Raw genomic sequence first — 48,706 nt, 5'->3', positions numbered from 1 at the left:
CAGAAGCCGTCCGACCTCCTCGTACCCCTGCCCCGAGAACAGGCACATCGCGAGCACGAAATACACCACCACCCGCGCGGGAAGCAGGCGTCGACGTTCCTCAGTGCGTCCGCACCCCACCACCACCACCTCATCCACCAGCTCCGGCGGAAACGCACGCGTGAGCACTCCCAGAGCGATGCGATCCGAAAACCGATCACCCTGAACTTCCTTCAACTGACCGGGCCTTGGCACACCAACTCAACGAGCCAGCACCAGCAAAGTCACCGGTATTGGGGCTACGGGGGCGGTGCGCCGGCCCGACCGCCTCCGCCGCCGGCTCCTCCCGCGCTGTGCGGGATCATGAAACCTGTGCCCCCGACTGTGCTGACACCGCCGCTCCTCCCGCCCGCCGCCATACGGGGCTGGTCCGCGTGACCGCCGCCGTCCGGCATCCCGCGCGGCTGTGGACCGGCGCCGCGCTCGTGGGGACCATCGCGCTCATCGTCTCCCTCGCCACGGGCGACCGGCAGGGCGACGCGAAGGACCGGCGACCGCCCCCCTCCGCGGGGAGCGCGCCGCGCGTGACGCCGCCCCCGGTGAACGGCCGGTTCGACTACCAGCTCGGTGGCCCGTACCCCCCGGCGAAGTCCGTACGGATCGTCGCCCGCGACCGGACCGTCGCGGCCGTGCCGGGGAAGTACAACATCTGCTACCTGAACGCGCTCCAGTCCCAGCCCGACGGCGAGGACGAGTCCAGGACCGACCCCGGCTACGGCACCACCCAGTGGTGGCAGAACAACCACCCCGAGCTGCTCGTCCGGGACCGCGAGGGCCGCAGCGTCAAGGACACCGACTGGGACGAGGGGGTCTTCGACATCTCGACCGCCGCCAAGCGCCGCCGGCTCCTGGCCATCGAGAAGAAGTGGGTGGACGGCTGCCGGAAGTCGGGGTTCCAGGCCATCGAACCGGACAACCTCGACAGCTACAGCCGCTCGCGGGGTGCGTTCGGCGTCGCCGCCGACAAGGCGTTCATGAAGCGCTTCGTGGCCTACGCCCACAGCCGCGGCCTCGCGGTGGCGCAGAAGAACTCGCAGACCGAGTTCGGGACGACGGGCCGGCGCGAGATCGGCTTCGACTTCGCCATCGCCGAGGAATGCGCCGTCTACGACGAATGCGAGGGGTACGCCGACGCCTATGGGGCCCACGTCATCGAGATCGAGTACAGCGACCAGGACCGGTCCGCCTTCACCGAGTCCTGCGCGGAACGCGGCGACACCGTCTCGGTCATCCGCCGCGACCGCGATGTCGTCCCACGGGGCGACGCCGGCTATCACGACGAACAGTGCCCACGGGATTGATCGCGGGCTGACGGCAGCCGGCGAGACACGGGCGCACCGCGACGCGGCCCAGCGCGACCCGGGCGGCCTCAGCGCCGCTTCAGCGCCGCCTCTGTGCCGTAGCTCGTTCGTGTCGAATTCCGGCCCGGCGAAGGCGTAGCCGCACCGATCCCCGCGGCCTCGGCGTTCCCCCCGCTCACCGCGGCCCCGGCGGGTCCGGCCGGCCCGGCGGCCCCGGTGCTGTCGGCGATCTCGGCGGGGACGGCGTCGGGCGCGGGGCTCTCACGCGTGGATCGCTCATGGATCACTGTGGATCGCTCCTGGTATACGGCTGTTTGTCAGCTTCCCACTCCTGCATCATGGCTGCGCTCGGAGCCGCTGGCCCGGTAGGCTTTCCGTGTGATCTTCAAGCGAATCGGAAACGGGCGCCCGTACCCCGACCACGGCCGGGAGAGCACCCGCCAGTGGGCGGATGTCGCTCCACGCCCGGTCCGCCTCGACCAACTGGTCACCACCAAGGGACAGCTCGACCTTGAGACGCTGCTCGCGGAGGACTCGACCTTCTACGGGGACCTGTTCGCCCACGTCGTGAAGTGGCAGGGCGACCTCTACCTCGAGGACGGACTTCACCGCGCGGTCCGCGCCGCGCTCCAGCAGCGCCAGGTGCTGCACGCACGCGTGCTCGAACTGGGCTGACCCGCGCCTCCACGGCTACGCGCCCTCCCACGACTCCGCGCCCGGCCTTCTCCGGGCCGCGGGCCGTCCCCGCGTACCCCGTTCGGCCCAGACACGCCCTGACCGGCCGTCATACGTGCCGGCGGCCGCCGCCGCGCGCCTCGGGATGCCCCGATTCGGGGCCCCGCAACGGGTCCGCGCGAGAGCCGCACCCCGCGCAGCGGACGGACCGTTCGGCCGTACGGGTCCGACACCGCGCCACGCGATGATCATTTAGTAGGCATTGGTCCTGAGCGGCACTACGCTGCGGCCATGAGCATGCTGACCCCACCGGGCATGGGCGGGAAGAACCGCATCACAGGGGACAAGTACCCGCGGATGCGCCGCCCCCGGCATCGATACCGGATCGCGCTCGCGCTGGTCGGCGCGGTCGCGGCGCTGAGTCTGATCGGGTGGGGGACATCGCAGTTGATCGATGTCTTCGGCGGCGGTAGCACGAGCCGCGCCTCGGCCGGCGACGCGGACTGCAAGGCCGGCCCGTCCGGCAAGGCGTCCCCGCGCCCGCTCGCCGCGCTCGCAAAACCCCCCGCGATCACCGTCAACGTCTTCAACGCGACCCCGCGCAGCGGTCTCGCCAAGAGCGCCGCCGATGAGCTGAAGAAGCGCGGCTTCAAGATCGGCAAGGTGGGCAACGCACCGGCCGCCTACGACAGGAAGGTCCTGGGCGCCGGCATACTGCTCGGCGCGCCGGCCGCGGCGGAAGGGTCCTTCAAGGTGCTCGGCGCCCAGCTTCCCGGCGCGGACGTCAAGACCGACGCCCGCAAGGGCAAGGACGTGGACCTGATCCTCGGCAAGGGCTTCAAGAAGCTCACGACGAAGAAGGACGCCGACAAGGCCCTGGCCGCACTGGCCAAGCCCTCATCGACGTCCGCACCGTCCAAATGCTGAAGCGCTGAAGCCCGCGGGCCCCGAGGCCCGTAGGCCCTGACGCGCCGGGAGCCCCGGGGCTTCGGCGGAGTCAGCCCGCTGTGCCGTACATCCGGTCGCCCGCGTCGCCCAGGCCCGGGACGATGTAGCCGTTCTCGTTGAGCCGCTCGTCGATGGAGGCGGTCACGACGGTCACCGGCGCGCCCGCCAGCTTCCGCTCCATGACCTCGACGCCCTCGGGCGCCGCCAGCAGGCAGATCGCCGTGACATCGTCGGCGCCGCGCGAGATCAGCTCGTTGATCGCCGCGACCATCGTGCCGCCGGTCGCCAGCATCGGGTCCAGTACGTACACCTGGCGGCCCGAGAGGTCCTCGGGCATCCGGGTGGCGTAGGTGGACGCTTCGAGCGTCTCCTCGTTCCGAACCATGCCGAGGAAGCCGACCTCGGCGGTCGGCAGCAGCCGCACCATGCCTTCGAGCATGCCCAGGCCGGCCCGCAGGATCGGCACGACGAGGGGGCGCGGGTAGGACAGGCGCACGCCGGTCGTCGGCGTGACCGGCGTCTGGATGTCGACCTGCTCGGTGCGCACGTCCCGCGTCGCCTCGTAGGCGAGCAGGGTGACCAGCTCATCGGAGAGCCGTCGGAACGTGGGGGAATCGGTGCGCTTGTCGCGCAGCGTGGTGAGTTTGTGCGCCACCAGCGGGTGGTCGACGACGTGGATCCGCATAAAGACGACAGTATCCGAGGCTGAGGGCCGTGACTCCCGTCGGCAGTCTGTCGCCGCACTGGCATCAAACCACCGATTCGGGGGAAAGTGGGCACGTACGCCCGGACTGTCGCACCGGGCACGGACCTCGGGCATTGAGGTGGTGTGACCCATGGCTGACCAGGTCGAGCAGAGCAGCGGGGCAGCGGGGGCGGAGGGCGAGCCCGAACCGGGCCGCCGCCGGCGCCGCGCCCAGTTCCTACGCGAGCTGAGCGAGGCGAAGGAGCTCAGGGAGCGTGTGAAGCCACGCCGGGCCCGGGCCGCACGCATGCGTCAGCAAATGCGGATGCGCACCTTCCGCTGGTGAAGAACGCTCTCCGGCAGGGCCTACGGAGGGGGCGCACGCCGGGGCGTGAGCCACATCTCCCAGGACAGCTGCGCGACGCAGCGCGGAAGACCCCGCGCGACGGCTCTCTTTCTGCCACGATTCCGAGTGGACGGGCCCTTTCCCGTCCGGCTCGGCACGCCTAGGACCAGTGGGAGAGTCACGGTGTTCTTTGCCGCACTGCTCGCGCGCACCGAAGACGGGTGGAAAGCGAGCGACACAGAGCTCGACGACGTGGAGACGTTGGCCGACCTGGCCGACCTGGTACGGGAGGCCGCCGTCGACGACGACACGGTGCTGGCCTTCATCGAGCAGGAGGACGCCTGGTTCGGCGTCGTCCGGGTGGACGGAGAGGAGGACCCGCGCATCTTCATCTCGGACGCGGCCGCCGCTGCCCGGAACTCGTACGGCGTCCTGCTCACCGACGAACTGCTCGGCCGGGACCCCGACGAGGACGATCTCGACGGCCTGGTCGACCTCGACGGTACGGAGGACGGAGAACCCCAGGAAGAAGAGGATGAACAGGACGACACCATCGCCGACGCGGACGCGGTGCCGCCCGGACCCATCGGGGAAGCCGACATCCTCGGCGACCTCGGAATGTCCGGCAAGGAGTTGAGGGCGCTCGACGGGGACGCGCTGAGCGTCATCGCCGACGCCCTGGGCTGCGCCGACGTCCTGGAGGCGGTCCAGTAGCCCGGCGGTGCGGCCCGGTCACCCAGCCGGGTCGTCGCCGACACTGGTGCCATGGCTTCCATGGCTGATCCACCATCCCGCCCCGGGCACGACGCCGCACCGGAGCGCGTGCCGGACCCCGCACCCCCGCCGGTGCCCGATCCGGCGCGCGCCCCAGCGCACGACCCGGTGCGCGCCCCTTGGCGAGCGCCGATGCGCCTGGCGCTCGCCGAGGCGGCGCGCGCCCCGCAGACCGGCGATGTGCCGGTCGGCGCGGTCGTGCTCGGGCCGGACGGCACGGTGATCGGCCGCGGCCGCAACGAACGCGAGGCGACCGGCGACCCGACGGCGCACGCCGAGATCCTCGCGGTCCGGGACGCCGCCCGGACCGTAGGACAATGGCGGCTCACCGGCTGCACCCTGCTGGTGACGCTGGAGCCCTGCACGATGTGTGCGGGCGCGATCGTCCTGTCGCGCCTGGACCGGGTCGTCTACGGCGCCGTCGACGAGAAGGCCGGCGCCGCCGGCTCGCTCTGGGACGTCGTACGGGACCGCCGGCTCAACCACCGGCCCGAAGTGATCCACGGCGTACTCGCCGAGGAGTGCGCGGAGCTGCTCACCAGCTTCTTCCGAGCGCGCTGACGGGCGCCACGAGCACCCGCCGAGCCCGGAAAAAGGCCCCGGCGGGAACCGGTTACAGACCACGGCCCCATGTCCGCTAAGCTCTCTCTCGGTAGCGTGTCCGAGCGGCCTAAGGAGCACGCCTCGAAAGCGTGTGAGGGGGCAACCTCTCCGTGGGTTCAAATCCCACCGCTACCGCTGTGAAGTACAGCAGACGACCACCTACTCAATTTGAGTAGGTGGTCGTCTTGCTTTGGTCTCACTTCTGGTCTCAGTTGGCCGGAAACACCGGAAGAATCGGCCGGGGGAAGCGGCGTCGGGGGGACAAGCCGCTTCCCCCGAGTGGGACCGGACCCCCAAGCCCGGGCCGTGGTCCCGGGGGGAACCGATGGCCCGGACCCCGCAGTGAGGTCCCGTCCCGGCCCGGCGAATTCCTGCCGGATTCGTCGGGCACTGTCCATCGTGCCTGGGCGCCGGCCGGGGGCGGGCCGCCGAAGGACCTCGTTCGGCAGGGCTTTGGTCCCTAAGGGATCGATCAACCATCCGATGGCCGACCGCCGATTGGGTCAACTGTGTGGATAGACTCACGCGATTGTCCGGGGGACAGACACGCGGAGCGGCAGGGGAGACAGCACGTATGGTGCAAACGAAGAAGATCGCGATGTACCTGGTCATCGTCTTCGTGCTGTACACGATCATCACGTCCCCTTCGCGGGCCGCCGATCTTGTCCAAGTAGGCTTCGAGGGCATCTCGGACGCCGCCCAGAGCGTCGGGGAGTTCATGACCCAGCTGGTCTCCTGACCTGCTGGTCGTCGCCCGGACGGAGGCTGCCCCGTGATTCGTCACCTGGTTCTTTTCAAGCTCAATGACGGTGTCGCACGGGACGAGCCGAAGGTCGTCGCCGGGGTGCGGGCCTTCGAGGAGCTCGGCGGGCTGATCCCGGACCTGGCGTCCTGGGAGTGCGGCTGGAACATCACCGACCGGCCGATCGCCTATGACTACGCGATCAATTCCTCGGTGGCCGACACCGAGGCGCTGCGACGCTACCTGGAGCATCCGGCCCATCAGGCGGGCGTCGGGCAGTGGCGGGAATTCGCCACTTGGGTGATCGCCGACTACGAGTTCTGAGCCCCGTACGGCCCTGGCCCCTCGCCCGCCGGGTGGGGGGCTTCGCTGTGCCCGGGCCCGATCGCAGGGTGTTCATAGCGCCGTCCGAGTTGCCCGAAATGCCCAACTCATCACCAACACGGCGATATACGGTGCTTGCACACAGTGCACCTGTCTTGTGATGCTATGACCGCTTTTACCGGATGAGTGGACTGTGAAGGGTGGCGTGACCGTGTCGGCTCGTACTGTGCCCAAAACGCCGCTCCAGAGCGACAACGCCAGCAGCGCCGGAAGTGCGGCGGCCGTCGCGGCCAGTGCGGCGGCCAGAACGGCCCGTGAGAACCGCAGCGCCGACACCAGGGCGCTCACCCAGGTGCTCTTCGCCCGGCTGACCGGTCTGGAGTCGGGGACGCCGGAGCATTCGCGGGTGCGCGACGCGCTGATCGAGGCCAATCTGCCGCTGGTCCGCTACGCCGCGGCCCGCTTCCGCAGCCGCAACGAACCGATGGAGGACGTGGTCCAGGTCGGCACCATCGGCCTGATCAACGCCATCGACCGGTTCGACCCGGAGCGCGGCGTCCAGTTCCCGACCTTCGCGATGCCGACCGTCGTCGGCGAGATCAAACGCTACTTTCGGGACAACGTACGGACCGTGCACGTCCCGCGCCGGCTCCATGAGCTGTGGGTGCAGGTCAACGGCGCGACCGAGGACCTGACCGTGCTGCACGGCCGCTCGCCGACCACCGCCGAGATCGCCGAACGGCTGAAGATCCCCGAAGAGGACGTGCTGGCCTGCATCGAGGCCGGCCGGTCGTACCACGCGTCCTCGCTGGAGGCCGCTCAGGAGGGCGACGGGCTGCCGGGGCTGCTGGACCGGCTCGGCTACGAGGACCCGGCGCTGGCAGGGGTCGAGCACCGCGACCTCGTACAGCACCTGCTCGTCCAGCTGCCCGAGCGGGAACAGCGCATTCTGCTGCTGCGCTACTACAGCAATCTGACCCAGTCCCAGATCAGCGTGGAACTCGGCGTATCGCAGATGCATGTGTCCCGATTGCTCTCCCGCAGCTTCGCGAGACTCCGGTCCGCAAATCGGATCGAGGCGTAGCCGGATCGGGTGAAGCGCTTCCGCCGGTACCGCCCGTCACCCCTTGGTTCGTGCACAGATATATCGACATGGCGCTACAGCGTGTTGCCGACATATGACATTCTGCTCGAACCGCGTTTGCCGCAGCGCCCCCTCCGGTATTCAGGTGGAGGCTGCGCTTCTCGAAGTCCATCGGGTCTTCTCGAAGCGAGGAGCGCCGCTGCAACCCGACCGCGACCTCAAGGGGGTGGCATGTCCGTAGAACTGGGCAGCTCGAAGGTGCTTTCCACTGACGCACCGCATGTGCACAACGACAGCGACGCCATCGACACCCGCACCCTCTCCCGTGCCCTGTTCCGGCGGCTCGCCATACTCGACAAGGACAGCGCGGAACGGACATACGTCCGGGACACGCTCATCGAGTTGAACCTCCCGCTGGTCCGCTACGCCTCGGCGCGCTTCCGCAGCCGCAACGAGCCGATGGAGGACATCGTCCAGGTCGGCACGATCGGCCTGATCAAGGCGATCGACCGGTTCGACTGCGAACGCGGCGTGGAATTCCCGACCTTCGCGATGCCGACCGTCGTCGGCGAGATCAAACGCTTCTTCCGCGACACCAGTTGGTCGGTACGGGTGCCGCGCAGGCTCCAGGAGCTGCGGCTCGCGCTGACCAAGGCGAGCGACGACCTCTCGCAGCGCTTGGACCGCTCGCCCACCGTCGCCGAACTCGCCGTGTGCCTCGGCGTGTCGGAGGAGGACGTCGTCGACGGCCTCGCGGTCGGCAACGCCTATACCGCCAGCTCGCTGGACTCACCGTCCCCCGAGGACGACGGCGGCGAGGGCACGCTGGCCGACCGGCTCGGCTACGAGGACTCGGCACTGGAAGGCGTCGAGTACCGGGAGTCGCTCAAGCCGCTGCTGGCCAAACTGCCGACGCGCGAACGGCAGATCATCATGCTCCGGTTCTTCGCCAACATGACGCAGTCCCAGATCGGCGAGGAAGTCGGCATCTCCCAGATGCACGTCTCCCGGCTGCTGACCCGCACCCTCACCCAACTGCGCGCCGGGCTCATCGCCGACTGAAGGGCAAGCGCGGGACGGACCGCAGCAAGGCGGCCGGGACGTGGTTCCATCCGACCGCAGCACGCGCCGGTGGTCGGACGGAACCACGTCCGACCGCTATACACCTGACGCATCGTCAGCCACACTGGCCCGATGCTTCGGACAACCGGCCGCCGGGGCGCGGCGATCACCACCACCTCGACGGCGCTGTGCCTGGGCGCGCTGCTCACCGGCTGCGGGAGCGGTGGCAACGGCGACGGCTACGTAGCGGTCGGCGCGGCCGGCCCCCCGAGCGGCAGGGCGCACGCGACGGCGCGCCCACCCGCGGGCGATGTCGAGCTGACCCCGCTGGACGACGCGAGCGGCGACGCCGGGACGAGCACCGCCGCGGGACGCCGGAGCAGCGGCGCGCACGGCGACAAGAGCAGCGGCAAGAAGGGGGCGGGCTCGGAGCCGGGCGGTGACGCCTCGGCCGAGGGCGGCGGCACCGGGACACCGGGCACGTCCGACCTGCCCGGCTCACTCCCCGGCTCACCCGGCGATGGCGGCAGCGGTGACAGCGGTGACAGCGGTGACAGCGGTGACAGCGGTGACAGCGGTGACAGCGGTGACAGCGGTGGAACGAGCGGCGGCTCACCGAGTTCCCCCGGATCAGGGTCAGGGTCCGGATCGGGGTCAGGGTCCGGATCGGGGCCAGGGTCCGGATCTGGATCGGATGGCAGCACACCCTCCCACCCCAACCCACCCAATCCAGCCACCCCACAAGCGCCCGCCGCACTGAAGGTCGGCACCCCGAAGCGCGCCGACGCGGACAAGCGCTGGTGCGAGAAGGTGACCGTCGAGTTCCGCAACACCGGCGGGAAGCCGGTGACGGCCGGCACCGTAACCTTCGCGACCCACATCATCGGCGGGCTCGGCGTCGACTGGGCGACGATCAGGTCCTCGCAGCCACTGCCGGCGCCGATCAGCGGCGGCCATAAGAAGGAGAAGACCTGGACGGTCTGCGTGGCCTCCTGGCGGGTCCCGCTCGGCATGCACGTCGACACCCAGGACATCGACGTCGACTGGAAGTGACCGGCGACGCGAGGGGGTGGGGCCGGAGGGGCGGTGGGTCCTGGACGCTGTCGTGTATTTGTGGGCCGCCAGGACCGTAAATATACGGTCCAGGACCCACCGCCCCGCAGGCCCCGCCCCCGTCACGGGCCCGACCAGCGGCCCCCGAGCGACCAGCCGACTCGTAGCCGTCGGCCGCCCCGTGGCGACCAGCCCACTGAGAGCGGCCGGCCTCAGTCGACCCACCGGAGACGACGGCCGACGCCGACCGTAAAAGCTCGCCGCAGCGGCTGAGCGCCGTAGCGCCCGAGCTGTCAGCCCAGCGCGAGCCAGGCGACCACCGCGACGACCACGATCGCGACGATGACGCCGACGATCAGGCCGACGCGCGGCCCGGCGGCCGGCGCGACCACCGCTGCGGGCTGCCGCTGCGGCTCGCCCTCGTCGACGAAGGCGCGGAACATCTGCGTGCTGCCTGCCGGGTCGTTGTTGCCCTGGGGGGTTTGAGGGTTCTGTGCCATAGCCCAGGACCCTAGCGAACAAGGGGGTCGCCGCACACCCCCGGTGCCCCCGCGGTCCCCGATCGCGTCCCGATCTCGGCCGAAAATGCTCCCCGCTGCCCACTTGACTTCCGGCAGGCAGAGGCTTTAGCGGGTGTTTACCTCTGAACGCCCTTTTTCATTTGCCTGCAGCAACCAATCGCTTCTATGGTTGCCCTAAGCAACTTGATAGTGCAGGAGTGCCAGTGGCAGAGCAGAGTCAGTACGAGGAACTGGCCCAACAGCTCAGCGCCATCGGAGCTGTGAAACGCGACCTCTCCCGCATCCTGCCGCACGACTGCCCGGCCGGTTCGACCGCCGTGCTCTCACTTCTGCGGCACCACGGAGAGATGCGGATGAGCAAGCTGGCCGAGCTGCTCGCGATCGACATGTCGGTGACCAGCCGTCATGTGGCCCACGTCGCGGAGCGGGGCTGGATCGACCGGCAGCCCGATCCGCTCGACAAGCGGTCCAGGCTGCTGAGCCTCAACCCAAGCGGCGAAAAGCTGCTCGGCGAGATCTCCGAGCGTTACGTGGAGATGCTCGCCGGAACCCTGCGGGACTGGTCGGACGACGACCTCGGCCAGTTGAACACCCTGCTGGCCCGGCTGCGCGACAGCTTCGGCGACTGCCGGTCCCGCGCCCACCACACCCTCGACTCGACCACCCGTACACCCGCGTGAAGACAAGGAACAGAATGGCAACGACCACACCAGCCGGTGTGCGGGGCGGCCACGCCAAGCACGGGGGTCACCCCGACCCCGATGCCGCGCCGATGACCCACCGCCAGATCATGGAGGCGCTGTCCGGGCTGCTGCTCGGCATGTTCGTCGCGATCCTGTCGTCGACGATCGTCTCCAACGCCCTGCCCGAGATCATCTCCGACCTCGACGGCGGCCAGAGCGCCTACACCTGGGTCGTCACGGCCTCGCTGCTGGCCATGACCGCCACCACCCCCATCTGGGGCAAGCTCTCGGACCTGTTCAGCAAGAAGCTGCTGGTCCAGATAGCCCTGATCATCTACGTCCTCGGCTCGATCGTGGCCGGCCTGTCCCAGAGCAGCGGCATGCTGATCGCCTGCCGTGTGGTCCAGGGCATCGGCGTCGGCGGTCTGTCCGCGCTCGCCCAGATCGTGATGGCCGCGATGATCTCCCCGCGTGAGCGCGGGCGTTACAGCGGCTACCTCGGCGCGACGTTCGCCGTCGCGACCGTCGGCGGCCCGCTGCTCGGCGGCGTCATCACGGACACCTCCTGGATGGGCTGGCGCTGGTGCTTCTACGTCGGCGTGCCCTTCGCGATCATCGCGCTGATCGTGCTGCAGAAGACCCTGAAGCTTCCGGTGGTGAAGCGCGAGGGCGTCAAGATCGACTGGCTCGGCGCCTTCTTCATCAGCGCGGCGGTCTCGCTGCTGCTGGTCTGGGTGACGCTGGCCGGTGACAAGTACGACTGGATCTCCGGACAGACCTTCGCGATGGTCGGCGGATCGATCGCGCTCGGGCTGCTCTTCGTCTTCGTGGAGTCCCGGGCCAAGGAACCGATCATCCCGCTGCGGCTGTTCCGCAACAAGACGATCACCCTGGCCTCGCTGGCGTCCATGTTCGTCGGCATCGGGATGTTCTCCGGCACCGTCTTCTTCAGCCAGTACTTCCAACTGGCGCGCGGCGAGTCGCCGACGATGTCCGGCGTGATGACCATCCCGATGATCGCGGGGCTGTTCGTCTCCTCGACCCTCTCGGGTCAGATCATCACCAAGACCGGCCGCTGGAAGGGCTGGCTGGTCGCGGGCGGCGCGCTGCTCACCGCGGGTCTCGGGCTGCTCAGCACCATCGCGTACGACACCCCGTACTGGCACCTGGCGATCTACATGGCGCTGATGGGCCTCGGCATCGGCATGATGATGCAGAACCTGGTGCTCTGCACGCAGAACCAGGTGGCCCCCGAAGACCTCGGCTCGGCCAGCTCAGTCGTCACCTTCTTCCGCTCCCTCGGCGGCGCGGTCGGCGTCTCGGCGCTCGGCGCGGTGCTCGGCAACCGGGTCACGCATTACGTCAAGGACGGCATGGACGCCCTCGGCATGCCGAGCGGCGGCAGCGGCGGCGGTGCGATCCCGAACCTGGACAAGCTCCCGGGTCCGGTCCGCACCGTGATCGAGAGTGCGTACGGCGACGGCGTCGCGGACGTCTTCCTCTACGCGGCTCCGTGCGCCCTGGTGGCCTTCGTGCTCATCCTCTTCATCAAGGAGGTCGCGTTGAAGAACAAGGGTGGTCTCCATCAGGAGGCCGACGGCAACGCGGGCCTCGGCGCGGACGCGGCGACAGCCACCGCCGCCGCCCCGGCCCTCGCCCCGACTCCCGCCTCGGCCGAGTCGGCTCCGCAGGCCCCGGAGTGGGACCGGGCCCCGGCCCTGGTCGGCGCGGGCAACCCCGCCGACACCCAGCAGGCGCAGCAGGCGCAGCAGGCGCAGCCGACCGAACAGCAGCCGTTCGCGGCCTTCGGCTCCAACGGAGCGGCCGCCGACAGCGCGCCGCGCGGCGGGCAGATCCACGGCTACGTCAGGAACGCCGAGGGCGGCCCGGTGCCGCGCTCCGCGGTCACCCTGATCTCGCTCAGCGGACGGCAGCTCGGCCGGTCCGTGGCCCACGCCGACGGCGGCTACGCCCTGGACGCGCCGGGCTCCGGCTCGTACGTCCTGATCGCCTCCGCCGACGGTCACCAGCCGCAGGCGTCCACGGTCGTCGTCGGTGACGAGCCGCTGGGCTACGACATCCTGCTCGCCGGTACGAGCGGTCTGACCGGCCTGGTCCGGGCCCTCGCCGACGGAGAGCCGGTCGGCGACGCGATGGTCGTCGTCACCGATGTGCGCGGCGAAGTCCTCGCCACCGCGAAGACCGGCGCCGCCGGCGAGTTCACCTTCGACGAGCTGGTGGCCGGCACCTTCACCATCGCGGTGAACGCCTCCGGCTTCCGGCCGACCGCGACACCGGTCGAGGTCGGTGGCCAGGGCGTCACCCGGCTGGAGATCGAACTCCGGTCCGGCGCCCGGGTCCAGGGCACTGTACGCGCCGGCGGGGACCGTCGTCCGCTGCCGGACGCACGGGTCACACTGGTCGACGCGGCGGGCAATGTCGTCGCCACTTCGACGACCGGGGAGGACGGGGCGTACGCCTTCACCGACCTGGACGCGGGCGACTACACCGTGATGGCGAGCGGCTACCCGCCGGTCGCGGGCGCGCTGACGGTGTCCGGTCACGGCGTCGACGGGCACGACGTCGAGCTCTCCCACCCCGGCGACTAGCTTGCGGCGGGCGGGAGCGCGCGGGAAACCCGGACAGATCGGGTAGCTCGGGTAGCTCGGGTAGCTCACAAACAAGGTCCCCGGGCCGGGGCGCGTATCGAGCGGAGGCGCGCTCCGGCCCGGCTCGGGGCCACCAGGTTCCGTTCCACCAGCCGGCCGGTTTTCCGGAGGGCTGGGCGAGCGGACCCCCGGTCCCGAATCCAGGGCCCCGGCGGCGGCGCGGTCACAGGCAGGGGACGGCCTGCACGCCGCCGCTCGGGGCCCAACATACGTATGAGGAGCGGGAACGATGACGACCACGGGCAGTGGCACCGGCAATGCCGGGGGCGGCAGCACAGGGCTGCGGGCGCAGGTCCGCACGCGCGACGGCTGGGCCGTCCAGCACGCGGTGCTGACCGTCACGGACATGACGGGCACTCAGGTGCTGCGGGCGCCGGCCGACGAGGACGGCGTCGTACGGACCACCGAGCCGCTGCCGGCCGGCCCGTACACGGTGATCGTCACGGCCGTCGGCTACGCGCCGATCGCCTCGACCTCGATCGTCACCGCTTCCGGCCGCGCCGACGTCGGCGCCGTGGTGCTGGCCCGGCAGGGCGGGGTGGAACTCCCGCCGCCCGGCATCTGGAGCCTGGACCCGGTGCACTCCTCGGTGGGCGCGGTCGCGCAGCACCTGGGCATCTCCAGCGTGCGCGGCCGGTTCAAGGAGTTCACCGGCCGGATCGAGATCGCCGAGGACATCGAACAGTCCGTCGTCGAGGCCATCATCCAGGCCGGGACCATCGACACCGGCAACGGCATGCGGGACGGGCACCTCACCTCGGCCGACTTCCTCAACGTCGGGGAACACCCGGTGCTCACCTACCGCAGCTCGGGCCTGAGCCCGGCCGGACCCGACCGCTGGACGGTGCACGGCGAGCTGCTGATGCACGGCGTCGTCCGCCAGGTCGACCTGGACCTCACGTACCTGGGCACAGGCCCTGACCCGTGGGGCGGCGTACGGGCCGCGTTCCGCGCGACGGCGGAGCTGCGGCGCGAGGACTTCGCGATGAACTACAACCAGGTCGTACAGGCGGGCATCTCCGCCATCGGCACCACGCTGAAGGTCGAAATGGACATCCAGGCGGTGCAGGGGGAGACCTTGCCGGGGATGTAGGCGTCGGTGCGGGGGCGCGCCGTCGGTGCGGGGCGCGCAGCGGGCGCGCAAGTCGGCGCGGACAGGTGAGTGGGGCGTGCGGCGGCGGTGTGCGCGCCGGGCGCTCGGCGAGGCTGTCGGGGCTGGAGGCGCTGGGCGTATGCGCCGGGGCGCTCGCCAGGCTGTCGGCGCTGCTCGCGCCGGGGTGCTGGGACGTCTGCGCCGGGCGTGCGGCATGGCCGGTCAGCGCGCCAGGCACTCGGCGCTCGGCAAGGCCGCAGGCACCGGGCGCTCGGCAAGGCTTTCGGCGCTGGGGCGCGGGGAGTACTGGGCGCGCTCGGCAAGGCCGTCAGCGCGCCGGGCGCGCCTGGGCGTGCAGGTCACTCGCACCGGCGTGCGGCGCGCGCGATCCGCCCCCTCTCCCGCCGCCCCGCCCCTGACCCGCCCCCGCTCAGCGCGAGCGCCCCCGCATGGCCTCCAGGCCGGCGATCACCGTGTCGAGCGCGAAGGCGAAGTCGCGCTGCCGCAGGTCCCGGATGTTGCCGCCGCGCAGCTTCAGCGTCTGCCGGGACTCCTCGAACTCCGGGCGGTCCTGGACCGCTTCCATCACCTGCTGGGAGTACTCGTCCTCGCTGAGGCCCGCGAGCCGGCAGCGGTCCGCCCAGCTGCCCTCGATCGTGCCGAAGCCGTAGACGAACTGGAAGAGCATCGAGAGCGCGCCGATCTGGTCCTCCTCGGAGAGACCGCTGCGCTGCATGACCCGCTGGGCGGCGTTGGAGAAGCCCAGCGACCGCGGGCCGCAGTTGAGGTACTGGCCGACCAGCCGGGACACCCAGGGGTGGGTGACCAGCAGCTTGCGGTACTCGGCGGCGAGCAGCCGCAGTTGGTCGCGCCAGTCGCCCGCGCCCGCGCCGCCCGCGCCTTCCGTACGCTGCGCGCCCCCCGCTGCCGCGTCCGCGCGCTCCCCCTCGTCCGGCGGAGTCTCGTCCGGCAGGGTCAGCTCGCCGTGCACCGAGTCGAGCGCCAGCTCCAGCAGATCGTCCTTGGTGTCGACGTACCAATAGACCGACATGGCCGTGACGCCCAGTTCGGCCGCGAGCCGCCGCATGGAGAACTTGGCCAGCCCCTCCGCGTCGAGCCGCCGGACCGTCGCCGCGATGATCTTTTCGCGGTCGAGCCCGGCCGGCTGCTCGGACTTGCGCTTGGGAGCGGGCCGGTCCGCCAGCCACACGCTGGTCCGGGGTGGACGGCTGGTGCGGCTGCCGGATGTCATGGCGCGCTCTCCTTCACTGCCTACGTGCTTCTGCCGCGTCACTGCGCTGCGCTGTACTCCATTGTCCCGCGACATGCCGTCGCGGTGACGTCCCGGTGCCACCCCGGGGCCCGGCCGTGCTGCTTTTCGGCCGCCGGCCCCAGCGCGCTGCGCTGCGACGATACGTACTCGATGCTATGCCGCCGGAGCGGGAGGTTCCGCCCGCTCCGCCCTGCGCAGCAGCACCGCCGCGAGCACTCCGCCAGCGAGCACTCCGGCCGCGCCGACCAGCTGGCCGGCCTCGACGCCGTGGGCGAAGGCGTCGGCGACAGCCGCCCGCTCCGCACCGGTACGGGCTTCGGCGAGAGCTGCGGGGAGCGAGCCCGCTCCGACGGCCGCGGCTGGGAGCAGTGCGGCGAACCGCGAGTTCGGTACGGCGCCGAGCTGGGCGACGCCCAGACCGTTGCCCAGCTCGGTCAACGTGCCGTTGACACCCGCGCCGACACCGGCCTTTTCCGGCGGGATGGCGCTCATGATCGCGGTCGCCATGGCGGGCATCGTGACCGCGATGCCGAGCCCCATCAGGGCCAGGCCGAACAGCATGCCGCCGTAGCCCTCGCCGCCGAGGACGGCCACGGCGGCGAGCCCGCCCGCGAGCAGGCTCATGCCGGACAGGACGGCCACCGGAGTGCCGATCCTGGCCAGAAGTCGCGCGCCGACGCCGGAGAAGTTGAGGACGACGATGGTGACGGCGAGCGGAGCGGTGCGCAGGCCGGCGTCCAGTGGAGGGGAAAGGGACCGCCTACCGCAGACCACTCACCTATACGCTGTACAGTCGAATTTCGCCGGCGCGGTCCGCCGCACTGAGCGGTACGGTCTTCCGCGCCGAGCGGTACGGTCTTCCGCGCTGAACCGGACAGACCGGGACAGGACTCAGGGAGAGACAGGGAGACCCGCATGCCACTGCGCCGTCACCGCTTCGCCCAACTGCTGCTCGCCGCCGGGATACTGGCACTGGCCGCCGCGCCGCCCGGCCCCGCCTCGGCCGCCGACTCCTCCGCACCCGACGAACGCCACGGGCCCGATACTCCGAACGGCGGCAAGGGCCGCTACCTGCCGCTGCGGGTCGCCTCGTACAACATCGCGGCGGGCGCCGGAGCCGATCACGTCTTCGACCCGACCCGTACGGCGGAGGCGCTGCGCGCCCTCGACGCCGACGTGATCGGGCTCCAGGAGGTGGACGTCCACTGGGGCGCCCGCAGCGCGTGGCGCGACCTCGCGGCCGACCTCGCCGAGCAGCTGGGGATGAGGGTCTACTTCGCGCCGATATACAGCCTCGATCCGCTCGAAGCGGGACAGCCGAGACGGGAGTTCGGAGTCGCGGTGCTGTCCCGCTTCCCGATCCTGAGCGCCGAGAATCACGACATCACCCGGCTCTCGACGCAGGACCCGAACCCGGCGCCGGCCCCCGCGCCCGGCTTCGGCGAGGTCGTCCTGCGGGTGCACGGCACACGCGTGCACGTCTACGCGACGCACCTCGACTACCGCGCCGACCCCTCCGTACGGCGGGCGCAGGTAGCCGACACCCGGCGGATCATGGCGGAGGACTGCGACCGGCACGGGCGCTGCCCGCGCCAAGTGCTCGTCGGCGACTTCAACGCGGAGCCGGGGGCGGCGGAGCTGACACCGCTGTGGGAGCGGCTCACCGACGCGGTGCCGAGCGGCTCGGGCCTGACCTATCCGGCGCGGACACCGGTCAAGCGCATCGACTATGTGACGGTGTCGGACGGCATCCGGGTACGCGGCGCGACGGTCCCCGAGACGCTCGCCTCGGACCACCGCCCGGTCGTAGCCGACCTGCTGGTACGGCGCGGGGGGCGGAGGTAGGGGGCGGACGCCGGCACGGGTGCGCCGGGGAGCGGGCGGCCAGAGCCGCGCCCCCGGCGCACGACAGCGCTTCAGCTCGTGGGCCGCTTCAGCCCGCGGGCCGCGTCAGCACTCACGGGCCGCTTCAGCCCGTAGGCCGCGTCAGGTCGTACAGCGTCGCGCTGCCGGCCGTGACCTTGGTGTAGTGGCTCTCGATCCAGGAGGTGATCTTGGCGGAGGCGCCGTCGGTGTCTCCGCCCCGCCCGCCGCCGCCCATGCCGCTCGATCCGATGAAGTAATGGATCTTGCCCTGCGACACGTACTCCTTGATCTGAGCGAGCGTCGGGGACGGATCGCTGCCGTTGAAGCCGCCGATCGCCATCACCGGCTTCCCGGTCGCCACGGGACGTCACTGCCCGGCGGGCTTGATCAGATATCCGGCGCCGCGCCGGGTGTGGATCATCGGCGCGCGCCCCGCGTCGATCTTCCGCCGCAGATACGAGATGTAGAGCTCGACCACATTGGCCTGGCCGCCGAAGTCGTACGACCACACCCGGTCCAGGATCTGCGCCTTGCTCAGCACATGCCGGGGGTTGCGCATCAAGAAGCGCAGCAGCTCGAACTCGGTCGCGGTCAGCCGTATCCCGTCACCGCCGCGCGTCACCTCCTGGCTGTCCTCGTTGAGCTCCAGGTCCCCGACCACGAGCATCGACTCGGCCCGCACCGCCGCCGCTCCCGACCGGCGCAGCAGCCCGCGCAGCCGCGCGACGACCTCCTCCAGGCTGAACGGCTTCGTGACGTAGTCGTCCCCGCCCGCGGTCAGCCCGGCGATCCGGTCCTCGACCGCGTCGCGCGCGGTCAGGAACAGCACGGGCACCTCCGGCGTCTCCGAGCGCAGCCGCCCCAGCACGGCCAGCCCGTTCATGTCGGGCAGCATCACGTCCAGCACGACCGCGTCCGGCCGGAACTCCCGCGCGCTGCGCACCGCGGCCGCGCCGTCGCCCGCGCTGCGCACTTCCCGGCCCTCGTAGCGCAGCGCCATGGACAACAGCTCGGCCAAGGCCGACTCGTCGTCCACGACGAGCACCCGGAGCGGGCTCCCCTGCGGGCTCGTTCGAAGACTTCGCTGGGCGTCCCCTCGGGGACGCAGCAACTCGGAGCGCCCGGCGGCGGGCGAGATCGCAGTCATGCGGATCAGCTTCCGCTCGCGACATGAGGGCTCCCTTCCCCGTACCTGTGAATCAGCTGAGAATCCACGGCGCGCGGCTCCCCGCCTCGCGCGCGCCCCGCGTTTCCACCGCCGCCTGGCACCTTGCTGTTGTGCCGGGCCGACCCCCGTCCGACCCGGCATGCTTCAGCATCACACCCACCACTGACAATCGGCCGGGCCCGACGGTCCGCCCACCGCTCAGCCACCGCCCAGCCGCCCGCAGAGCTTGCTGTCCCTCACACCCCGAAGAGCCGCGCCGCGTTCCCGTGGCACACCGCGCGCAGCCAGTCGTCGTCCTGGTCCAGCCGGGTCAGCGCGTCGAGGGCGTGGGCGTACGGGTAGGGGATGTTGGGGAAATCGCTGCCGAAGAGGATGCGGTCCCCGAGGTCCGCGAGCCGGGGGAGTGCGCCGCGCGGGAAGGGCGTGACCTGCTCGGTGAAGTCGGTGAAGGCCATCGTGGTGTCCAGGTGGACGCCCGGATAGCGGTCCGCGAGGTCAAGGAAGTCCGTGTACTCCGGGAGTCCCATGTGCGCGACGACCAGCCGCAGCCGGGGATGACGGGCCAACAGCCGGCCTATCGGCTCAGGACCGGTGTGCTTGCCGGGCGCGGGGCCGGAGCCGCAGTGGATGACGACGGGAGCGCGCGCGTCCGAGAGTGCGCCCCACACCGGGTCGAGCAGCGCGTCATTGGGCTCGTAAGCCCCCACCTGCACATGTGACTTGAACACCCGCGCGCCGCCCTCGATCGCCTCGCGCGCATACCCGCCGGCCCCGGGCTCCGGGAAGAACGTGGCGGTGCGCAGGCAGTCGGGCGTACGGTCCGCGAAGTCGGCGGCCCACGCGTTGAGCCACTCGGCCATCCCGGCTTTGTGCGGATAGACCATCGACGTGAACGCCCGCACCCCGAACCCCCGCAGCAGCGCGAGCCGCTCGCTCTCCTCCCGCCGGTAGGTGATCGGCCACGGCCGCCCGATCAACGGCCCTGCCGCGTCGAAGTACGCCCACACCTTGGCCAGCACCCGCTCCGGCATGAAGTGCGTGTGCACGTCGATCAGCCCCGGCAGTCCCAGCCCGCGCCAGAAGTCGATCACCGCGAGGTCGCTGGTCTCCGTGGACTCGGTCTCCGTCGGCTCGATCTCCGTGGTGCCGGTCTCCCGGTCCCCCGTCTCCCGGTCGCCGGTCCCCGAGCCGTCCGCCCGCAGTGCGTCCGCCGTCGGGCCGTGAGTGCTCGCCATCGTTTCCCTTCCCGTGTCTCATGGAACCGGGGTGGGGAACCGGAGTTGCGACAGCACAGCAGCAGCCGCCCCCGCCCGGACGGACAACGCAAGAGGCCCCTCCCATTGCTGGAAGGGGCCTCTGAGCTGCTGTGCGCTCGGCAGGATTCGAACCTGCAACCTCTTGATCCGTAGTCAAGTGCTCTATCCGTTAAGCTACGAGCGCTTCACTTCCCGGCTTTTTTCTGGCCGGTCCGCGTTGCGAGAACAACATTACATGACCTGCGCCGTGACGAGAAATCCAATAGCCACACCACAGCTGACCTGCGGAAACACCCTCCAGGCCAGCGGCTCGGGCCGATTATTCGGGCCAGTGGGAACCTTCGATGACCTGCACGAAGTCGGTTCGCTCGAAGCCGTCGACGAAGTGCGCCAGGACGTCCGCCTTCACATTGCCGAAGGCGGTCTGCGGGCGGTGGGCGATGCCGTCGGTGAACGCGCGCAGGATCCGCCGCTTGAAGTCCGGGCGCGGGTGCGCCTCGACGATCGCCTCGTGGACGGCGGGCGGCAGCTCGTCGTAGCCGATGCCCAGGACGTCCAGCTCGACGCCCGCCGTCACCAGGGCCACCTCCGGCGCCATGTGGTGCGGGATCTCCGGCGTGGTGTGCAGCGCGATGCCCTCCCACACGAGCTGGACCTTGTCCGCCGGCACGCCGTGGCCGGTGAGGAAGCGGCGCGCCTCGTCCGCGCCGTCGATCTCGAACCGCTGCTGCGAGGCGCGGAACTTCTCGGTCAGGCCGAGGTCGTGGAAGAGCGCGCCGACGTAGAGCAGCTCGGGGTCGAAGTCGAGGCCCCGGTCGCGGCCGTGCAGCGCGCCGAAGAGGTAGACCCGGCGCGAGTGGTGGTAGATCAGGTCGTCGGTGGCCTCCCGGACCAGCTCGGTGGCCTCCCGCACCAGTCGGCTGTCCGGGATCTCGATGTCCGCGATACGGGTGGGCACGGGGGGCTCCTCTGTCGGCTCTGGCTGCTCGGTGGCTCTGACGGTCTGGTGGCTCTGACGGCTCGGTGACTCTGCGGCTCGGCGGCTCCGGGCGCCGGCGTGCGCCTCGGACCCCACGCTGCCACCGCTCCGCTCCGGCCGCCCGGTCCGATCAGGACCCGTGACCCGCAGATCCGGCCATCGCCCCGGCGGCGCCCGCGCCGTCAGCGCCCGCCACGCCCGCGCCCGCGCCCGCCGCCCCGGCCGTACGGACCGTCGCACGGAATCGCGCCCGGTACGTGGACGGCGTCACCCCGAGCCGCCGTACGAACAGCCGCCGCAGCGACTCGTCACTGCCCGGCCCGCACCGCCGGGCTGCCGAGGCGACCGTTTCGCCGTTCGCCAGCAGCGCCTGCGCCGCTTCCAGCCGTACGGACTCCACATAGCCGGCGGGCGTGCGGCCGACCTGGTCGCCGAAGAGGCGGCTCAGGTGGCGGGTGCTGAGGCCGGCGCGGCCCGCCAGGGCGGTCAGCGAGTGGTCGGCCGCGGGGTCGGCCGCCACCGAGGCGAGCAGCGCCCGCGGCGTCGACGCTCAGCCGGGCGCCGGTCGCGGTCGTCACGTCCCTGCCGCCCGGCGAGCAGATGACCGTCTCGTACGGCCCCGAGCCCGTTTCCGACCTGCCGCCCGATTCCGCCCGGCCGAGCTGGCCGGCGACGCTGAAGACCTCCAGCGGTCCGGTCACGTCCAGCAGCCGCGCCCCGTCGAACGCCAGCATCACGATCCGGCGGGCGGGACGTTGGGCGGCGCGTCGGGCAGCGGGCCGCGCGGGACGGTCGGTGGAGTCGGCAGGCATGCGTCGCACGCTATGACACGTGCCGCGTGTGCCGTGTGAGGACGAGCAGCCGGGGCCTGCCGGGGACCCGCCGGCGACCTGGTGACGAGCTACTGGCCCGGGACACACGAAAGCCCCGGTCGGTGTCGACCGGGGCTTCGGTGAGAAGCGGAGGCTCCGGGATTTGAACCCGGGATGGGGGGTTACCCCAAACCGCATTAGCAGTGCGGCGCCATAGACCAGACTAGGCGAAGCCTCCAGCACACCCCGTGCGCTCTTCGCGAGCGCGATGTGGTGCGTGCAGATGATGACACAGCCCAGCGGGCCGTCACCAATCGCACCCTACGGTACTGGGCCGGCGGACAGCGGAGCAAAGGCGTTCCGGGGCGGAACAGCCGTGGAACAGCCGGTGGGGACACCCGCGGGGAACGTCACCGGGAGAGCGCGGGAACGCCCGCCGAGAGGGCACCGCGGCGACAGCACACCACGACGCACCGCGACAGCGCGCGACCGACCCATATCGGACGCTCCGCCCCACGCGCGCAACGTCACGCCCCGCAGCGCGTTAGCGAGGGTGGAAACCCCGCGCATTCCCGCCGCGCGCCCACCGCCCCCACACCCCAGGGAGTCCCCATGTCGTTCCGCCGTCTCGCCATCACCGCCGTCAGCGCAGCCGCCTGCGTCGCGGCACTGTTCGCGGCCCCCGTCGCCACCGCCATGCCGCTCCCCATCCCGCTGCCGCAACCGACCGTCGCCGACCACCTCACCGTGATCGTCACCGACAGCGGCGCCCCGTACCTCGGCGGCACGTACGAGCTGGAGTGCCACCCCTCGGGCGGCACCCACCCGAACGCGGCGGCGGCGTGCGAACAGCTGGACAGCAAGACCCGCTGGGGCGCCGACCCCTTCGCCCCCGTGCCGAGCGAGGCGAACTGCACGCAGATGTACGGCGGCCACGAAAGCGCGCACATCACCGGCAGGTGGGCGGGCCGCGATGTCGAGGCGCACTTCAACCGGGTCAATGGCTGCGAAATCGCCCGCTGGAACAAGTTCTCGGAAGTCTTCAGCGAAGCAAGCGACCAGCGTGCAACTGACGTGTAGGCGGCGGCGAACGCGCCCGGCGCACGGGCCTGGAGCGTGCGCCGGGCGGCGCATGCGACAGCGTGCGAGTGAGCCGGCGTACGCGCCGGAGGCCATATGTCCGGCCTGCGGGGGGACGTACCGCTGTGGCCCGGCCCCCCCGTCATCCGCCGCCGCGCCAATCACCACAGCCCGTACACTCGCTGCAGTGACACGCCGCGGTGCGAGGAGCAAGATGACCGGGGGGTGTCGGCACACAGCGGTAATCAGGGAGGAAGCGTCGTCGTGAGCAGCAGGCCATCCCGAGGCACTGCTCGCCTCGCAGCCATACTGGACGCCCTGCCGGACGCGCTGCTGCTGGTGAACTGCAACGGCACCGTCGTCAACGCCAACACCATCGCGCTGGAAGCCTTCGAGACACCCGGCACCGCGCTCGTCGGACGCGGGCTGCTCTCACTGCTGCCCGCCTTCGACTCCAAGCGCATCCCCGGCTCGATGCGCCGCGCCAACGACGGCGACGAGGACGCGCGGACCAAGCCGACCCGGATGATCGCGCGCCGCACGGACGGCACGGAGTTCCCGGTCGAGGTGACCAGCGCCAACCTCGAGGACGGCAACACCCCGTACGCGGACCGGCCGCTCGCCGCCAACCCCAGCCCCGGCAACGCGAGCTACACCGGCGACGAGCTGCTGATGCTGGTCGTGCGCGACCTGACCGGCACCCTCGACACCGAGGCCGAACTCGCCCGCCAGCAGCGCCAGACCGAGATGATCCTGCGCGCCGCCGCCGAGGGCGTCGTCGGCGTCGACACGGACGGCAAGGTCGTCCTGGTCAACCCGTCCGCCGCGCAGATACTCGGCTACCGCGCCAGTGACCTGGGTGGCCAGGAGCTGCACCCGCTCGTCCACCACACCCGCGCCGACGGCACCCCGCTCCCGTACGAGGAGACCCCGCTCGCCGACACGCTGCGCTCGGGGCGCAAGCACCGGGTGCGCGGACAGGTGCTGTGGTCCAAGGACGGCCGCGCGGTGGCCGTCGACCTGACGACCGCGCCGGTACGGGACGGCGAGCAGCTCGTCGGCGCGGTGATGACCTTCACCGACCGCCGGCCGTACGACGAGCTGGCGGCCCGGCACGCGCAACTGCTCGCGGTGCTGGAGGACTCGCTGCGCGGGCCGCTGGAGCAGCTGCGCGGCGAGCTGGGCACGCTCGCCGACGACCCGGCCGGGCAGCTGTGGCCCGAGGCGAACCAGATCCTGCACCACCTGGCCGCGGGCTACACCCGGATGACCACATTGGTCGACAACGTGCTCGGCTACCAGCGGCTGGACACGGACGCCGAACCGCTCGACCGGCAGCTCGTGAGCCTGGACGCGGTGGTCGCTGCGGGCGTCGAGGGCGCGATCGAACTGATCGGTCCGGGCCGCGCGCAATTCGCGGTGCACGCCCCCCCGATCGAGGCCGAGGTGGACGCGGAGCGACTCGCGCAAGCGCTCGCGCACCTGATCGCCGACGTCGCGGGCGTCGACTCGACCGGGAACACCCCGGCGCGGGCGAGCGGCACGGGGGATTCGACGATCGTGGTCGCGGCGGCGCAGCGCGGCGAGGTCGTACGGATCGAGGTGCGCGGCCCGTACAACGGCGGCGACCCGGTCCACGAGCCGATCGTGCGCGGCATCGTGAGCCGTCACGGCGGCGTCCTGCAGACCCACGACGTTCCGGGCCAGGGCGGCAGCGCGTACGTACTGGAAGTCCCGGTCGCGGCGGGCGGCGGCGGAACGGGCGTCGGCACCGGCGCGGGCGACGGCTCGGGCCCCAACGCGACGCGCATGACCGGCAACGAGACGACCGTGATGCCGGTCCCGGCGGAGCACGCACGCGGTACGCGGCGGCCGGCGGCCGGAGCGGCTGCGGGCGGCGCGGGTACGAGCGGGGCGGCTTCCGGCGGGGCGGTCGCGGCCGGGTCCGCGCCGGGGGGCGCGGGGGGAGTCGTCGCCAGGAGTGGCAGCGGGAATTCCGCGGGTTTCCCGGACAACACGGACAACAGTGACAGCTCCGGCTCCGGCTCCGGCGACTCGGACGGCTCCGGCAGTTCGGGCGGTGTGCCCGGGGCGCGGCTCGCGGGCGACACGCCCGGGCAGGAACAGCGATTCGACGACGGCGAAGGTCAGGGCCAGTCGCAGGCTCCGACGGCCGCTCGGCCGACCGGGCGGCGGCGGGGGCGGCCCAGCGCCGCCGAGAACGCCGCGGCGGCCGCCGCAGCGGCCTCCGGGGCTGTCGGCGCGGTTTCGCCGCTGCCGGACGGCGGCGGCCGGTCGGCAGCCGCCGAAGGCGTCGCTCCGGGTACCGGTACGGACGCGGGGCCGGGCACGACTGCCGGTCCTGGCGGGGAGCAGCCGCGCGGCATGCCCGCGACCACGAACGACTACGCCGACTCCGGAGCCTCCAGTTCGACGGACGGCGCCGGCACCGAGTTCGAGGGGGCGGCCACCCAGCCGCCGACCGGCCGCCGACGGGCCCGGCGCGGCCCTGCCGCGCTGGAGAACGCGGCTCCGGACTCGCCGCAGGGCACCCCCCGGAACACACCGCAGAGCAACGAAGCCCAAGGCCCTGTCGCCCCCGGCGGCATCCCGCCCTCGCTGCCCGCCGAGGCCCAGCTCGGCGCCCGGCGCGGCGAGCAGCCCGAGGCGTCGGGCGACTTGGTGCGCACCCAGACCCAGGCGTTCCAGCAGCCGGGTGGCCGCAGGGCCCGCCGGGCGCTGGCCGACGGCGGCGATCGCCCGATCCCCCATCAAGGACGGCAGAACCAGCAAGGCCAGAGCCAGGAACAGCAGCAGGCTCCCGGCCGGTCGCAGAACGGCAACGGGCGCAGCACGGGGAGCGAGCCGAACGGCGGGCGCCCCGTCTTCGCGCTGCCGCCCGCCGCCGCCGACCAGACGCCTCAGCCGGCCGCACGGTCCGCGCCCCCGTCCCCCATCGCAGCGCCGCCGAACGCTTCCGGCGTCGTCCGGCCGACCGGCCTCGGGGCCGTACCGGCGCAGGGCACGGCACCGGGCGCACGACAGAACGCGGCGCAGAGTCCGGCGCAGCCGCAGGCGCCCGCAATGGAGACTTCCGGTCAGCAACGGCCCGTCTGGGCCGACAGCCCCGTCCATCCGAACGGTCTTTCACCGGCAGGCGCGCAGCCCGCGGCGGCGAACGCCATCGACCGGCAGCCGTCCGGCTGGGACGACGGCCCGCGAAGCATCGAGGGCCCGGACGGCCCGGAGGCGGCCGGCCGTCGCCGGGGCCGCCCCAACCCGGCCGAGCAGCAGGCCGCAGCCGCCGGCAACCAGTCGCACGCGTGGGGCGCCGAGGACGACGGCTATGCGCAGGGCTCCAGCTCCGGCTCCGGCTTCAGCTCCGGTTTCATCCAGGATGACGACGACAACGCGCCGGGGGCGTACGCCGGACCGATCGCGCCCCCCGGAGCCGCCGGGATGCCTGGAACCCGTACCGCCGCGTCCGGGCCAGGCTCCGGCCCCGCCGGCCCGCAGCCCGACGCCGAGCAGGCGTCCGGGGCCGCGCACGAGATCCCCGGCGGCCGGCCGAGGACGGGCCAGGCCGAGCCGGTCCTGCCCTCCGCGACCGGTGACCTCAACCCCGCCAACGGCCAGGCGGCACGTCCGCAGGCCAGGCCGACCCCGCTCGACGGCGCGGTCGCGCAGCGGCAGTCCGCCGAGGCCCGTTCGATCAGCGTGCGGACCCTCGGGCAGGGCGTGCCGTTCGCGCAGCAGATCGCCGAGCAGCAGCGCCTCCAGCAGCCGCCGCAACCCCAGCAGCCCCAACACCCCCAACCGCTCGGCCAGACCGGGCTGTCGGGCAGCGCGGACCAAGCGGGCGGCGGTCAGGCGGGCAGCTCAGGCAGCGGCACATCCGGCGGCGGCAATTCCGGTTCGGGCCGTCGACGCAAGCTCTCCGCACCGCCGCAGAACGGCGAGCGCGGCGCGGCAGCGGATCTCGAACCCGCGGGCCGCCCGCGCCAGTCGTACCCGCAGGGCCAGTCCCAGCAGGCGCAGTCCCAGCAGCACGCGCCCCACTCACAGCCGCACTCCCCCCTGCTCGACGCCGCCGAGGGCCGCGCCTACGCCATAGGAGCGCCGGACGAGGGCGCGGAGGGCCCGGAGCCGCTGGACGGCCCGAACGGCGCCATAGAGGTCGTCGACGACCGCAGCCGGCCGATGGACGACGAACTGCCGCCGGAGCCCCTGGACAACCCGCGCCGGCTGCTCGTCTGGCCCGCGCCGGACGTCTCGACCCAACAGGCCCTCAGCGACAGCGGCTACCGCCCGGTGATCGTGCACTCCCGCGAGGAGGTCGACGCGCAGATCGCCGCCTTCCCGGCAGCCCTCTTCGTCGACCCGCTGACCGGGCCGATCACCCGTACCGCGTTGCAGTCGCTGCGTACGGCCGCGGTCGCCGCCGAGGTCCCGGTGCTGGTCACGGCCGGCCTGGGGCAGGCGACCCGCGAAGCGGCGTACGGCGCGGACCCGGCCGTCCTGCTCAAGGCGCTGGCCCCGCGCGACAGCGATCTGCACCCGCCGCGCGTGCTGCTGATCGAGGAGCACGAGCCGATCGCGACCGCGCTGAAGGCGACGCTGGAGCGGCGCGGCATGCAGGTCGGGCACGCCGCGACGGACGGTGACGCGGTGACGCTGGCCGCCCGGATGCGGCCGAACCTGGTGGTCATGGACCTGTTCCAGGTACGCCGCCGCCGGGCCGGGATCGTCGACTGGCTGCGCGCCAACGGGCTGCTCACCCGCACCCCGCTGGTGGTCTACACGTCCGCGGACATCGACCCCACGGAGCTGTCGCGGCTCAGCGCGGGCGAGACGGTCCTCTTCCTCGCGGAACGCTCGACGAGCGACGACGTGCAGGGCCGGATCGTCGACCTGCTGGCGAAGATCGGCACGAACTGAGGCAGGGCCCGCTTGGGTTGAGGCCGCATGGGCTGAGCGGGCCGCATGGGCTGCGCCCGCTGCTGCCCTGCCCGTGAACCGGAAGAGCAGCGGCCGATCCGGCCGCCCCTCCCCGTTCTCGTACCCGTCCTCATACCGTCCTCACGCCCCCGGACCGTCCCGGCCCCCGGGCCCCGGCCCTGCGGTCTAGCCGAGCCGGGTCACATCCAGCTCACCGGCCGCGTACTGCCTGCGCAGCACCTTCTTGTCGAACTTGCCGACGCTCGTCTTCGGCACCGACTCGATCGCCGTCCAGCGCTCCGGCAGCTGCCAGCGCGCGACCCGGTCGGCGAGGAACGCCCTGAGCGCCTCGAAGCCGACGCTCGCGCCCTCCACCAGCACGACGGCGGCGAGCGGCCGTTCGTCCCACTTGTCGTCCGGTACGGCCACCACGGCGGCCTCGGCGATCTCGGGGTGGGCCATCAGGTGGTTCTCCAGCGCGACGGAGGAGATCCACTCGCCGCCCGACTTGATGACGTCCTTCGCCCGGTCGGTGAGCGTCAGATAGCCGTCCGGGGTGATCGTGCCGATGTCGCCCGTGCGCAGCCAGCCGTCCTCGCTGAACTTGTCCTCGGGGCGGAAGGGCTCGCCGGCCGCGCCGCCGTAGTACGCGGCGGCGATCCACGGCCCGCGGACCTCCAGTTCGCCGGCCGACTCGCCGTCCCACGGCATGAGGTCGCCGCCGGGGCCCGAGAGCCGGGCCTCGACGGAGGCGGGGAAGCGGCCCTGGGTGAGCCGGTAGGGCCATTCCTCCTCAGCGGTCAGGCCGGTCGGCGGGCGCGCGATGCTGCCGAGCGGGGAGGTCTCCGTCATGCCCCAGGCGTGGATGACGCGGACCTGGTGCTTGTCCTCGAATGCCTTCATGAGCGAGGGCGGACAGGCCGCGCCGCCGATCACCACGGTCTTCAGACAGGAGATGTCGCGCGGCTTGGCGGCCAGTTCACCGAGCAGGCCCTGCCAGAGGGTGGGGACGGCGGCGGCCATCGTCGGCCGTATGGTCTCGATCATCTCGGCGAGCGGGCCGGGTTGCAGGAAGCGGTCCGGCATCAGCATCGAGACGCCGGCCATGAAGGCGGCGTGCGGCAGGCCCCAGGCGTTGACGTGGAACATCGGCACGACCGGCAGCACGATGTCCGCCGGGGTCAGCGCGAACGACTCGGCGCTGTTGACCTGCAACGAGTGCAGATAGATCGAACGGTGGCTGTAGACGACGCCCTTGGGGTCGCCGGTGGTGCCCGAGGTGTAGCAGAGGGCGGCGGCCTCGCGCTCGTCGATCTCCGGCCAGTCGTACGCCGTCGGGCGGCCCGCGATGAGCTCCTCGTAGTCGTGCACCCGGGGGCGGCAGCCGTCCAGCACGGAGCGGTCGCCCGGTCCCGAGACGACGACGTGCTCGATGGGCTCAAGGTGCGGCAGCAGCGGCGCGAGCAGCGGCAGCAGCGAGCCGTCGACGAGCACGACCCGGTCCGCGGCGTGGTTGACGATCCAGGCGAGCTGATCGGCGGGGAGGCGGAGGTTGAGCGTGTGGAGGACCGCGCCCATGGAGGGGATCGCGAGATATGCCTCCAAGTGTTCAGAATTGTTCCACATGAGCGTTCCGACGCGCTGGTCGCCGGTGACGCCGAGTTCGTCGCGGAGCGCGTGTGCGAGCTGGGTCGCCCGGTCGCCGACCTCGGCGAAGGAACGGCGCTGCGGCTCGCTCCCCCCGGTCCAGGTCGTCACCTGGGAACGTCCGTGAATCGTCGACCCGTGGCGCAGAATGCGCGAGACGGTGAGCGGTACGTCCTGCATCGTGCTCAGCACCGGGACCTCCGAGAGAGTGTGGGTACGCGTGTTACGCGCGGGTAATCTCTCGCTGATTCTGCGGCCGTACCGGCCGGTATGTCACTACCCAATGCGGTGACCATTACCGAACCGAGCGTGTCCGGGCGCTTTGGGCGGTTACGGGCAGAGGCCGACGGGGGCCGTTGGGGTCTCCGGGGCTGATGGGTCTTCGGGCCGCCGGCGACCTCGGGGCCGAGGGGGTCGCTCAGGCGGCGTGACTGAGCTCCGGGTCCTCGCGCAGCTTGGACAGCGCGCGCGAGACCGCGCTCTTGACCGTGCCGACCGAGACGCCGAGCGTCTCCGCCGTCTGGGCCTCGCTGAGGTCCTCGTAGTACCGCAGGACGACCATCGCCCGCTGCCGGTCCGGCAGCCGCAGGATGGCGCGCCACATCGCGTCGCGCAGCGCCTGCCGCTCGGCCGGGTCCGGGGCCGGAGCCACGTCCGGTTCCGGGAGCTCGTCGCAGGCGAACTCGTCGACCTTGCGTTTGCGCCACTGGGACGTCCGGGTGTTCACCAGCGCGCGGCGGACGTAGCCGTCCAGCGCCCGGTGGTCCTCGATACGTTCCCAGGCCAGGTAGGTCTTGGTCAGCGCGGTCTGCAGCAGGTCTTCCGCATCGCACGGGTTCGCGGTCAGCGATCGGGCGGTGCGCAACAGTACGGGGCCGCGCGCCCGTACGTACGACGAGAACGAGGGGAATACGGCAGCTGATGCGCTGGCGCAGACAGGCGTGGTCATGCCTTAACGCTAGAAGCGGATCAGCCCCCAGCGGATCGGCCGCAGGTGCCGAAACGGGATCCGTCTCAGGTTGTAGAGCTGGGGGTGACCCCACCTCCTGAGGGTGGAGGGGAGCGGGGCAAAACCCTGAGACGTCCCGGCCCGGCCGCGTGCGGGTCAGGTGCGTCTTCGCCCTGCTCAACCGATGACCGCGACCGGCGCGTCCACCAGATTGCGGTCGATCGCCATCTTCTTGCCGCCGTACGTCTCGGTGACGTCGCCCGCGTACTGGTGGATGCGGCGGTGCGGGTTCCAGCCGGTGGCGGACAGCGACGGCTCGCCCGTCACCGATGCCTCCACGCCCCAGCGGGCGAACCACATCACCTCCGGCAGATCCTGGGCGCCGGCCTGCCGCGCGCTCTCCATGTGCCGCACGCCGGAGTCCGCGCTGCTGTAGAAGCCGGGCAGGTATCCGTTGCGGCGCACCTCCCGGTTCCAGCTCTGGATGAAGTCGAGGGTGGTGCCGGCGCACTTCTCGTTCGTGTGGTCGTACGCCTCCATGTCGAGGTAGAGCGGACTGCTCTCGGTCATGCCCAGGGCGCTCGCGCTCCGCACCGCGTCGAGCCCTTCCGTCCGGCCCTGCTCCGTCGGTTGGCTGCCGATGGCCACGTGCTTCTTTCCCGCGCCGCGCACGCACGGGGCCTGCGAACCGACATACACCGGCAGGATCTTCCAGCCGCCGTCGGTCGCCGTGCGCACCCAGTCCCGGTTGAGCTGGGTCTGTGTCTTGCAGGCCCGACCGCGTCCGCCGAAGTAGACGCCGATCGCGCGGTAGCTGGAATTCCGCCAGGCGTTCAGGGTGTCCAGCGCCGGGGTGTTGCAGGTGTCGAAGCCCCGGCCGGTGAAGATCTCGGGGCCCGGAGCGCCCGGAGCGCCCGGCGCTCTCGGATCGCTCGCGGTGTCGGCGCTCGCGGTGTCGACGCCCGCGTCGGATGGCCGGGTGCCCGCTCCCGGCGTACCGGGGCCGGGGGTGCCCGCACTCGCGGGGTCAGGGGTGCCCGCACCCGTGGGGTCGGGGTCCGAGGCGTCGATGGGCACCGTGCGCTCGACGGTGGCGGCGGCCGACGCGGTGCCCGTCAGCGCGGCGCCGGCCAGCGATGCGAGTGCCGTGAGGAGCAGTAGGACATGTCTGACAATCCGCTTTCCTTGTCGCATGGGCCGAGTGAACGGGGCGACTCCCGGATTCGGGCGCCGGACACGCCCCGCGTCCACTCGGATTCAGCCGTCTGTACCAAGGATCAGCCCGGACGTCGGCACCCCCGTTCCCGCCGTGACCAGCGCGCGGGCCGCTCCCGGCAGCTGGTTGACGGAGCTGCCGCGCAGTTGCCGGACGGCCTCCGCTATGCCGTTCATCCCGTGCAGATACGCCTCGCCGAGCTGGCCTCCGTGCGTATTGATCGGCAGCGCGTCCGCCGCGACGAAGTCGGCCGCCTCACCGGGGCCGCAGAAGCCGAACTCCTCCAGCTGCATCAGCACGAACGGGGTGAAGTGGTCGTAGAGGATGCCGACGTCCATGTCCCCGGGGCGGAGCCCCGACGTTCGCCACAGCTGGCGGGCGACCACGCCCATCTCCGGCAGTCCGGTGAGGTCGTCCCGGTAGAAGCTGGTCATCTGCTCCTGGGCGCGCCCCGCGCCCTGGGCCGCTGCGGTGATCACAGCGGGCGGCCGCCGCAGGTCCCGGGCCCGCTCGGCGGTGGTGACGACGAGCGCCTGGCCGCCGTCCGTCTCCTGGCAGCAGTCGAGGAGCCGCAACGGGTCGACGATCCGGCGCGAGGCGGCGTGATCGGCGAGCGTGATGGGCTTCCCGTAGAAGTACGCGGCCGGGTTGTTCGCCGCGTGCCGGCGGTCGGTGACGGCGACCTGGCCGAACGCCTCCGGGGTCAGACCGTAGGTGTACAGATAGCGCTGGGCGATCATGGCCACCCAGGAGGCGGGCGTGAGCAGCCCGAACGGGAGATTCCAGCCCAGGGCGGCCCCCTCGGCGGTCGGCTCCCGCTCCTGTACCCCGGAGCCGAAGCGGCGGCCGGAGCGCTCGTTGAAGGCGCGATAGCAGACGACCACCTCGGCGACCCCGCTCGCCACGGCGAGCGCCGCCTGCTGGACGGTCGCGCAGGCCGCGCCGCCGCCGTAGTGCACCCGCGAGAAGAAGGACAGCTCACCGATGCCGGCCGCCTGCGCGACGGTGATCTCGGGGTTGCTGTCCATGGTGAAGGTGACCATGCCGTCCACATCGGCCGGCGCGAGCCCCGCGTCGTCGAGGGCCGCGCTGACCGCCTCCACCGCGAGCTTGAGCTCACTGCGGCCGGAATCCTTGGAGAACTCGGTCGCGCCGATGCCGACGATGGCGGCCCTGCCGCCGAGGCTGTCACGCTTGCGGACGCTCACCGGGCGGCCTCCCCGAGAGCGACGGTCTCCGCGAGAGCAACGGTTTCCGCAAGCGCGACCGTCTCCCCGGTTTCCGCAAGCGCGACCGTCTCCCCGAGAGCGTCCGTCTCCCTGAGAGCGACGGTCACCTTGCCGGTGACGTGACAGCCGATGCCGTTCGCCCCGAGGACCCGCACCTGCGCCTCGTCACCGTTCACAGCGGTGATCTCGCCGGTCAACAGCATCTCGTCCCCCGGATAGTTGGGCGCACCGAGCCGGATCGCGACCTTGCGCAGAACGGCCCGTGGCCCGAAGCAGTCGGTGATGTAGCGGCCGACCAGGCCGTTGGTGGTGAGGATGTTCATGAAGATGTCGGGAGAGCCCTTCTCCCTGGCCGCGTCGGCGTCGTGGTGCACATCCTGGTAGTCGCGGGACGCGATCGCGCCGGAGACGATCAGCGTCCGGGTGATCGCGATGCGCAGCGGGGGCAGTTCGTCGCCGACCTTCATACGGGCTCCCCGGCTGCGGGGACGGGCTGCCTGGGCGTGGGCCGCCCCGGGTCGGATTCCTCGGGAACGGATACCGCCGGTGCGGATTCCCTGGGCGCGGACTCCGCTGGTACGGACCGCCCCGACGCGGGCGGCCAGGGGTGGGAGCGGGCCGGGGGCCGCGCCAGCAACCGGCCCAGCTCGGCCAGGAGTTCGGGAGCCGAGCCGAGATAGGCGTCCAGTTGCCGCCCCCAGAGGAAATGCCGGTGCACGGGGTGGCCGAGGTCCGCGCCCACCCCGCCATGCAGATGCTGTCCGGCGTGGACCACCCGCTTTCCCGCCTCCGACGCCCACCAGGCGGCGGTGAGCGCGTGCGTCGCGGCGGGCAGGTCATTGTCGAAGCGCCAGGCCGCCTCGTAGGCCGTGACCCGGATCGCCTCGGTGTCCATATAGGCGTCGGCCGCGCGCAGCTGAACGCCCTGGTTGCCGGCCAGCGGCCGACCGAACTGCTCGCGCGTAGAGGTGTACTCGACTGCTCGGGCGAGCGAGCCCGCGCATACGCCGGCCTGCAACCCGGCGAAGGCGGTACGCGCCCGCCCCAGCACGTCGCCGTAGGCGCCCGCGCCACCGAGCGGCTCGGCGGGCGTCGCGTCGAGGGTCAGCCGCCCCGCCGACCAGGGCGCGGTCGTCTCGACGGGCTCGACGCGCACCGCGTCCTCGGTCCGCACCAGCCAGCAGCGGTGGTCGGCGGTGGGGACCAGGACATGCGTGGCGTCCCGGAGCCAGGGGACCAACGGCAGCACCCCGGTCAGCTCCCCGCTCGCCCCGCCACGCAGGGCTCCGGGCGGTTCGGCGTCGGCGCGTACGGTCCCGTCCCGTAGGGCTCCGGACGGCTCGCCGCCGTCCCGCACAGCCGCGTCCCCGTCCCCGTCCCCGTCCCCGTCCGCCACGGCCTCGTCCACCACCCGCCCGCGCTGCGGGAATGCGCCGGTGGCGATGAGCGAACCGTCCAGCAGGCCGGGCAGCAGACGCGCGCGCTGCTCCTCGCTGCCGTGCGCGATGAGCGGGCCGATGCCGTACGCACAGCTGGCCGCGAGCGGGATCTGCGCCGTGCGGCGGCCCGCCTCCTCCAGCAGCAGGACCAGCCCGAGCAAGCCTGTCTCGGCCACGCCGGAGAGGATCCCGGCCGTGCACAGCGCCTTCCACAGCGCGGTGTCGCTCCTGGTCCCGGCCGCCGCCAGCCGCTCCGGGGTGGACAGGTCGCCGAGGATGTCGGCCGCGAGACCGGTGAGCGCGTGCTGCTCCTCGGTGGGTGTGAAGTCCATCAGGCGTCCACTCCTCGGAAGGCCGGAAGTTCCAGCTCGTCGTCCACCCGGAGGAACTCCAGCGTGACGGGCATCCCGATCCGCACCTCGTCGTACGGCACCCCAGTGACGTTGGCGACCATCCGCACCCCCTCGGCCAGCTCGATCAGCCCGACCGCGTACGGGGGATCGAAAGCCGGGAAGGGCGGGTGGCGCATCACCACGTACGAATAGACCGTCCCCACGCCGGACGCCTCGACGGCCTTCCAGTCCGCCGAACCGCAGGCGTTGCAGCCGGGCAGCCAGGGGAAGCGGAAGGTCTCGCAGCCGGTGCAGCGCTGGATGAGCAGCTTGTGGTCGGCCACCCCGTCCCAGAATCCGGCGTTGTCGCGGTTGACGACCGGACGCGGACGCCGGGCCTCCGCCTCGCGTCTGGTCTTCGGCTCGCGCCGGGCCTCCGGCTCGACAGCGGCTTCCGGGGCCGGATTCGAGGTGAGTTTCGAGGTCGGTTTCGGCCGCGCCGGGGCGTACTTGAGGATCCGGAAGCGGTGCGTGCCGGCCGGCTCGCCGTTGGCGTGCACATTCATCCGGGTCGTGACGAAGTGCCCCGTCCCCAGCTTGGTGGTCTTGCGCGGCGAGACGGACTCGATCAGCGCGTCGAAGGTGATCAGGTCGCCGGGACGCAGGGGCCGCAGATACTCCTGCTCGCAATCGGTCGCGACGACCGACGTACAGCCCGCGCCGTCCAGGAGCGCGAGGAGTTCGTCGTACGCCTCGGAGCGGCCGGCGCTGCCCTCACTGACCTCGTGGCCGGACAGCCCGCCCATCGTCCATGCCTGGAGCATCGTCGGGGGCGCGGTCATCGGCTCGCCGTCGGGCGGGGACGTGTAGGCGGGGTGGGCATCGCCCATCGCCTCGCACCAGTGCCTGATCATCGGCGCGTTGACGGGGTCCTTGCCACGGCCCGAGGTCGCCGCCACCCGCCCCTCGTACGCCTTCAGCCGCTCGTAGAACTCATCTCCCCCGCCCTCTTCGCGCGGCCCGCCCACCCCGCTCACGCCACCGATCCCGCCCGCACCGCCGACCCCGCCCGTACCGTCGTTCATCGCCCCCCGCTCTCCCTCTTGGGGCGCCGCATGCCGAGTCGCATCGTCGCCACGATCTCCCGCTGCACCTCGCTCACCCCGCCCCCGAATGTGTTGATCTGCGCCGCGCGGTTCATCCGCTCCAACTCGCCGTCCGACAGGACCCCCGGCGAACCGGCTCGGACGAGCCCCGCCTCCCCCACGACTTCCTGACATATGCGATACACCTCTACGGTGCTTTCGGTTCCCATGAATTTGACGCCGCTCGCGTCGCCGGGGCTGAGCGTGCCCGCGCCCACGTCCCCGACGAGCCGCCAGTTGAGCAGCCGGGTGGCCGCCAGCCGGGCATGCGCCTCCGCGAGCCCGGCCTGCGCCCAGGGGCGGTCGACGGGCCGCTCGCCGGTGTCCGGGTCGGGCCGCCGGGCGAACGCGAGCGCCTCCTCGTAACTGTCCTCGGCCTGCATGCCGATCGCGGCGAGGGCGACGCGTTCATGGTTGAGCTGGTTGGTGATGAGCGCCCAGCCGCCGTTCTCCTCGCCGACCAGATTGCCCGCCGGGACGCGGATGCCGTCGTAGTACGTCGCCGTCGTGGTCAGGCCGCCGACGGTCTCGATCGGCGTCCAGGAGAAGCCGGGGGCGTCGGTCGGCACCAGGATGATCGAGATGCCCCGGTGCTTGGGGGCCTCCGGGTCCGTGCGGCAGGCCAGCCAGATCCAGTCGGCGCTCTGGGCGTTGCTGGTGAAGGACTTGCCGCCGTCCACGAGCCAGTCGCCGCCGTCGCGGACCGCCCGGGTGCGCAGCGAGGCCAGGTCCGTACCGGCCGAGGGCTCGGTGTAGCCGATCGCGAAGACGAGGTCGCCGCTGAGGATGCGCGGCAGGAAGTACTGCTTCTGTTCTTCGGTCCCGTACTTCATCAGGGTCGGGCCGACGGTGTTGAGCGTGACCATGGAGACCGGTGCGCCGGCGCGGTGCGCCTCGTCGAAGAAGACGAACTGCTCGTCGGGGCCGCGCCCCTGGCCGCCGTACTCGGTAGGCCAGCCGAGCCCCAGCAGGCCGTCGGCGCCGATGCGGCACAGCAGTGCGCGCTGCGCGGCGAGGTCCGCGCGTAGCGCGTCGCGCGACTCGGGAGGTATCAGTTCGCGGAAATAGGAGCGGAGTTCCGCGCGCAGCTGCTGCTGGCGCGGGGTGGGGGCGAGGTGCACGGCGGCGGCCTCCCCTTCGCATGACGGCGTCGTGGCGGACGGATCAGGGCTTCTGACTGTCCGTCAGATACGCTGCCGCTGTCAAGGTCATGACCGAACAAGCCCCACGCGAGGCCCGCGCGGGGTGGGGCGTGCGCCCGATGGCCCGCGCGGGTGGCGCACGAAATAGGGTGCGAAATGGGGCGCGCACACAACTCGCCCACCCGCCCGGCGCACACACGCTCCGCCCACGCCCCCGCGCGCAGACGGCGCCACGCGCCCCCACGAGCCACCCGCGCCCGCCCCATCGCACACACGCGCGGCCGCACCGAAGTGCGGCCGCGCGATCACGTCACCTCCACCGGCTTCCCGGTCCGCCGGTCTCCCCGCTCCATCGGATGGGGGCCGGCCCGGAGTCGGCCGAGAGTCCGCTATCACCACAGCTGAGTGAAGACCACCGCCGTCTTGGACTGGTCGATCGACGTGAAGCCGGAGCCGTTCACACTCGCGGTGTTGGCCTCGTTCGAGGCTCCCGAACCAGTGGCGGCCTGTTGCGTGGTGGTGGAGTTTCCGTTGTTGTTGTGGCCCACGCCGCTGCCGACGCTGCTCACCACGGACGCGTTCGATCCGTCGTCCGCGAAGCCGCCGTTGTCGGCCTGCGCGACCCCCGCGAAGAGGGCGACTGCCAGGGGCAGCGCGGCGAAGGCGGCCAGGACGCGGGCGTTACGGATGTTTGCCATGTGAATTCCTCCAGGAACCGTGAACCAGGATCGAGCAAGGCAGTTGGCCGACCACCTCGGTGTTGCTGTCGTTACGACATCGTGGGACCAGAGTTGCCCACCGAATCCCCGGCGAACCAGCCCACAGACTCTGATTCGCCCGCAAGCGTGATGAATAACTAATAAACCCTTTACACGCCCCGAGGCTCCAATTCACCCCCCTCCAGGCCATCAATCCCCAGGCGCCACAAGAGGCGAACCGTTTCGGCACCTTTCGGCCAACCTCGCCGCCGCAGCCACATTCCAGCCGAGCCCCTTCCCGTCTTCGAACGTTCGTACGAAAATGAACCATGGCCTCCACAGACCGCCATGCCGCCTCCGGCCCGCCGCAGGCTTCGCCACAACCAACGCCTCGGGGCCCGTCCCGGCCCGCCTCCCCGGCGCTGTCCCACGCCCTGGTCGCCGCCGGCCTCGGGCTGGCCGTCATCCCGTTGTCGCGCACCAAGCTCCCGGCGGTGAGGGGGGCGCACCGCGAGGAGCGCACGCCGGTGCGATGCCGGGGGGAGTGCGGCCGGTTCGGACACGGAGTCCACGACGCCGGCTCCGACCCCGCCGTGATCAGGCGGCTGTTCGCCGCCGCCCCCTGGGCGACCGGCTACGGCATCGCCTGCGGCCGCGCCCCGCACCACCTGATCGGGCTCGACCTGGACGTGAAGGACGGCGCGGACAGCCTCGCCGCCCTCGACGAACTCGCCCGCGCCCACCACTTCACCGTGCCGCCCACGGTCACCGTCCTCACCCCCAGCGGCGGCCGCCACCTCTGGCTCACCGGACCGCCCGACACCGCCGTCCCCAACTCAGCGGGCCGCCTCGCACCGGGCATCGACGTACGCGGCAGCGGCGGCTACCTCGTCGGCCCCGGCTCCCGCACCACCCGCGGCACCTACCGCCTGGCCTCCCCCGGCCTCGTACTCCCCGCCCCGGCCCCACCCGCCCTGCTCCGCCTGCTCACCACCCCGCACCAGCCCCCCAGCGCGAACAGCCCACCGGGCTCCCCCGGCGCGCTCCCCCCCGCCCAGCTCGCCGCAACAGTCCGCCGGGCTGATCCAATTCGTCCGCGACTCCCGCCCCGGCCGCCGCAACGACCGACTCTTCTGGGCCGCGTGCCGGGCATACGAAACGGGCGGCGGCGAAGCGCTGGCGTCCGCCCTGATCGAAGCCGCCATCGGCACGGGCCTCAGCCGGCGCGAAGCCGAGGCCACGATCGCGTCGGCGGCGCGACGTGCGGCGGCGGGCTGAGCGGCTGACGGGCGACCGGTGACGGTCGGCCGCGCCTCGTCGTTCGGCTTCTGGGTGCCCACACAATCCCGGATGTCCTGCTCGGGCGCCGCGGCGTGGACTACGGGATGTGGGCCCACGGCACCTGGAACGTCCAACCCTGGCACAGCGGTCAAGACCTCTGGCACCTGTGGCAACGGTTCCGCGACCGAGAGGCAGACGGACAGAGGTGGGCGGACGACGCTCCCGACCACGCCTCGGCTGCATCATGTGCCCGAGCCGTGGCCAACCTGCACGCCGGAGGGTGGATCCACGGAGACATCCCGCCGGCTCACTTCATACTCGGCGCGCAGACCCACCTCATCGACCTGGCGCTTGCGCGGGGCGGAGCGTCGGCTACGCCTTCCCGGTCGCTTCCTTCACGAGCTGGTTCGCCACGAGCAGACTCATGCCCGGGACCGCCAGGCGCATCGCACGCACAGCGGCGACGTGGCCGTCCTGCGCGTCCACACCCCCGTCGGCGAGAGTCCGCCGCGCCCAGCGCACCCGCAACTCGGCATCCGTACGAGCGTGTTCCTCCGCGATGACGGCCGCGGCGCGTTCGAGGCCCGGCCGTTCGTCCGCGTCGGCAGTGACCAACGCCCGCTGCACGGCGTCACGGATCTCGTCCGCGTCGCGCAGGACGACCAGGGCGATCTCCGGCTGATTGAAACGGAACATGGCACTCCTCAGTAGCAGTTGTCTTTCACACCGTTGATTCACGCCGCTGATTCCGATGGTCGTCGCGACCGCCCCGCCACCGATCGCACCGGCAATCCCTGGCGTTGCCTGCACGATCCGGGATCAGGCCGGACAAAGTGAGACGCGCTCACGCCGAAGGGGTGCCCCCGTAACAGGGGCACCCCTTCTGACCAGCGCCTGAGCTGACCTGCGCGGAGAGTGTGGGATTTGAACCCACGGTGACATCGCTGCCACGACGGTTTTCAAGACCGTTCCCTTAGGCCGCTCGGGCAACTCTCCTCGCGTCGTCCGGATCCGGACGACGCGAGGGACAGACTAACGCGTCAGGCGTCCGTCAGCTGTCGCCCTTCTGCTCGCCCAAGGTCACCTCGGCTGTGGCCTGCTTGCCGTCGCGCTTGTAGGTGAGGGTCACCTTCTCGCCCGGCTTGTGCATCCAGATGTTGCTGATCAGGGTCGGGCCGCTGTCGATGACCGTGTCGTTGAGCTTGGTGATCACGTCGCCGGGCTTCAGGCCGGCCTTGTCGGCGGGGCCGTTCGGGGTTACGGAGGGGCTGCCGCCGTTGCCGGTCTTGGAGATGCGGGCGCCCTCGCCCTGTTCCTGCATGGCGACCTGGACGCCGATTCGCGGGTAGACCGGCTGGCCGGTCTTGATCAGGGTGTCGGCCACCCGCTTCGCCTGGTTGATCGGGATGGCGAAGCCGAGACCGATGCTGCCGGACTGCTGGCTCTCGCCGGGGCCGCCGCCGCTGCCGGCGGACTGGATCGCCGAGTTGATGCCGATGACCGCGCCCTGCGCGTTGAGCAGCGGGCCGCCGGAGTTGCCCGGGTTGATCGAGGCGTCGGTCTGCAGGCCGCTCATGTACGAGGCGTTCTTGCTGGTGCCGTCGCCGGAGGCGACCGGGCGGTTCTTCGCGCTGATGATGCCGGTGGTGACGGTGTTGGAGAGGCCGAACGGGGCCCCGATGGCGATCGTCGAGTCGCCCACCTTGGTCGACGCGTCGGAGTCGCCGAGCGGCAGCGGGGTGAGGTTCGCGTCCGAGACGTTCTTGAGCTTGATCACGGCCACGTCGTAGCCCTTGGCCCGGCCGACCACCTCGGCGGCGTACTTCTTGCCGTTCGAGAAGGTGACGTTGAGCTTGCCGCCCTCGGCCGCGCTGGCCACCACGTGGTTGTTGGTGAGGATGTGGCCCTGCTTGTCGTAGACGAAGCCGGTTCCGGTGCCGCCCTCGCCGCCGCTGCCCTGGGCGTCGATGGTGACGACGCTCGGCAGTGTCTTGGCCGCGATTCCGGCGACCGAGTCCGGCGCGCGGTTGAGCTTCTTCGGGTCGCCGGACGCGGCCACGGTCGTCGAGTTGCCGCTGTCGTTGCGGTCCGCGGCGAAGTAGCCGATGCCGCCGCCGACGCCGCCCGCGACCAGCGCGGCGGCCAGCACGGCCGCGACGATGCCACCGGACCGCTTGGCGGGGCCGGGGGGCAGCGGCACCGACGGAGCGCCCCAGGGGCCGGGCGGACCGGCGGGGCCGCCGCCGTAGCCAGGGTGTCCGGGGTGACCGCCCTGGCCCCCCGGAGCCCCTTGACCACCTTGGCCGGCCGGGTCGCCCTGCCCGCCGCCGTAGCCGGGGCCGGGCTGCCCGCCGCCGTACGGGGGCGGCGGCGGAGTCTGGTGGGCCCATGTGCCGCCTACGGCCGTGACGTCCGCCGCGGGCGCGCCGGAGTGTCCGGCGGCGTACGGTCCCTGGTCCGCAGAGGCCCCGGGGGCCCCGTGAGCGGCGCCCCCGGGCGTCGAGGGGCGGGCGGCGGGATCAACGGGAGTGGCGGGGGCGCCGGCGGACGTCGCGGGGTCGTGATCCGCGACCGTCGGCGCGAAGTCCGGCGCGGGGGGCGCGGGCGCCGGTTCGGGTGCGGCGCCCGGCGACGGGGGTGCCGTCGGCGGCTGCGCCGCAGGCGGAACGGCAGCGCCCTCGTTCTCGGTGCTCACAGTTCTCTCCTCTATTACGCGGCATTCACGGCCTTTGCGGCTGTCTTGCTTGCGGCCTCGCGGCTGTCTTGCTTGCGGCCCGCTTCGTCCGGTCCGGGGCGTCCCACATGCCCGCGCCGCGCAGCGTGCCGGCTGCTGCCGCCGCGCTGCCGACGCGGGCATGTCATCCGGACATCCCGGACCCAAGTGTTCACGTGTCTGCGTACAGCCTTGCCCACAGCGCGTCAGAGCGCCGTAAGGGGCGGCGCCCGTCCTGCCCGCCATCCTTTATCCCGGACAAAACGAACGCATCCGCAGCCACGCGACCGGCCGCCGTGTGCGCGGCTCGCCGGTAGGCGGTGGCACCATAACGCGGTGACCTATGCGCGCCCGGCCCAGGACGTTCGTCCCGGTCCGCACACCACTGCCGTCGTCGCCCATCGCGGAGCCTCCGAGGAGGTTCCCGAACACACCCTGGCCGCCTATCGCAAAGCCATCGAGGACGGCGCCGACGCGCTCGAATGCGATATCCGGCTGACCGCCGACGGGCATCTCGTCTGCGTCCACGACCGCCGGGTCAACCGCACCTCCAACGGTCGCGGCGCCGTCTCCACGCTCGAATTGTCCGATCTCTCGGCCCTCGACTTCGGTTCCTGGAAGGGCCACGCAACCGACCACGAGGCCCCCGACCTGGACGCGCCGCACCTCGACGGCGGCGGCTGCGCCGCCTCGGACCTGTCGGCGTCGCCCCCGGGCGCGACGGCTCCGTACGGCCTCGGCGGCGGCCCGCGGCCCCCCGGCGGCGCCGACCGCGAGCGCACCTCCGTGCTGACGCTGGAGCGGCTGCTGGAGCTCGTCGCCGACGCCGGCCGCCCGGTCGAGCTGGCCATCGAGACCAAGCACCCGACCCGCTGGGCCGGCCAGGTCGAGGACCGGCTGCTCGGTCTGCTCCGCCGGTACGATCTCGCCGATCCGCCCGCCGGCTCGCGTTCGCCCGTTCGCGTCATGAGCTTCTCGGCTCGCTCGCTGCACCGGGTGCGGGCCGCGGCCCCGGCTCTGCCCACCGTCTACTTGATGCCGTTCGTCACACCGAGGCACCGGGACGGCAAGCTTCCGCCCGGCGTGACGATCGCGGGACCGAGCATGCGGATCATCCGCGCGCACCCCGAATACGTCGCGCGGGCGCACCGGGCGGGCCACCGGGTGCACGTCTGGACGGTGAACGAACCGGAGGATGTCGAGCTGTGCGCCCGGCTGGGAGTGGATGCAGTCATCACAAACCGCCCCAAACAGGTGCTGAATCAACTCGGTCGCCCGTAAAGGAATTGACGGGAATTCGAGCCGCCGGCCATGGGCTCGACCACTGACGCCACGAACGCATTACAGGGAGTGCACCGGCGCGTTCAGCACGTATTTGATCGCTACGAGTGCATCACCGGATGGGAGTTGGCCGGTTTCCGGTCCAGTCCATTGGGGCATCGATTCTTTGGCGTGGAGCGAAGGAGGTTCCGGGGGTGGCGTTAGTGGTGGCACAGGAGGTGTCGGCTTCGTCGATCATGGCTGTACCCCATGGTCCGACGGGTGTCGGCGAAGCGAGGCGCCGTATGCGCGAGGAACTGCGCGCGAGCGGTGTCCCCGACGCGGTGGTGGACGACGGCGTGCTCGTCCTGTCCGAACTGCTCAGCAACGCGTACCGGCACGCGAGTCCGCTCACCGCGGACGGCCGCGTCCACGCGTCCTGGCGGGTCGACGCGCGGGGGCGGCTCAGCATTTCGGTCACCGACGGCGGCGGTCCGACCCGGCCGCTTCCGGCCACTCCGTCCGTCACCGCCCGCGGCGGCCGCGGTCTCGCAATCATCCGAGCTTTGGCCCGTGAGTGGGGCGTCCGTGACGCCCCCGGCGAGGTGACGGTCTGGGCGGTGCTCGCCCCTCACGACACTTTCGCTACGCGCGTTGCGCGCACCCCGGACCGGGACCCCCGGCCGGCCGCGGCCCCGCCCCGGGGACGCCGTGCGCGGCGCGGCGCGGCTCCCGAGCCCGGCCGCGAGCCCGGCCCCGCGGCGGAACCCGAGCCGCGATCCGCGACGGGCTCCGCGCCCGCCTCCGCGCCGGAATCCGCGACGGTCCCCGGCCCGCGCCTCGAAGACCTGGGCGATCTGGGCGATCTGGGCGACTTGGACGGCCTCGACGGACTGGATGATCTGCACGGCCTGGACCGCTTCGACGACCTCAGGTAGTCCCGGCCGCGTGCCGGTCCCGGCCGCGCCTCCGAGCCTCCCGTACGAGCCCGCGTCCGCCCCTGCCCCGCCCCCGTGATCCAAGCCGTGTGTCCAGGCTTCGTACGGCCCGTACGGCCGACCGCTAGGCTCGCGCCGGAACCGTACATACCGATCGGGAGACACGCACGCATGGCCAAGAAGCGCCGCCCTCAGACGAAGGCCGTCAAGCCGTCCGCCGCGCAACTCACCGACGGTGGGATCGGAGTCGTCGGCGCACGTGAGCCCTGCCCCTGCGGCTCGGGCCGCCGGTACAAGGCCTGTCACGGCCGGGCCGCCGCGCACGCCGTGGCCGAGCTGGTCCAGCGCCCCTTCGAGGGGCTGCCGGGCGAATGCGACTGGGTGGCGCTGCGCGAGCTCGTCCCCGCCGCGACCATCGAGCTGACCCTCAAGGGCGGCCTGCCCGAGGGCGTTCCCTCCGTCACGCTCGCCACCGTGCTGCCGATGGCCTGGCCCGCGCTGCGCCGCGACAACGGCGCCGTGCTGGTCGGACTGCAGAACGACACCGCCTCCGGCGACATCAGCCGGGACCTGGCGGACGTGCTGAGCCGCGCGCTGGTGGCCGAGCCCGGCACTCCGGTCGCCGCCGAGCGAACCACGTCCGACGGGCCGCGTCTACAAGACCTGCTCGACACCGGGGCCCCCTTCGAACCGGTCATCCACGCCGGCTTCGAGTTCTGGGTCGAGGACGCCGCGAACGCGACCGCCGAGGTCACCGCCTCCCTGGAGCGGGCCAACGACGCCGCCATCCCGACCGTCCGGCTGACCGGCGTCGACGCCGCGTACTGGTGCGAGACGCCGGACAAGAACCACCTGCGCTGGGTCATGACGCACCCGGAGGAGAAGCTGCTCGACGCTCTCTCCCGGCTGCACGCGGCGGGCGCCTCCTCGCTCGGCGAGGGGACCCGGCTGGTCGGCTCGTTCCGCGCGCACGGCCTCGTCGTGCCCGTCTGGGACCTGCCGGCGGGAATGGGCGCGGAGGAGATCGAGAAGCCCGCGGCGGCCTTCGCCGAACGGCTCGCCGAAGCGCTCGCGTCGAACGCGCCGTTGACGCCCGAGGAGCGTCGGTCCCGCGGCGGCCTCACCAACCGTCAGGTGACGCTGAGCTGACCTCGGAGCCCTGGACGGGAGCGGCGCTCCGGGACGGGGGATGAAGGCGTGACTCCGGTCACAACTCCCCGTACCCGTCGGTAAATCCCCGTCCGGAATTCCGCGTTCGAATTTGCTAACCGCCGATCTCTTGTTACCGTTCTTGGAGCCCGGTCGCTGGTGCATCCCCCGTCGCCAGCGACCGGGCGTTTTCATACCCGGAATCAGCTCCGGAATCAGATCCGTGCCCGGCATCGGCCGCGCGCTTCCCGCCGCTCCCGGGCGCAGCCGCCCCGCCGCGCACCGGAGCGTTGCTGCCGGAGCGCAGCAGCAGCCGCTCCCCGTCGGCCGACGCGATCTCCGCCACCGCCGTGTACGCGGCACGCTGCCCCTCGGGCGCCCCCTTGGTCCCCTGGACGCGCGCCTGACGCGGCGTCTCGCAGACGCCCGGCTCGTCCGCCTCCCGCACCTCGCAGTGCGCCTGCCGGGTCCGTCCGTCCGGCCGCATGAGGCTCAGTACGGCGTGCAGCGGTCCGCCCGTGGCGTTGCGGTAGTAGGTGCGCGCCCAGGTGTCGCGGCCTTCGGTCAACACGCAGGTCTGCGCCTCGATCCCTTCCGGAGAGGCGAGTTCGGGCCCGCATGCGTGGCTCGCGCGACGCGCGCCGTCCGGACCGTCGAGACCGATTCCGGCGAGTGGCCGGCCGCCCCGCGCCCGCTCTTCCCCGTCCCCTCGCCCGTGCCCCGCGGGCTCGCCGTCCGGGCCGCCGCCGGCTCGTGGGGCGCTCTCGCGCCGGCCTGAGCCGGCGGCGGCGCCGTCCTGCCCGCCGTCCCGCCCGTCCGCCGTGCCCGACTGCGGATCGCGCTGCTGCCGGCCGGTCTTCGGCTCACCCGAACCGGCCGGTCCCGCGGTCGCGGCGGCCAGCGGGAGCGCGACGGCCAGCGCCGCGACGCTGGCGAGCGCGATCATGCGGAGATTGGACGCGCGCTCCATGGGGACCCACCTGCGACTCGCTGCGGACGCTCGACGGCTCGGCTCGACAGCTTGGCCCGACGGCTTGATGTAAGCCGAACATAGCCGCCGCGACCCGGCCTTGAGGGTGGCCGCGCACCCGTTTCCCGTACATCTCCGGCCACGCCGCACCCGTATGAGTGAACGCGTGTGGACGTGGCCGACCAGGTTGATCGAATGACCGGGCCGCTCGAATGGCGCACGGCTGCCGCTCGACCGCCGGTCCGACTACGGAGCGCTCAGTAGGCGAGGCGGCTGCCGGTGTCCGGCGCGCCGGTGCTCGCGTCGACGAGGACGTCCACGACCGAGCCGACGTCCGGCAGCCAGGGGGCCGCGTCGCCGGCGGGCGGCGGGCGCTCCCAGTGGACGCCGCCGGTGGCGCCCTGCGAGGGCGGCAGCACCGCGTAGCCGCCCTCGCCGTGGAAGCGGAGCGAGCTGGGCACCCAGTCCTGGGCGTGCAGGAGTTCGCCCAACTCCTCCAGTGAGTACGGGGCGACCAGGATCGACCAGCGCGTGGGGGTCGCGATGACCGGGCCGAGGCGCACGCCCAGCAGGTCGAAGGCGGCCAGCGCGGGCGGTCCCGCGGCGGCGGGCAGGCTCAGTGCGCAGGGGGCGCTGCCGCCGGTGGCGAGCACCACGGGGGCGTCCGGGCGGTTCGCCCACCACCAGCGCACCATCCGGGGGTCGGTGGTGGCGGCCAGCAGGCCGGGGTCAAAGGGGTGCGCGCCGGGCACCGCGCAGTCGGCGTGCTGCGGACAGCCGCAGCGGGGCGCACCGCCCCGCGGGTTTCCAGTGGACTGGAACCCCACACCCGGGAGTACGGGCCACTGCCACTTCGTGGCGCAGGTGAGCGCGGCGCGGAGCAGCGCCGACCTCTCACTCCGCCGTAGCCGGGGCTTGCGTCGCCTACCGAGGATCTCGCGCATGAGCGCTCGTTCCTTTCCGTGAACGCCGAGGGTGGGCCCCCACCGGAGGCAGGGGACTGACCATGGCACTCCATGCCGGTTGGGCCGCCGTACGGCGCTTCCGGCCTGACACACCACGTTGATCGGTACGTTGATCGGTCGATCAGAAGCAACTGTGCGGATGAGCCGGTGCATCGTTCCCTCAGCCTGCGGCATGAGCAGCCGGTGCAGACCGAGCGCGAAACGTAGCGATGGGTGGCGCACGTATGGCGCTTGCCGTCTGTGGTGCGTTTCCCGCCACTCGGGCCCCGTCCTCGCCCGGGGGGTGCGAGGAAGGTGGGTGGCGCGCCGCCGTCGATGAGTAGGACGCTCGCGCCCGCCGCGGGGTTCCGGAGGGACGCCAACTGCCCCTGTCCCGCAACTGTCCCGCATCGGGTACGTACCCGCCATGGTCGAAATGACGCGCTGTCGATCGACGCCAGTCGACCCCTGATGGACGCCAGGTGGGCTATTTTCCGGCCAAACTTAACAGCTGCTGGAAGCCACTCGGACACCAAGAACACCGTGGGGACAATGCTGGACATCACATCGCCGGTGCGTGTACATGTGGAGTGATTGATAGCGGCGCAGCATGACATGGGGGTTTGCGATGCTATTGAAGAAAATGCAGGGCCGACCCGGCCTCACAACAAAAAACAACAAAATCAAGCTTTCAACAACAAATATCGGCGCTACCTCGGCTTTTACCGAACGCACCGAAAGTCTTAGATCATGAGCGCCCCGCATCTGCCAAAAGTGGCCGGAATCGATTCCGGTGTTCCGGCCCCGGCGCACAATGCCGCGCCCGCCGATCAGGCCGCCCCGGCAGCCGCCCCGCGCCAGGACGCCCCGACCGGTGCCCCCACGCCTGGGGCCCCCGCCGTGGATGCCGTCCAGGACCGCCTCGCCGGCTGGATCTCCGACCTCACGACGCTGCATGAACTCACCGAGCGGCTGGCTCGTACCGACACCCTCGACGAGGCGCTGCACGAGCTGCTGCGGGCCGGCGCCGCGCTCGTCGGCGCCCGCCGCGGCCTGATCGCCCTGGAGCCCGCCGACGGCCGAGGCCCCGAGACCACCGTCGGCCTCGGCCTGGGCCGCGCCGATCTGGGAACCATCGAGACGGTGCCGCGCAGCTCCTCCTCGTACGCGCGACTGCTCGACGGGCTGCCCGTGCCGGACGGCGAGCGCCCCGAGATCGCCCGCCCCGACATTCCGAGCGAGGCCGACCTCGATCCCCGGCACCGCGAGGTCGCGGCCAGACTGGGCTACGCCGCCAGCTACGCCATTTCGCTGAGCATCGACGCCCGCACCGGTACCGGATTTTCTACGGACGGCGACCCCCACGCCGACCCCGCCGACCCCGCCGCCCCGGACTCCGCCACCCCCGGCCCCACCGTCTCGGACACCACCGCCGAGGTCTCCCACGCCGCTGCCGCCGCCACGGCGGACTCGCCGGTCCCCACCAAGGCCCCCTTGGACCCCGCTGACCCCGCTGACCCCGCCGCCCCCGCCGCCGCCGGAACCCCGGACTCCGCCGCCCCCGCCGCCTCGCCCGACGCCACCCGCTCCGGACGCCCCACCGGCCGGATCGGCGCGGCGGTCTGGCTCTACGACGAACCGGCCGAGCCCGCCGAGCGGCCGCGCCCCCTCGGCGGCCTC

General features: G+C 72.0%; 40 protein-coding genes, 4 tRNA genes and 5 pseudogenes. 23 read left to right on the top strand and 26 right to left on the bottom strand.

Features of this window, described 5'->3' with window-relative positions; translation table 11 throughout:
• A partial coding sequence (locus QMK28_RS22120) for a transposase domain-containing protein (protein WP_443050791.1) occupies nucleotides 1-216 on the bottom strand: 216 nt, incomplete at its 3' end.
• 197 nt (nucleotides 217-413) lie between these two features.
• Between QMK28_RS22120 and QMK28_RS22115 the strand changes: the two genes are divergently transcribed.
• The 3 genes from QMK28_RS22115 to QMK28_RS22105 all read left to right on the top strand — a co-directional run bounded on the left by QMK28_RS22115 (nucleotide 414) and on the right by QMK28_RS22105 (nucleotide 2,942).
• Nucleotides 414-1,340 (top strand): endo alpha-1,4 polygalactosaminidase, encoded by a 927-nt coding sequence (locus QMK28_RS22115; RefSeq protein ID WP_326440665.1) that lies wholly within the window; start codon nucleotides 414-416, stop codon nucleotides 1,338-1,340.
• 378 nt (nucleotides 1,341-1,718) lie between these two features.
• Nucleotides 1,719-2,015 carry a type II toxin-antitoxin system VapB family antitoxin gene (locus QMK28_RS22110; protein WP_003955420.1) on the top strand — a complete coding sequence of 99 codons (297 nt, stop codon included), beginning with the start codon at nucleotides 1,719-1,721 and terminating at the stop codon, nucleotides 2,013-2,015.
• Nucleotides 2,016-2,306: 291 nt separating this feature from the next.
• On the top strand, nucleotides 2,307-2,942 hold the full coding sequence (locus QMK28_RS22105; protein ID WP_326440663.1) for a LytR C-terminal domain-containing protein: 636 nt from the start codon (nucleotides 2,307-2,309) through the stop codon (nucleotides 2,940-2,942).
• Nucleotides 2,943-3,012: 70 nt separating this feature from the next.
• Here the strand turns inward: QMK28_RS22105 and upp are convergent, their stop codons facing one another.
• Nucleotides 3,013-3,648, bottom strand: a complete 636-nt coding sequence (gene upp, locus QMK28_RS22100) for a uracil phosphoribosyltransferase (RefSeq protein ID WP_326440661.1) — start codon at nucleotides 3,646-3,648, stop codon at nucleotides 3,013-3,015.
• Between the two features lie 151 nt (nucleotides 3,649-3,799).
• Here upp and QMK28_RS22095 point away from each other — a divergent pair, with 151 nt between their 5' ends.
• The 9 genes from QMK28_RS22095 (at nucleotide 3,800) to QMK28_RS22055 (ending at nucleotide 9,636) form a co-directional block, all read left to right on the top strand.
• The gene (locus QMK28_RS22095; protein WP_326440659.1) at nucleotides 3,800-3,994 is read left to right on the top strand and encodes a hypothetical protein; all 195 of its coding nucleotides are present in this window, start codon (nucleotides 3,800-3,802) and stop codon (nucleotides 3,992-3,994) included.
• Nucleotides 3,995-4,177: 183 nt separating this feature from the next.
• The gene (locus tag QMK28_RS22090) at nucleotides 4,178-4,708 is read left to right on the top strand and encodes a tRNA adenosine deaminase-associated protein (RefSeq protein WP_326440657.1); all 531 of its coding nucleotides are present in this window, start codon (nucleotides 4,178-4,180) and stop codon (nucleotides 4,706-4,708) included.
• A 60-nt stretch (nucleotides 4,709-4,768) separates the two neighbouring features.
• Nucleotides 4,769-5,329, top strand: coding sequence for a tRNA adenosine(34) deaminase TadA (gene tadA / locus QMK28_RS22085; RefSeq protein ID WP_326440655.1), 561 nt, complete (start codon nucleotides 4,769-4,771; stop codon nucleotides 5,327-5,329).
• A 90-nt stretch (nucleotides 5,330-5,419) separates the two neighbouring features.
• Nucleotides 5,420-5,506 (top strand) — tRNA-Ser (locus tag QMK28_RS22080).
• 439 nt (nucleotides 5,507-5,945) lie between these two features.
• On the top strand, nucleotides 5,946-6,110 hold the full coding sequence (locus tag QMK28_RS22075) for a hypothetical protein (protein ID WP_326440653.1): 165 nt from the start codon (nucleotides 5,946-5,948) through the stop codon (nucleotides 6,108-6,110).
• A gap of 33 nt (nucleotides 6,111-6,143) precedes the next feature.
• On the top strand, nucleotides 6,144-6,437 hold the full coding sequence (locus QMK28_RS22070) for a Dabb family protein (RefSeq protein ID WP_326440651.1): 294 nt from the start codon (nucleotides 6,144-6,146) through the stop codon (nucleotides 6,435-6,437).
• 205 nt (nucleotides 6,438-6,642) lie between these two features.
• On the top strand, nucleotides 6,643-7,521 hold the full coding sequence (locus QMK28_RS22065) for an RNA polymerase sigma factor SigF (RefSeq protein WP_326440649.1): 879 nt from the start codon (nucleotides 6,643-6,645) through the stop codon (nucleotides 7,519-7,521).
• Nucleotides 7,522-7,752: 231 nt separating this feature from the next.
• Complete coding sequence (locus tag QMK28_RS22060) at nucleotides 7,753-8,583, top strand: RNA polymerase sigma factor SigF (protein WP_326440647.1); 831 nt, start codon at nucleotides 7,753-7,755, stop codon at nucleotides 8,581-8,583.
• 132 nt (nucleotides 8,584-8,715) lie between these two features.
• Complete coding sequence (locus tag QMK28_RS22055; RefSeq protein ID WP_326440645.1) at nucleotides 8,716-9,636, top strand: hypothetical protein; 921 nt, start codon at nucleotides 8,716-8,718, stop codon at nucleotides 9,634-9,636.
• Nucleotides 9,637-9,929: 293 nt separating this feature from the next.
• On the opposite strand, the gene QMK28_RS22050 is transcribed toward QMK28_RS22055, so the two are convergent.
• Entirely contained in the window at nucleotides 9,930-10,136 is a 207-nt protein-coding gene (locus QMK28_RS22050; protein WP_326440644.1) for a hypothetical protein, read from the bottom strand.
• Between the two features lie 224 nt (nucleotides 10,137-10,360).
• Here QMK28_RS22050 and QMK28_RS22045 point away from each other — a divergent pair, with 224 nt between their 5' ends.
• The 3 genes from QMK28_RS22045 (at nucleotide 10,361) to QMK28_RS22035 (ending at nucleotide 14,602) form a co-directional block, all read left to right on the top strand.
• Nucleotides 10,361-10,837, top strand: coding sequence for a MarR family winged helix-turn-helix transcriptional regulator (locus tag QMK28_RS22045; RefSeq protein ID WP_326440642.1), 477 nt, complete (start codon nucleotides 10,361-10,363; stop codon nucleotides 10,835-10,837).
• A gap of 14 nt (nucleotides 10,838-10,851) precedes the next feature.
• Nucleotides 10,852-13,449, top strand: a complete 2,598-nt coding sequence (locus QMK28_RS22040; protein ID WP_326440640.1) for an MFS transporter — start codon at nucleotides 10,852-10,854, stop codon at nucleotides 13,447-13,449.
• Between the two features lie 289 nt (nucleotides 13,450-13,738).
• A complete protein-coding gene (locus QMK28_RS22035) occupies nucleotides 13,739-14,602 on the top strand; it encodes a YceI family protein (protein ID WP_326440638.1) in 864 nt (287 codons plus the stop codon).
• A 430-nt stretch (nucleotides 14,603-15,032) separates the two neighbouring features.
• On the opposite strand, the gene QMK28_RS22030 is transcribed toward QMK28_RS22035, so the two are convergent.
• The gene (locus QMK28_RS22030) at nucleotides 15,033-15,854 is read right to left on the bottom strand and encodes a TetR/AcrR family transcriptional regulator (RefSeq protein ID WP_326440636.1); all 822 of its coding nucleotides are present in this window, start codon (nucleotides 15,852-15,854) and stop codon (nucleotides 15,033-15,035) included.
• A 174-nt stretch (nucleotides 15,855-16,028) separates the two neighbouring features.
• Nucleotides 16,029-16,619 (bottom strand): annotated as a pseudogene (locus tag QMK28_RS22025) (MFS transporter); the annotation flags it as partial.
• Nucleotides 16,620-16,790: 171 nt separating this feature from the next.
• Here QMK28_RS22025 and QMK28_RS22020 point away from each other — a divergent pair.
• On the top strand, nucleotides 16,791-17,720 hold the full coding sequence (locus QMK28_RS22020; protein ID WP_326440634.1) for an endonuclease/exonuclease/phosphatase family protein: 930 nt from the start codon (nucleotides 16,791-16,793) through the stop codon (nucleotides 17,718-17,720).
• Nucleotides 17,721-17,844: 124 nt separating this feature from the next.
• Here the strand turns inward: QMK28_RS22020 and QMK28_RS22015 are convergent.
• From QMK28_RS22015 to QMK28_RS21985, 7 genes and pseudogenes are all read right to left on the bottom strand, one after another.
• A pseudogene (locus QMK28_RS22015) lies at nucleotides 17,845-18,102 on the bottom strand (glycosyl transferase); the annotation flags it as partial.
• A 6-nt stretch (nucleotides 18,103-18,108) separates the two neighbouring features.
• Nucleotides 18,109-18,888: a response regulator transcription factor gene (locus tag QMK28_RS22010; RefSeq protein ID WP_326440632.1), complete on the bottom strand. Its 780-nt coding sequence runs from the start codon at nucleotides 18,886-18,888 to the stop codon at nucleotides 18,109-18,111.
• 257 nt (nucleotides 18,889-19,145) lie between these two features.
• Complete coding sequence (locus tag QMK28_RS22005) at nucleotides 19,146-20,144, bottom strand: amidohydrolase family protein (RefSeq protein ID WP_326440630.1); 999 nt, start codon at nucleotides 20,142-20,144, stop codon at nucleotides 19,146-19,148.
• Between the two features lie 132 nt (nucleotides 20,145-20,276).
• Nucleotides 20,277-20,349 (bottom strand) — tRNA-Arg (locus QMK28_RS22000).
• A gap of 135 nt (nucleotides 20,350-20,484) precedes the next feature.
• On the bottom strand, nucleotides 20,485-21,123 hold the full coding sequence (locus QMK28_RS21995; RefSeq protein ID WP_326440628.1) for an HD domain-containing protein: 639 nt from the start codon (nucleotides 21,121-21,123) through the stop codon (nucleotides 20,485-20,487).
• Nucleotides 21,124-21,274: 151 nt separating this feature from the next.
• A complete protein-coding gene (locus QMK28_RS21990; RefSeq protein WP_326440626.1) occupies nucleotides 21,275-21,664 on the bottom strand; it encodes a helix-turn-helix domain-containing protein in 390 nt (129 codons plus the stop codon).
• A 440-nt stretch (nucleotides 21,665-22,104) separates the two neighbouring features.
• A tRNA-Ser gene (locus QMK28_RS21985) sits at nucleotides 22,105-22,194 on the bottom strand.
• Nucleotides 22,195-22,568: 374 nt separating this feature from the next.
• Between QMK28_RS21985 and QMK28_RS21980 the strand changes: the two genes are divergently transcribed.
• Both QMK28_RS21980 and QMK28_RS21975 read left to right on the top strand, forming a co-directional pair.
• Nucleotides 22,569-23,036 (top strand): SSI family serine proteinase inhibitor, encoded by a 468-nt coding sequence (locus QMK28_RS21980; RefSeq protein WP_326440624.1) that lies wholly within the window; start codon nucleotides 22,569-22,571, stop codon nucleotides 23,034-23,036.
• A gap of 264 nt (nucleotides 23,037-23,300) precedes the next feature.
• Nucleotides 23,301-27,974, top strand: coding sequence for a hybrid sensor histidine kinase/response regulator (locus QMK28_RS21975; protein ID WP_326440622.1), 4,674 nt, complete (start codon nucleotides 23,301-23,303; stop codon nucleotides 27,972-27,974).
• A gap of 186 nt (nucleotides 27,975-28,160) precedes the next feature.
• Here QMK28_RS21975 and QMK28_RS21970 read toward each other — a convergent pair whose 3' ends face one another.
• From QMK28_RS21970 to QMK28_RS21930, 9 genes are all read right to left on the bottom strand, one after another.
• Nucleotides 28,161-29,813, bottom strand: a complete 1,653-nt coding sequence (locus tag QMK28_RS21970) for a long-chain fatty acid--CoA ligase (protein ID WP_326440619.1) — start codon at nucleotides 29,811-29,813, stop codon at nucleotides 28,161-28,163.
• Between the two features lie 226 nt (nucleotides 29,814-30,039).
• A complete protein-coding gene (locus tag QMK28_RS21965) occupies nucleotides 30,040-30,570 on the bottom strand; it encodes a SigE family RNA polymerase sigma factor (protein WP_326440617.1) in 531 nt (176 codons plus the stop codon).
• A gap of 177 nt (nucleotides 30,571-30,747) precedes the next feature.
• A complete protein-coding gene (locus QMK28_RS21960; protein WP_326440615.1) occupies nucleotides 30,748-31,764 on the bottom strand; it encodes a DUF1906 domain-containing protein in 1,017 nt (338 codons plus the stop codon).
• A 63-nt stretch (nucleotides 31,765-31,827) separates the two neighbouring features.
• Complete coding sequence (locus tag QMK28_RS21955) at nucleotides 31,828-32,994, bottom strand: lipid-transfer protein (protein WP_326440613.1); 1,167 nt, start codon at nucleotides 32,992-32,994, stop codon at nucleotides 31,828-31,830.
• Nucleotides 32,991-33,482, bottom strand: a complete 492-nt coding sequence (locus QMK28_RS21950) for a MaoC family dehydratase (RefSeq protein ID WP_326440611.1) — start codon at nucleotides 33,480-33,482, stop codon at nucleotides 32,991-32,993. The genes QMK28_RS21955 and QMK28_RS21950 overlap by 4 nt, the downstream gene beginning before the upstream one ends.
• Nucleotides 33,479-34,786: an acyl-CoA dehydrogenase family protein gene (locus QMK28_RS21945; RefSeq protein WP_326440609.1), complete on the bottom strand. Its 1,308-nt coding sequence runs from the start codon at nucleotides 34,784-34,786 to the stop codon at nucleotides 33,479-33,481. Before QMK28_RS21945 ends, QMK28_RS21950 begins: the two co-directional genes overlap by 4 nt.
• Nucleotides 34,786-35,871, bottom strand: a complete 1,086-nt coding sequence (locus QMK28_RS21940) for a bifunctional MaoC family dehydratase N-terminal/OB-fold nucleic acid binding domain-containing protein (RefSeq protein ID WP_326440607.1) — start codon at nucleotides 35,869-35,871, stop codon at nucleotides 34,786-34,788. Before QMK28_RS21940 ends, QMK28_RS21945 begins: the two co-directional genes overlap by 1 nt.
• Nucleotides 35,868-37,052, bottom strand: coding sequence for an acyl-CoA dehydrogenase family protein (locus QMK28_RS21935; protein ID WP_326440605.1), 1,185 nt, complete (start codon nucleotides 37,050-37,052; stop codon nucleotides 35,868-35,870). Before QMK28_RS21935 ends, QMK28_RS21940 begins: the two co-directional genes overlap by 4 nt.
• A 413-nt stretch (nucleotides 37,053-37,465) precedes the next feature.
• On the bottom strand, nucleotides 37,466-37,771 hold the full coding sequence (locus tag QMK28_RS21930) for a hypothetical protein (protein WP_326440603.1): 306 nt from the start codon (nucleotides 37,769-37,771) through the stop codon (nucleotides 37,466-37,468).
• Between the two features lie 329 nt (nucleotides 37,772-38,100).
• Between QMK28_RS21930 and QMK28_RS21925 the strand changes: the two are divergent.
• Nucleotides 38,101-39,049, top strand: a pseudogene (locus QMK28_RS21925) (bifunctional DNA primase/polymerase).
• 375 nt (nucleotides 39,050-39,424) lie between these two features.
• On the opposite strand, the gene QMK28_RS21920 reads toward QMK28_RS21925, so the two are convergent.
• The 3 genes from QMK28_RS21920 to QMK28_RS21910 all read right to left on the bottom strand — a co-directional run bounded on the left by QMK28_RS21920 (nucleotide 39,425) and on the right by QMK28_RS21910 (nucleotide 41,747).
• Entirely contained in the window at nucleotides 39,425-39,748 is a 324-nt protein-coding gene (locus QMK28_RS21920; protein WP_326440601.1) for a hypothetical protein, read from the bottom strand.
• 213 nt (nucleotides 39,749-39,961) lie between these two features.
• A tRNA-Ser gene (locus QMK28_RS21915) sits at nucleotides 39,962-40,048 on the bottom strand.
• A 55-nt stretch (nucleotides 40,049-40,103) separates the two neighbouring features.
• Nucleotides 40,104-41,747, bottom strand: a complete 1,644-nt coding sequence (locus QMK28_RS21910) for a S1C family serine protease (protein ID WP_326440600.1) — start codon at nucleotides 41,745-41,747, stop codon at nucleotides 40,104-40,106.
• 354 nt (nucleotides 41,748-42,101) lie between these two features.
• Between QMK28_RS21910 and QMK28_RS21905 the strand changes: the two genes are divergently transcribed.
• The 3 genes and pseudogenes from QMK28_RS21905 (at nucleotide 42,102) to QMK28_RS21895 (ending at nucleotide 45,112) form a co-directional block, all read left to right on the top strand.
• Entirely contained in the window at nucleotides 42,102-43,046 is a 945-nt protein-coding gene (locus QMK28_RS21905) for a glycerophosphodiester phosphodiesterase (protein ID WP_326440599.1), read from the top strand.
• A 119-nt stretch (nucleotides 43,047-43,165) separates the two neighbouring features.
• Nucleotides 43,166-43,684, top strand: a pseudogene (locus tag QMK28_RS21900) (ATP-binding protein); the annotation flags it as partial.
• A gap of 450 nt (nucleotides 43,685-44,134) precedes the next feature.
• Nucleotides 44,135-45,112: a DUF5926 family protein gene (locus QMK28_RS21895; RefSeq protein WP_326440598.1), complete on the top strand. Its 978-nt coding sequence runs from the start codon at nucleotides 44,135-44,137 to the stop codon at nucleotides 45,110-45,112.
• A gap of 133 nt (nucleotides 45,113-45,245) precedes the next feature.
• Here QMK28_RS21895 and QMK28_RS21890 read toward each other — a convergent pair whose 3' ends face one another.
• The gene (locus QMK28_RS21890; protein WP_326440597.1) at nucleotides 45,246-46,058 is read right to left on the bottom strand and encodes a hypothetical protein; all 813 of its coding nucleotides are present in this window, start codon (nucleotides 46,056-46,058) and stop codon (nucleotides 45,246-45,248) included.
• Nucleotides 46,059-46,339: 281 nt separating this feature from the next.
• On the bottom strand, nucleotides 46,340-47,026 hold the full coding sequence (locus QMK28_RS21885; RefSeq protein WP_326440595.1) for a bifunctional DNA primase/polymerase: 687 nt from the start codon (nucleotides 47,024-47,026) through the stop codon (nucleotides 46,340-46,342).
• 750 nt (nucleotides 47,027-47,776) lie between these two features.
• Between QMK28_RS21885 and QMK28_RS21880 the strand changes: the two are divergent.
• Nucleotides 47,777-48,706 (top strand): annotated as a pseudogene (locus tag QMK28_RS21880) (phosphatase); the annotation flags it as partial.

Origin of the sequence: Streptomyces sp. H27-D2 (genome assembly GCF_035828615.1) — a bacterium.
Taxonomy (GTDB): Bacteria; Actinomycetota; Actinomycetes; order Streptomycetales; family Streptomycetaceae; genus Streptomyces.
Note: the sequence above shows the minus strand (reverse complement) of the source record. Positions and strands in the feature narration are given on the sequence as shown.

Coding starts and splice junctions, on each gene's coding strand:
- QMK28_RS22105 (WP_326440663.1), top strand. CDS start 2,307: ATGAGCATGCTGACCCCACCGGGCATGGGCGGGAAGAACCGCATCACA.
- upp (WP_326440661.1), bottom strand. CDS start 3,648: ATGCGGATCCACGTCGTCGACCACCCGCTGGTGGCGCACAAACTCACC.
- QMK28_RS22095 (WP_326440659.1), top strand. CDS start 3,800: ATGGCTGACCAGGTCGAGCAGAGCAGCGGGGCAGCGGGGGCGGAGGGC.
- tadA (WP_326440655.1), top strand. CDS start 4,769: ATGGCTGATCCACCATCCCGCCCCGGGCACGACGCCGCACCGGAGCGC.
- QMK28_RS22075 (WP_326440653.1), top strand. CDS start 5,946: ATGGTGCAAACGAAGAAGATCGCGATGTACCTGGTCATCGTCTTCGTG.
- QMK28_RS22060 (WP_326440647.1), top strand. CDS start 7,753: ATGTCCGTAGAACTGGGCAGCTCGAAGGTGCTTTCCACTGACGCACCG.
- QMK28_RS22055 (WP_326440645.1), top strand. CDS start 8,716: ATGCTTCGGACAACCGGCCGCCGGGGCGCGGCGATCACCACCACCTCG.
- QMK28_RS22050 (WP_326440644.1), bottom strand. CDS start 10,136: ATGGCACAGAACCCTCAAACCCCCCAGGGCAACAACGACCCGGCAGGC.
- QMK28_RS22040 (WP_326440640.1), top strand. CDS start 10,852: ATGGCAACGACCACACCAGCCGGTGTGCGGGGCGGCCACGCCAAGCAC.
- QMK28_RS22035 (WP_326440638.1), top strand. CDS start 13,739: ATGACGACCACGGGCAGTGGCACCGGCAATGCCGGGGGCGGCAGCACA.
- QMK28_RS22030 (WP_326440636.1), bottom strand. CDS start 15,854: ATGACATCCGGCAGCCGCACCAGCCGTCCACCCCGGACCAGCGTGTGG.
- QMK28_RS22020 (WP_326440634.1), top strand. CDS start 16,791: ATGCCACTGCGCCGTCACCGCTTCGCCCAACTGCTGCTCGCCGCCGGG.
- QMK28_RS22010 (WP_326440632.1), bottom strand. CDS start 18,888: ATGACTGCGATCTCGCCCGCCGCCGGGCGCTCCGAGTTGCTGCGTCCC.
- QMK28_RS22005 (WP_326440630.1), bottom strand. CDS start 20,144: ATGGCGAGCACTCACGGCCCGACGGCGGACGCACTGCGGGCGGACGGC.
- QMK28_RS21980 (WP_326440624.1), top strand. CDS start 22,569: ATGTCGTTCCGCCGTCTCGCCATCACCGCCGTCAGCGCAGCCGCCTGC.
- QMK28_RS21965 (WP_326440617.1), bottom strand. CDS start 30,570: ATGACCACGCCTGTCTGCGCCAGCGCATCAGCTGCCGTATTCCCCTCG.
- QMK28_RS21960 (WP_326440615.1), bottom strand. CDS start 31,764: ATGCGACAAGGAAAGCGGATTGTCAGACATGTCCTACTGCTCCTCACG.
- QMK28_RS21950 (WP_326440611.1), bottom strand. CDS start 33,482: ATGAAGGTCGGCGACGAACTGCCCCCGCTGCGCATCGCGATCACCCGG.
- QMK28_RS21945 (WP_326440609.1), bottom strand. CDS start 34,786: ATGGACTTCACACCCACCGAGGAGCAGCACGCGCTCACCGGTCTCGCG.
- QMK28_RS21940 (WP_326440607.1), bottom strand. CDS start 35,871: ATGAACGACGGTACGGGCGGGGTCGGCGGTGCGGGCGGGATCGGTGGC.
- QMK28_RS21930 (WP_326440603.1), bottom strand. CDS start 37,771: ATGGCAAACATCCGTAACGCCCGCGTCCTGGCCGCCTTCGCCGCGCTG.
- QMK28_RS21920 (WP_326440601.1), bottom strand. CDS start 39,748: ATGTTCCGTTTCAATCAGCCGGAGATCGCCCTGGTCGTCCTGCGCGAC.
- QMK28_RS21895 (WP_326440598.1), top strand. CDS start 44,135: ATGGCCAAGAAGCGCCGCCCTCAGACGAAGGCCGTCAAGCCGTCCGCC.
- QMK28_RS21890 (WP_326440597.1), bottom strand. CDS start 46,058: ATGATCGCGCTCGCCAGCGTCGCGGCGCTGGCCGTCGCGCTCCCGCTG.
- QMK28_RS21885 (WP_326440595.1), bottom strand. CDS start 47,026: ATGCGCGAGATCCTCGGTAGGCGACGCAAGCCCCGGCTACGGCGGAGT.